Below are 46,623 nucleotides of genomic sequence, written 5' to 3'. Positions count from 1 at the left end.
TGCGCATCATGTTTGCCGCATGGAAACTCTGTGTCCTCTGTCGCTTGCGACCTACTCTATAAAACCACAAATCTCTTTGTCTCTTTAACTCTGTGGTTTAAATAAAACCCTTATACAACTTGAGTTAAAAAATTAAAGAATTAAAAAATTAAAGAATTAAAAAAGCTGCGCAAACGCCCGCCGCCTCTTTAATTTTTTAATTTTTTAATTCTTTAATTCTTTAATTCTTTAAGGGGGTTTCCCCCTTAAAGTTCTATATCCTCGTCGTGGATCTCGTGCCAGGGGAGGCCTTGGAGGTTGAGTTGGGCGAGGAAGGGGTCGGGGTCAAACTCTTCTACGTTGTGGACGCCGGGCTTGTTCCAGAGACCTTTGAAGAACATCATGGCGCCTATCATGGCGGGGACACCGGTGGTGTAGCTCACACCCTGCATGCCCGTTTCCTCGTATGCCGCCTGATGGCTGCAGTTGTTATATATATAATAGGTGTGCTCCTTGCCGTCTTTCAAGCCACGTATGCGGCAGCCGATGCTGGTCTCGCCGTCGTAGTTTTCGCCAAGATCCTGCGGATTAGGCAATACGGCCTTCAAGAACTGGAGTGGGACGATCTTCACCTTCACTTTCTCCGACGGGTTGTCGGCAAGCGGTGCCTCGTATTCTATCTCGTCGATGCGCGACATGCCGAGGTTTTGGATGCAGTCGAGATAGGTGAGATACTGCTGTCCGAAGGTCATCCAGAAACGGGCGCGCTTGATGGTGGGATAGTTGATGACGAGACTCTCTATCTCCTCGTGGTGGAGCAGATAGCTCTCACGCGGTCCGATGTTCGGATAGGTGAGCGGCTGGTGGAACTCCAGCGGTTCGGTCTCCACCCACTTTCCGTTTTCCCAATAGAGACCTTTCTGTGTGATTTCGCGGATATTGATTTCCGGATTGAAGTTGGTGGCAAAGGCCTTGTGATGGTTGCCAGCGTTACAGTCGACGATGTCGAGATACTGAATCTCGTCGAAGTGATGTTTGGCGGCATAGGCAGTGAAGATACTTGTCACGCCGGGGTCGAAGCCACATCCGAGTATGGCGCAAAGCCCAGCCTTCTCAAAACGCTCGCGATAAGCCCACTGCCAGGAGTACTCGAAGTGAGCCTCATCCTTTGGCTCGTAGTTGGCTGTGTCGAGATAGTTGCATCCGCAAGCCAAGCAGGCATCCATGATAGTAAGGTCTTGATATGGCAGAGCAAGGTTGACCACCAGTTCAGGCTTGAAGTCATTAAACAGCGCTTTAAGCTGTTCCACGTCGTCAGCATCCACCTGTGCGGTTTTGATGTCCATCGTATGTCCAGCCTTATGTATGGCATTGACGATGGCGTCGCATTTTTCCTTTCTGCGGCTTGCTATCATAAACTCAGTAAACACGTCGGCATTCTGTGCTATTTTAAATGCCGCTACGGTGGCTACGCCACCTGCACCAATCATTAATATTCTTCCCATATGTTTTTTTTTAAGAAGTTAAGGAGTTAAAGAAGTTAAAGGGTTAAAGGGTTAAGGAGTTAAAGGACTCTCAAATATTTTCACGCTTGTCCAGTTCCTCTGAGCTGATGCCTAGGGCTGCCATGAGCGAGTAGCCGAGTATTTCCTGACGGAAATTGCCTCCCGGCAGAGGTTGCATGGCAAACACGGTGACATGTTTCTCCTTGTCTACATTCCTTAGCGAGCGTTTCACCCCTTCAATGTATTTTTCGCCATCGGGAACCACCATAATCCTTTTCACCTCTTTTAAAGAGCAGATATGCATGAGAGCATCACAGAAGAGGTGTTCCTTGTCAGTCATTTCCTCCACATGTATTGAGCTGAAACAGAACTCTCCGATGTTTCCGGAGAAAGCTTTTCCGTTAAGTTCGTCGTCGAGACTGCCCGGCTTCACGTTTTCCATCACGTTATTGTCGTAAACGAGCAGCACTTGTGTCTTGTTGTCACCCTGTCGCAGTCCGCCATCGAGAGCGATGCACTCCACCCACTTAGTGATATCGGCCTGAGGAATTCTTCTTTCAAGCATGCGCTCAAAGTTGACTATAAGGTTAAACGCCACCTTGTCTACATAGTCAGCATCCACGATAATGACGTTTTCACTCCATTGTTGTTGTTCCATGTTATTCTATTTTTGTGCAAAAATACAAATAATAATCCGAACTGCAAAATGTTTTCCATACTTTTATGACTCAGGCTTCACTTCCGGTATCCAAATCCAGAATGTCGAGCCCTTTCCGACCTCAGAATCCACACCGATTTTTCCTCCACATTTTTCAGCTATAGCCTTACAGATGGAGAGACCCAGTCCAGCTCCCTGAATGTAGTCGTTGAGTTTTATGAACCGTCCGAAAATCTTTTCCTGGTCTTCCGCCGGTATTCCGGCACCAGTGTCTTCGCAATAGATGTACAGTCCGCCGTCTCTTCTTTCGTATGCCAGTTTGATATGACCGCTATGAGTATATTTCACCGCATTGGTGAGGAAGTTTGTGACCACCTGGTGTATACGGTTTACGTCCATCACGACATACAGATGGTCGAAAGGATTCTCATAGATAAACTCCACGTTAGGGTCCTGTACACGCTGTCGCAGCGAAGTGCAAATCATGTAGAACGACTCAGCGAAGTCTACCTTTGCGGGACGCAGAGTCAGTCCGTTGGAGTCGAGTTCAGAGATGACGAGGATATCGTTGATGAGCTGAATGAGGAGGTCGCAGTTGTTGAGAATAATCTTCAGGAACTCCTGTCGTTCCTCAGGAGCGTCGACACTCTGGAGCACGTCGCAGAATCCCACGATGGCGTTGAGCGGCGTTCTGATTTCGTGAGTCATATTAGCGAGGAAGACACTCTTGAGACGTCCAGAGTCGTTAGCTTTTTCAGTTTCCTTCTTCATTTTCAGCTGAGCGTTGATAAGGTCGTCGATATCCCTCATGAGTCCGAAGCATCCCTTTATGTTCCCCTCGTCGTCATATTCCGGCACACTGTTGAGCGCAAACCAAGTCTCTACCGGTGTGTTATGAATGTCAGTCTTCATCTTTACAACGATGTTGCATGACTTTCCTTCGTTGACGGCAGGATTGATGAGCTTACGGATGTCAGCCTTATGTTCTTCCGCTTCCACGGCTTCAACAAATTCGTCGAATGTGTATCTCCTTTCAAATGTGCGCAGGTCTTTGTACAGAGTGACAGTATTTTTCCTTACGTTCGACCTCCACACCATCATGTTAGACTCTTCGAGCAGTATTTTCAGTTCGTTCTCAAACTTCTGCGTCTCATTGTTAACACGTCGTATTTCCCTGTCTTGGAGTTTGCTCTGCTGATACATCTGTCGTTCGTCGTACATGTTTCGTGCCGTGACCATATAGTAGAGAATCTCCTCCTTGTCAGACTTTACAGGCCTGCATCTAAAGTCGATGTAGTCCACGTTGCCACTGCCATTGAGGTCGCATCGGGTACACACGAAATAGTTGTCGGTATCATTTTTTGAGTAGTTGCCCCAGACGGCAGGCATATCGAAGAGCGAAGTGTCGTCGATGGTGGTCTTTGAGAATTGTCCGGGCGCGAAGATGGTTCTCATCTGCTTGTTAGCCCGTATGAGTTTTCCGTTGACATCGTAGAGTGCGAAAGCAGTGATAGACATTTCGAAGATATGCCTATAGACTTCAGCCGCATTGCGTTCGTCGCGTTCCTTGCGTTCGTCTTCGGTAATATCGTAAAGGGTGGTATACACGTTGGTGATGACACCTTTGTTGGTTTCGGCAGCCATCTGTCCCACGAACGACCTCCAGTCAGGATTGCTCTGTGTCCCTACATTCAACCTGTACTTCACCGACTGAATTTTGTCGACGCTATTAACCATGTCACTGAATCCCTTTTTTACGCCCTCAACATCTTCAGGATGAATGAAACTGAAGAATTGATTCATGGTATTGCGGTCTTGTTTCACGATATTGCCGTATAGGTTTTTTATCTTGTTAGTCTTCAGGTTAGAGCAGATGATGTTGTTGCCACCCATTTCAAGAGCCGTCTTCACAATGTTGTTGGTATCGATGGTTCTTCTCAGCATATGCTTCAGTCTGTTGTTCACCACCCTATTGATAAGAAGCAGGAAGCAGACGGCGACCAAGAACCAGAACAGCGAGAAGAGCACGACTGGCGAGGAGGCAGTTTCCTCCTCGTTGCCGTATATCCATCGGTCGGTGAGCAGATGTAGAGCCCCATTCTGTTCCATGCTATTACAAATGTTGTCGAGAGCCAGTATGAGTTGTTTGTCGCGGCTAACGAATAGCATTTTTCCAGCTGGCACATCAATAGGTTTGATGTCCACCTGGTCTTCTATGCCATATTTTTTGATATAGTATTCAATTACCTTTCCCCCGGCAATGATATAGTCCACCTCTTTGTTCACCAGCCCTTCAATCGCGTCCTTATGAGATTTGTATTTTATCTGTTCAGGAGTGAGGATACCACTTCTGAGAGCTTTCTCAGCAGAATAGCCACCTTTTCTAGCCACCACCACTTCACCCTTTCGAAGCTCCTTAAGGCTATTGATGTTCCTTGCCCCTTTTCTCTGTACGAGCACCACCCGGTAAGACACCACCTCAAACTTTCCGTAGAACACGCCAGGAATACGTTCCACGACAGGAGTGAGCAAGAGGTTGGTTTCATTAGCCTCAAAGTCGTCACTCGCACTTATTCTTTCTTTCATTACGAAGGTGTAGTTGACGCCAATCTCGTTGAGAGCCGAGCCAATCAGCTCGATATTGAAGCCGACAGGCGTACCATCGTCGTCGATGCCCTCAAAGGGGTAGGCTTCATTTTCGCACGACACCTTCAGAGGGTGATTCTTGTCATACTTGTCCTTTAGGGTCTGTGCATGCATGTTAGTGGCAGTCATGAGCACGAGCGCCAATAACGCCATTCCCAAGAATGTCTTCACAGGTTGAAAACATTTTATTGTCATTTCAGATGATTCCATTTTCAGCATTGTTTTCAAGTTCTTCTAATAGGTTCTTACATGGCAGTGACACCCAGACGACGGTGCCCCTTCCTACTGCAGACTGAATTTCCATGTGTCCTCCCATAAGGACAGCGAGTTCGTTGCAGATGGTGATTTCAAGTTCCACGTTATAGTCGCCTTTTACCCCTTCGTACGTACGGGACATGATTCTGTTGACGCTAGCCTTGTCGATGCCAACTCCCGTATCCTCAATGGAGAAGGTGACCATGCTGTTATGGTATTCGTATCTAGTCTTGATATAACCATGTTTTGTAAACTGAGATGAAAGCATCACGAGATTTTCGATGATATGTCCTGTCTGCGCCGTGTCGATTTCAAGGATCAGCGGTTCCGCCCTTGTCTCAAACATTGTTTCCACTCCGGGGTTGACACCGCGGCTTACTCCCATGAGACACTGCGCCTTGAAGAACTCGCCAAAATCTGTTGGCTGAGGGTTGAGTTCCAACATCTTGGCGTCAATCCTTGAGAGAAGCAGAATGTTGTTGACAAGTTTCAGCAGCAAGTCAGAGTTTTTCTTTATCTGCTCAATAAATGTCTTTTCGTCCTCGCGGTCATGTGGCGCATTAAAGAGTTCGGCAAATCCCACGACAGTGTTCAACGGAGTACGTATTTCATAGCTCATATTCATGAGGAAGGAGTTTTTCACCTTTTCGGCTTCCTGTGCCTTCATCGACTCCTCGTGCAGCCGTTTTTCGGTTTCCACGAGTTTGCTGATGTTTCGGCAGAGGCAGAAGTAGTGGCTTACCTTACCATTGTCGGCCTTCATGGGTACAGCATTGAGTTCGTAATAGACATTTTTCCTGTCTTTGTCCCGTTCTCTTGTCTTAAGTCTTATCTTAAACTTACCGATTTTCGTTCTGTCCATGCGTAGCATAATGTTTGCCGCCTTTCTTGTCTGCGATGGGTCAATCATGTGTACACACTGCAACTGCGAGAGTTTCAGTTTCGGTTTGTGCATGTCGTAAGTAACCTCCATAGTCTTTGTCTCGATATTATAGTTAGCGAGCAGAGTGTTGCTCACTTCGAGAGCCGTATTGATATTTTCGGTATATCTCTTAATTTCCGCCGATGCAGCCTCGATACGTTTCGAGCGACGTCGTTCGCGGTTCATCTGCATTGCCATTTCTGTGATGTCACGACCTGCCGACACGATACATACCAGTTCGCCATTGTCGTCGTAGATCGGCATGATGGTGAATTCATAATACACCACCCCTTTTCGAGTCCAGAAATCCGACAGCTGCCCTTTTCGTCTGAGGTCATCGAAGTCAACAATCGACGACACCCAGAGTTCGTCGATGATTTGCTCCTTCATATGGTGGAACACCGGCACCTGTGATATGTGCATCTTTGACTTGAGGAACCCCTCCTTGTCGAGAATACCGAATGTTTCGCATGCACTATTGTTGATGTCAGTCATGATACCGTTTTTGTCGTAGAAAGCCATTTGCGCCATGGCAGTGTCAAACATGGTCCGGAATCTCAACAAGCTATCCCTGGTGTTGACATACTTCATTCTCTCGCCCGTCTTGTCGGTCTGAACACCGAGCAGCAGAGTCGGTTCGCCATACTGTTCGTGGAGGACAGAGATATTCAAGTCGAAATAGAACGTCTTCCCCATGTTTTTCGGGTCATGGCACCTTACGGAGAGGCTTTCGCTTTCCGATGCTCCGCACGCCACTCTTTCTATTGTCTCCATCATCTCCATGAAGTCAAAGGAGTCGTAGAACACGGAGAAAGCCTTTTCGTTGTATTCGTCGCGCGCCTCGCCTTCAATGGAGACACCCCTAAACTTTTTCTCCGCTACATCATAAGTCCAAATCCTGTAGTTACCCGACTTGAGTAGCAACTGCAACTGGGTGGACTGCCTGGCGTTGTCGCGTCGGACCCGTTTTTCCATATAGTGGTAGTAGATGTTGTAGATTGTGACGAACAGAGCCATGACAACCAGCGTATAGATGACATACCAGAACCAAGCCTGCGAGTTAGACAGTTGCACATTAGGATAGAACCATTTTTGCCTAAGGTTAAGGAACTCTTCGCTTGAGGTCATCTCGTCGTAAAGGCTATCGAGTTTGAAAAGCAATACAGTGTCGTTAGACATGAAGTGGTATTCGCCATATTTCATGTTTACCGAAGTCATCCTCACGTTACTCAGCTTATACTTGTTGATTAGCGTGCTGACGTTCATGGTGTTCCAAAGCACGGCGCCTTTTCCGCTCTCGTTCACCTTCTGGAGGGCAGTCTTCATATCTTTCATAGGAATGACATTCGCCCCCATTCCCTCTTTAACCATCATGTTGTGGCTATAACTACCCTCATGCACATAAACCTTCAAGTTTTTCAGGTCGGCAAACTCCTTAACCTTCACATCCGAGTTACGAGGAGAGGCCAGGCTATGAGTGAAGAGAGCCAGCACATTGTTGCTGTATTCACCATACTGGTCGTGATAGAAAGCCTTCATGCCGATGGTAAGGTCAGCCTTACCCGACTGCAGGTCCTCGAAGTTCTGTGGAGTGTGCTTCAGTTTTATGACGAATGGTATGCTGAGCTTGTCGAGCATGATTTTCACAAGTTCCACATTGTAGCCGTCGGGGTGTCCATCACTATTGACGAAAGCATAAGGTTCGAGATCCCAGACGTCTTCATAAACGAGTGGGTTAACCGACGTGTATTGTCTTGCATAACTATTTTTGTTTTCAACATCACTCTCCCCCTCCTTGTTGGTTTTCTGAGCCAATGAGGCGAGCGGGAATGCCATACACAAAACTGCGACTATAATATTGTTTATGCGCATAAGGTTAGGTTTTATAAAAATTGCGCACAAAGATAGCAAAAATATATGAAACAACGACAAAAAAACAAGTTTTTTTTATGTTTTTCCCCACTTATGCCAAAGTAAAGTCAAATTGCAGTCCTCCTGTAGGCCTATTTCCCACTTTTATCGTGCCGCCATGCAGCAGTACTGCATTTTTCACGATGGCGAGTCCGAGACCGGTACCACCCATTTTCCTGCTTCTTCCCTTGTCTACCCTATAGAATCGCTCAAAGAGTCTATCGAGGTGTTTTTGCTCCACTCCCACCCCATTGTCGCAGAACGTGAAATGCCACTCGGCGCTGCTAGTCCTTTCGGCTGTAATGGTCACCTGCGTATTGTTTCCGGCATATGCGATGGCATTGTCGGTAAGGTTTCGGAATATGCTGTATATCATGCCTTGGGCACCTTTCACCACAATTTTTTCCGGAAGGTTGGTTTCAAGCGTCATGCCCCGTTCTTCCAGTTGCAGCGATATCTCCTTGGCAATCTGCCGTATGACGGATGTCACGTCAACATCCTCAAACTCTATCAATCCGGTTGCGTCGTCGAGGCGGTTGAGTGTGGATATGTCGCGCAGCAGGCTGGTAAGACGCTTACTCTGTGCATAACAGCGTTCGAGGAAGAGAGAGCGTTTATCGTTGTCGATGTTTGGGTTTTCCATTATGGTTTCAAGATAGCCCTGTATGCTTGCCACGGGTGTTTTCAGTTCGTGAGCCACATTTTGTGTAAGTTGCCGCTTCAGTTCGTTTTGTTCTTCCTTAGTCTTCTGCAGACGCTTGTAAATTTTTATTATACTCTCAGATATCTCACCGAGTTCGTCGTCGGGAAATTGTGCGAGGTCTTCTGTATCGAGGCTTTCGCCATGGTCGGCACGTTGTGCAAAGATGTTGAGCTTTGTTATGTTAGAGTCAAGGCGGCTTATGAAGCGATAGAGTGTGATTGACAATATAGTGATCATCAAGAGTGCAAACCATATATAGTGTTGGTCGGCACGCAGCGACTCTGCAAGGTCGTTGTTGTAAGGCAAAGCAGTGCGTATCAGCATATTTCTGTCTTTCAGCAATGTTGCAGAATAGAAGAAGTCGCCTCCCACGGTATTGCTTTCACGGCTTATGTCGAACCCCTTGCCAGTTTTCAGAGCCTCCACCACCTCTTTTCTGTCATGATGGTTGGAGAAGTTGTCATAGTCTTTTCTTCTGTTATCGTATATCACCTTGCCGTCAATATTGATGAAGGTGACACGCAGGTCTCTTATGTAATGTTTCTTCACATATTTATCTACCATTTCCCCATTTATAGACCCGTCGCTATTGCTGCATGTCTCTATCATATCTGCCAGGCGGTAGTTATAGTCTTGCAGGTGAAGGTTGAGCATGTCTATCTTAAACTGTTTTTCGCGGTTTTGCTGAAACACGATAAACAGTACGGCAAAGATCAAAAAGAGTGAGAGTGTTCCCCAGAAGAGACGTTTTCCTACAGTCATATCAAATGCCTTATAATTACATGTCGAAGAAGTATCCGAATCCGAGCCTTGTCACGATACATTTTGAGTATGGTCCGATTTTCTTTCTCAGTCGTGTGATGTTCACGTCAACGGTACGGTCGAGCACAAGCACGTCAGACGGCCAGATACGGTTGATGAGTTCTTGTCGCGAGAACACCCTTCCGCTTTCCTCGAGCAGTGTGCGTAGAATCTCAAACTCCGTTTTAGTAAATGGCACATTTTCCCCATCCACACAAACAGTCTTGTTGTCAAGGTTCAGTTCCAGTCCTTGATATTTCAGTTTAGAGGGTTGTCGATCGTCAGTATCCTTTGATGTTCTTCTCAACACTGCCCTTACCCTCACCAGCACTTCACGTATGGAAAAAGGTTTTGAGATGTAGTCGTCGGCTCCGAGGTTAAATCCCGTCACGGTATCGTTTTCGGTATCTCGGGCTGTAAGGAAGATTATCGGTATTTCCTTTGTCGCGTCGTCATGCTTCAGTTTTTTGGCGAGTGCAAAGCCAGACATTTCTCCCATCATCACGTCGAGCAACAACAAGTCATACGCCCCGATGTCGAGTGTCAGCGCCATCTCTGCCGAGTCGGCAGTGTCTACTGAATATCCCTCTGTTTCGAGATTGAACTTCAGTATTTCGCAAAGATCCTGCTCGTCATCCACCACGAGTATCCTTTTATTAATGTTTGCCATATCTGTAACAAGTTTTTCTTTCGTGCTGCAAAGGTAAGCATTCTTTTCGACATACACGCAAAGAACGTGTTACAATTTTGTGAAAAAATTAAAGGATTAAAGATTAAAAATTCAAGTTTCGCATGTGCTCAACTTTTTGGGAGTTAAGGAGTTAAGGAGTTATCGCTCCCGTTGGTCGCTGGGAGTTAAGCCATTAGTTTGGAGCATTGGATATAAGCGCAACAACATTTGGCTTAACTCCTTAACTCCTAAACATTTTCCCTTTCCTGCGAAAGTTGAGTTAAAGATTAAAAAAAGGGCGTTCATTTGGGATGAACGCCTTGATATTTGTTAAATGTCATTATAGAAAAAAAACTATAGAGGATACTCGTCGAAAGCATAGAGGACGGTGGAGAGATAACGCTCACCTGTGTCAGGAAGCAATACCACAATGGTCTTTCCTGCGTTTTCAGGACGTTTGGCTATCTCAGAAGCAGCAAAGGCAGCGGCACCTGAGGATATACCAACGAGAAGACCTTCCTGTCGGGCAAGTTCGCGTCCTGTACGGATGGCATCGTCGTTGTCTACGTCAAACACTTCGTCAACCACATCGTTATTGTAGATTTTGGGCACGAAACCGGCACCGATACCCTGTATTTTGTGTGGTCCGCTGGGTTTTCCGTTGAGCACAGCCGACGACTTAGGTTCCACTGCCACTATCTTTACATTAGGATTGTTCTCTTTCAGACGCTTGCCAATGCCAGACACCGTTCCACCAGTACCTACACCGGCCACGAAGATGTCGACCTTTCCTTCGGTCTGCTCCCATATTTCCACACCAGTGGTGTCGTAATGCTTCTGCGGGTTGGCAGGATTTTCAAACTGCTGCAGTATGATGGAACCAGGGATGGAGTCGCGCAGTTCCTCGGCAGCCTTTATTGCACCCTTCATTCCGTCGGCGCCACTTGTAAGCTTCACCTCAGCTCCGTATGCCTTCACGAGGTTTCTTCTCTCGACGCTCATGGTTTCGGGCATGGTAAGAATGAGTTTATATCCTTTCACCGCAGAGACGAGCGCAAGTCCAACGCCAGTGTTTCCACTGGTAGGTTCAATGATGGTTGCCCCCGGTTTGAGTGCCCCACTCTTCTCTGCTTCTTCTATCATTGACAGTGCGATACGGTCTTTTACACTTCCACCAGGATTGAAGAACTCCACCTTTGCGATAATAGGACTCTGGAGTTCCTTTGCGGTTGAAAACTTATTCAGTTCGAGCAGTGGCGTATTGCCGATGAGCTCTGTCAGTTGTTTTGCTATTTTTGCCATGATTGTATTGCTTTTTTTATTAAATCTTCTCAAATGCTTCTCTCAGGTCGTCGATGATGTCGTCGACATGTTCTGTACCGATACTCAGGCGTATGGTAGACGGATAGATGTGCTGCTGCTCCAGTTCCTCGGGCGAGAGCTGCGAGTGGGTGGTGGTGGCAGGGTGGATGACGAGGCTCTTCACGTCAGCCACGTTAGCCAGCAGGGAGAAAATCTTCAGATTGTCGATGAAGGTCCAAGCCTCCTTTTCTCCGCCCTTCACTTCGAAGGTGAAGATGCTTCCGCCACCGTTGGGGAAGAGTTTCTCGTAGAGAGCATGGTCTGGATGATCCGGCAGTGAAGGATGGTTCACCTTTGCCACCTTTGGATGGTTGGCGAGGAATTCAACAACCTTTGCCGTGTTGTAGGCATGACGCTCCACACGCAGCGACAATGTCTCAAGACCTTGCAGCAGAATCCATGCGTTGAATGGCGATATGGCGGCACCAGTGTCGCGCAGGATGACGGCACGAATACGAGTGACGAAAGCAGCAGGACCAGCCACATCGGCAAACACAGCGCCATGATAGCTTGGGTCTGGCTGTGCTATTGAAGGATATTTTTCAGCGTTAGCCTTCCAGTCGAACTTACCCGCATCAACGATCACTCCACCGAGAGAGCTACCATGTCCGCCAATAAACTTTGTGGCAGAGTGGACAACGACGTCGGCACCGTGTTCTATTGGACGAATAAGGAATGGGGTGCCAAACGTGTTGTCGACGATAACTATGGTATTATGGCTATGTGCAATTTCAGCAATGCGGTCGATGTCGGTGACACTAGCGTTAGGATTTCCGAATGTCTCGATGATGATGGCCTTGGTGTTTGGGCGGAAAGCCTTGTCAACGGCCTCAAAGTCAGCAGGATTGACAATTGTGGTTTCCACTCCCTGTGTAGACAACGTGTGTTCCACGAGGTTGTATGTTCCTCCATAGAGATTGTCAGCCGCTATGATGTGGTCGCCATTGCGAGCCACGTTCTGAAGAGCATAGGTGATGGCAGCGGCGCCAGATGCGACAGCAAGTCCTGCCACGCCCCCCTCAAGTGCAGCCACACGGTCTTCAAACACACCCTGAGTAGAGTTGGTCAGTCGACCGTAGATATTTCCAGCATCGCGAAGACCGAATCGGTCGGCAGCATGTTGTGAGTTACGGAACACATAAGATGTGGTCTGATAGATAGGTACGGCACGTGCATCTGTTGCCGGATCAGCCTGCTCCTGTCCCACATGGAGCTGAAGGGTTTCGAAGTGTAGTTTCTTGTTGCTCATAATCGTTATATTTTTTTTGTGTTAATAATCAGAGTTTTTTTTTTCGTCTGCAAAGGTACTGCAATTTTTTCAATCAGCAAATAGCACAAATAGGTTAATCTATATACCACAATCGTGGTATTTTGCATGTTTTTTATGCTTTCACCTTATATATATAATAAAAGAATAGTTTTTTTTTCGCTTTTTTGCCCAATTTATTTGGTAGTTTGAAGGATTATCCCTATTTTTGCAAAACGGAATAAAAACACTTATAATTATGATAGACGTAAAAGCAACTTTAAGTTCAGCCGAAGAGAAAATGGAAATGGGCGTCATGTATCTTGAAGAACAACTCTCAAGAGTACGTGCCGGACGAGCCAACGTAGCCATTCTCGCAGGCGTAAAGGTAGAGTCTTACGGCTCTATGGTTCCACTTAACCAAGTAGCAAACGTGTCGACGCCCGACGCTCGCACCATTGCCATCCGCCCATGGGACAAGAAACAGATACGCATTATCGAAAAGGCCATAATGGACTCTGACGTTGGCATCACTCCAGAGAACAATGGTGAGATAATACGTCTCGGAATACCACAGCCCACTGAGGAACGCCGCCGCGAACTTGCCAAGCAGTGCAACAAGATGGGCGAGCAGACCAAGGTGCAGATTCGCAACATACGCGCAGACATTAAGGAAAAGCTGAAGAAGGCAATAAAGGACGGACTGTCGGAAGATCTTGAGAAGGATGCGGAAAACGACCTTCAGAAGATTCACGACAAGATGATAAAGAACGTGGAAGAACTCCTCGCCGCTAAGGAGAAGGAGATAATGACGGTGTAATATTAGCACATGACAGGATTAGTGATTAAAAATACAGGAAGCTGGTATACTGTCAAGACAGACAGTAACCAGCTTGTTGAATGCAAGATAAAAGGTAACTTCAGGCTTAAAGGTATCAGAAGCACAAACCCGGTTGCAGTGGGCGACAGGGTGAGCATCATGCCTAACCAGGAGGGAACAGCTTTCATCACCTCAATAGAAGACCGAAAAAACTATATTATCAGAAAATCGTCCAACCTGTCAAAGCAAAGCCATATCATAGCCGCTAACGTAGACCAGGCCTTCCTCGTGGTTACCATCAATCGCCCCGTGACCTCAACAACATTCATCGACCGCTTCCTTGCATCGGCCGAAGCCTACAGGGTGCCCGTGGTGCTGCTGTTTAACAAGACAGACGCTCTGGAAGATGAAGAACGGGAATACCAACAGATGATGATCGACCTCTACGAAACCGTTGGCTACCAATGTCTTGCCATCTCAGCCGCTAACGGAAGCGGAATGGACAAAGTGAGAGAACTACTGGCAGGAAAAACTACCGTGCTCAGCGGCAACAGCGGCGTTGGCAAATCTACACTTATCAACAGTCTGTTGCCTGACGTACAACTGAAGACGGCAGAGATAAGCGACGCCCATAATGCAGGCACTCACACCACAACATTCAGTGAGATGCTAGAACTACCAGAAGGAGGATACATAATCGACACTCCAGGAATAAAAGGCTTCGGCACATTCGATATCGAACCGGAAGAGCTCACAAGCTACTTCAAGGAGATATTCCACTTCTCCAAAGACTGCCGCTTCAACAACTGCACACATACCCATGAACCAGGATGCGCAGTCCTGAAAGCAGTGGAAGAACACTACATAGCACAAAGCAGATACCTCTCGTATCTTAACATGCTGGAAGATAAAGAAGAAGGGAAGTATAGGAGTTGAGTACATGCGAAACTAAAATTATTTACTGATGGAGAACAAGATTGCTGTATTATTGTCTGGTGGAGTGGACAGCTCGGTCGTGCTCTACGAACTGGTGCGACAAGGCCACCAGCCCGACTGCTTCTACATAAAAATAGGTCCTGAAGAAACTGAAGAATGGGACTGCTCGTCGGAAGAAGACCTGGAGATGGCCTCTTCTGTGGCAAGACGCTATGGATGCAAGCTCGAAGTGGTGGACTGCCATCGTGAGTACTGGGACGAAGTGACAAGATACACCATGGAAAAGGTAAAGGCCGGTTTCACGCCAAACCCAGACGTGATGTGCAACAGAATGATAAAATTCGGAGCCTTCGACCGAAAGATGGGACACAACTACGACACTATAGCCACAGGACACTATGCACAAACGGAAATAATAGACGGGAAGAAATGGCTCACCACAAGCCCCGACCCAGTGAAGGACCAAACCGACTTCCTCGCACAGATATACGACTGGCAACTGAAAAAGGCAGTATTCCCCATCGGACACTTTATGAAAGAAGACGTAAGGGAGATAGCCGAAAGAGAACACTTGGTGAACGCCAAACGCAAAGACTCACAAGGCATCTGCTTCCTTGGGAAAATAAACTACAACGACTACATCAGGCGTTATCTTGGAGAACGACCAGGCGACGTGATAGAACTCGAAACCGGGAAACGCATCGGACAGCACAAAGGACTGTGGTTCCACACCATAGGACAACGTAAGGGTATGGGATTCGGAGGAGGACCATGGTTTGTGATAAAAAAAGACGTGGAGGCAAACATACTTTACGTAAGCCATGGCTATGATCCCGACACAGCATACAAGAGCGACTTCACCGTGAGCGACTTCCACTTCCTCACAGAACAGGAACTACCAGAGAAAGTGACATTCAAGATAAGGCACACGCCCGAATTCCATAACGCCACGGTGGAAAAAACCTCTGACAGACAATATGTCATACACTCGTCAGACAGAATACACGGAGTGGCTCCAGGACAATTCTGCGTAGTCTACGACGCCAGTCACCACCGTTGCTATGGTAGCGGAGAGATAACCATATAAATATGGATTAACAAAAAGAAAGGACAACAATGAAACAAGAGCTATTAGCAAACAACGAACAGACACAATATATCTTGAAGAAGCCTTCATTATTCAATGTCATCATGCATAACGACAACGAGACCACCATGGACTTCGTTGTAACTGTTCTTATGAACATCTACTGCATGACACGAAGAGACGCCGAAACGACAATGATGAAAATTCACAATGAGGGTTCGGCTATTGTAGGCCAGTACTATCGCGACATTGCAGAGACCAAAATCCTTCTCACTGTCAATTTGGCGAAAAAACATAATTTTCCATTACAATTAACCATAAAGGAAGCATGACACCAATTCCCTTTTTTTCGGAAAAAAACTTGGTCACTTATGACCTTGGAGTATTATACGAGGACACGGTAGAATACCTGAATGCACAAAAAGCCGTATTCTTCACTCCTGAGGCTTTCTTGGAAAAAATCATAGCACACAAAGCATTTCAGGAATTTGCCAAAGAATACCCCATCGAACTCGAAAAGATGTTGACGGAACTAAAAGAATACAATGACATTCAAGAAAAAGCAAGAGACACTGGGATAAACGAGATTATTCCAACAAAATACATGATGGACATCTCGGAACGCGTGATGAGACTTCAAATAGTGAAAATCGCCGACAACAATTACAATGACTTCTCAAAAAACCGAATAAACATTTTCAACGTCTTTTACGAGATTTCGAAACAGAAAAACTCCATGGCCCAATACCTAATATACAAATATTTAGGTGAAGACCCGGGAAGCTGGTTCTCAAAACTTTATTTGTTTTTCCGAAACTACGAAAATGTAGAAAAACCACAGAAAAAGCATAGCCCAAAAGTCACCATGTCGACAACTGCCGTAGTAAACGGAAAGACAGTGAACCTGGATGAGCTATTGCCTCCTGAGATGGTAAAGAAAATGATGGAAGGTGCGGCAAACCTCGCACAGACGATAAAGGAAAAATTAAGCGAATGCACAAAAACCGGCAATGGTTTCTCTGAAAACATTATCGAGTTAAACGATGAAAACGACAACGACGACAACTTCGTTTACGATGACGACGACACCAAGAAACAAAAGTCGCCACTCGAAACTATCATGAATCCCATACACATGACTTGGCGCTTAGAACCAAATGTGATCGGAAGGGAAAAGGAGATAGAACGGGCTATAAGAGTGCTTTGCCGTATGAAAAGACACAACATCATTTTCGTGGGGGAGCCAGGAGTGGGAAAGACCGCTCTCATCTACGGCATTGCACGAGAACTGGAAAAAAATACCGCACCAATACACCTGAGAAAATCAAAGATATATGAATTTGACATGAGCACCATGCTCGCAGGCGCAAGCATACACGGAGAGTTTGAAAGAAGGGTGAAGACGATACTCGACGAAGCCAGAAAACAAGACAAATGCATCATCTATATAGACGACATTCACACCATTGGCTCTACCGGAGGCGGATCGGGCAGCGGGACTATGAACGCGGCAGACCTATTCAAGCCTTATCTCGACGACAATAAGATAAGAATAATAGGCAGCACGACATACCAGAACTACAACAAGTTCATTGCCAGCAACAAGACACTTGCACGACGATTCTCACTCATCGACGTAAAAGAACCATCGGTGGAAGACACTATAAAAATGGTTGATGGAGTAATACGCCTATACGAACATTATCACGACGTGAAATACAGGCCCAACGCCATAAGCTATGCCGTGAAACAGTCGGCGGCTCTTATTGCCGACAGATACCTGCCCGCCAAGGCTTTCGAAATAATCGACGAGGCTGGCGCTTACATGCAACAGCACCCACTGCTCAACAAGCAGGGCAAGCCAAAAGCGGCAAGATACCAGTTTATCGACGAGACTGTTATTAATAAGGTATTGACAGAAGTATGCCGAATTGACGCCAAGGCACTCGCCAGCACCAACAACGAATCGCTGCGCGACCTCGACAAGCGCATAAGCAACGAGATATACGGACAGGACGATGCCATCAAACAACTCACACGCGCTGTGATGATGTCGAAAGCAGGACTCAACGAGCCCAACAAACCTATGGCATCACTGCTGTTCGTCGGACCTACAGGAGTGGGAAAGACAGAGGTGTGCCGCGTACTGGCAAAAGAACTCGGCATCGAGCTCATAAGATTTGACATGAGCGAATATACCGAGAAACACACCGTGTCGAAATTCATCGGTTCGCCGGCAGGATACATAGGATACGAAGAAGGCGGACTGCTAACAGACGCAGTAAGGAAAACACCAAACTGCGTGCTTCTGTTTGACGAGATCGAAAAGGCGCATTCCGATATCTACAACATACTGCTGCAGGTGATGGACTATGCAAAACTCACCGACAACAAAGGCAACAAGGTAGATTTCAGAAACGTGATTCTCGTCATGACATCAAATGCAGGGGCACAGTATGCCGGACAGGCCGCCATCGGATTCTCTGGCGGAACAAGCCGAGGTGAGGCCATGATGGCCACAGTAAAGAAAACATTCAAGCCAGAATTCATCAACCGACTCTCGGGCACTATAGTATTCAACGACATGGACGAACACATGGCTTCGCTCATACTCGACAAGAAACTAAGACAACTCGCCGACAGGCTGAAGGAGAAAAACGTTACGGCTACACTCACACCTGAGGCATACAAACTATTGCTCGAAAAGGGATTCACGAAACTCTACGGGGCTCGTGAGATGGACCGCTCCATAAACCAGTATCTCACCCCAATGCTCATGGAAGAGATGCTCTTCGGATCACTGATAAAAGGAGGCGATGTTACAATAACACGAAAAGGTGACAGTTTGGCAATTGACCGATAAAACAAAATAACTATAGCAATGAAAAAACAACAAACAATTATCGCGGCTTTAGCACTGACCATAGCATTGCAAGCCAACGCTCAGAACTCACGTGGCGGAATATCGTCCGACATGCTGTCAAAAATTCAAAAGGAGCAGAAACTCACTGCTGCCGACAATGCCATAGCCAATGCCATTGCGGCTAACGCTATCGACGATATAGCCAAAAACAGAAAGGCAGCAGCAGACATCGACACACACTTCAGCATAGAGACTCCAACACAGAGCATCACCAACCAAAAAAGCTCAGGAAGATGCTGGATGTTCAGCGGAATGAACGTGCTGAGAGCAAACTTCGCCAAACGCACCGACTCCCTGCAGGTGGAATTCTCACAGGCATACCTCTTCTTCTACGACCAACTTGAAAAGGCAAACCTCTTCCTGCAAGGAATAATAGACACAGGAAAGAAACCTATCGACGACAACACAGTGCAATTCCTGTTCAAAAACCCAATCAACGACGGAGGAACTTTCTGCGGCGTGGCCGACCTGACCGAGAAATACGGACTAGTGCCAAAACAAGTTATGCCAGAGAGCTTCTCAAGCGACAACACGGCAAAAATGGCACGACTCATATCGTCAAGACTACGCGAAGACGGACTCAAACTGCGCAAGATGGTGGCTGAAGGAAAGAAAGACAGCGAAATACAAAAAGCAAAGACCGAAATGCTCGGCTCAGTCTACCACATGCTCGCACTCACCATAGGCGAACCGCCAACACAGTTCACTTACGCACACTTCAACAAAAAAGGCAACACTGTGGGAGAACCGAAGACATACACACCACAGCAATTCTACAAAGAAGTGGTTGGAGAGTCGCTCAACGGAACATTCATCATGGCAATGAACGACCCCCGACGCCCATACTACCAGACATACGAAGTGGAGTATGACCGACACACGTACGACGGACATAACTGGAAATACATCAACCTCCCAATGGATGATATAGAGAAAATGGCCATCGCCTCACTTAAAGACGGACATAAGCTCTACAGCTCTTACGACGTAGGAAAAATGCTTGACAGAAAACGCGGATACGGCGATACTGAAAACTTCGACTACGAGTCGCTCATGGGCACCACATTCGGCATGAACAAGGCAGAACGCATCAGCACATACGACAGCGGTTCCACCCACGCCATGACACTCACCGCCGTAGACCTCGACGCCAACGGCAAGGCCACAAAATGGAAGGTGGAAAACAGCTGGGGTGAGTCTTGGGGACACAAAGGGTGCATGATAATGAGCGACAGATGGTTCCGCGAATACATGTTCCGCCTCGTGGTAGACAAGAAATATGTACCCGAGAACATACTAAAGATGAACGAACAAAAGCCTACAATGGTCACATTCGACGACCCTCTGTTCGGCAACGATGACTTTTAATTTCTTTTAGACATGGGACTAATAGACAGCAATCCGATACTCGAGGCAAAAGCCAGCATCGGACAAGGCGACCTCATCAACGCCATAGTCACGCTCACCAAAGCCATTGCACTCAACCCTGACTATAGCGACGCCTACCTGCTACGCTCACAGACACTACTCAGAATGGGCGACAGGAAAAGCGCACGCGAAGACATGGAAAAACTCATTACCACCTATCCACAAAACGAAGACGTGCTGATGCTTAAAGCACGCATAGAACATGCCGAGGGCAAAGGTGACGAAGCCATAGAGACCTACACTCAGGTGATAGCACTCAACCCATTCTCCACAGACGCCTTTAAGGAACGAGGACAGGTGAAATATGAAAAAGGAGACATGAACGGTGCAAAGGAAGACATGCAGAAAGTGCTCGAAATCGATCCCGACAAAGTAGCTGCCATCACAGGAGAATACTCAGCGGAAGGCATCGAACACAAGGTAAAACAGGCTTACAGCAACATCAATCCGTTCGGAATTTAAAAAAAATAGGCAAATAGCGAAAAAAAACTGCAAATAATTTGTATAATTCAAAGAAAAGTTATACTTTTGCACCAAAATAAACAAAAAAGCAAAAAAATATGAATAGAATATACGCATCCTTTTACTACTTTTACTTTTACTTTGCAAGAAATTGTAGAGCGGGAAGTTGCGTGTAAATTTCAACTTAAGAAACAGTGAATCAAAACAATTCATATATGATTTGCAAAGTCCCGCTCCATCAACAGATGAGGCGGGATTTTTCAATATAGAAGATATAACAAGTAAACAAATAATAATTAACACAATTCGTTGAACACATGAAACGAATAGCTATACAAGGACTCATCGGATCATTCCACGACATCGCAGCACACCAGTATTTCGAAGGCGAACAACTTCAACTGATCTGCTGCAACACTTTCGAGGAAGTGTTCGAAAACGTAAAAAAAGACCCTACGGTAATAGCCATGACTGCTATTGAAAACACCATCGCAGGCAGTCTGCTACACAACTATGAACTGCTGCGCGACTCTGGACTGACAGTGGTGGGTGAACACAAACTACACATATCACACTGCATCTGCTGCCTGCCGGATGACGACTGGGAAACAATACAGGAAGTACACTCACACCCCGTGGCTCTCATGCAGTGCCGGGCTTTTCTGGCAAAGTATCCAAACATGAAAGCCGTGGAAAGCGACGACACCGCAGGTTCGGCAAAATATATCAGCGAAAACAGCTACAAGTGCCAAGGATGGGCTGCAATATGCAGCAGCACGGCCGCAAGACTCTACGGACTGAAAGTGCTCGAAGACCATATTGAGGACAACAAGCATAACTTCACACGATTCCTTGTGTCAACAAACCCGATGAAGGCCGACTTCCTGAGACCATTGGAAAAAACCAACAAGTCGAGCCTCGTGTTCTCACTGCCTCACGAAGAGGGCTCACTATCACAAGTGCTCAGCATACTGTCGTTCTACAAGATAAACATGACAAAAATACAGTCGCTGCCCATCATCGGACACGAATGGGAATACCTATTCTATGTAGACGTGACTTACGATAACCTCACACGCTACAGACAAAGCATTGACGCAATTATTCCATTGACAAAAGAACTGAAAATACTCGGAGAATATGAAAGCAAGTAATATACAGCCAGCTGAAAGGCTGTCGCTCGTAAGCGAATACTATTTCAGCAGAAAACTGAAAGAGGTGGCACAGATGAATGCTGAAGGAAAAGACATCATTAGCCTCGCTATAGGCAGCCCCGACATGCCACCATCGGAAAAAACCATCGAGACTCTATGCGAAGTGGCAAAACAGGACAACACCCACGGCTATCAACCCACAATGGGAACTCCTGAACTAAGGAAAGCCATGGCAGACTTCTACAAACGATGGTACAACGTGGATATCAACCCCGCCAACGAAGTACAGCCTCTCATTGGCTCAAAGGAAGGCATACTACACGTTACTCTCGCTTTCGTCAATCCCGGCGAGGAAGTGCTCGTGCCAAATCCAGGATACCCTACATACACGTCGCTAAGCAAAATACTTGGAGCAAAGGTTGTTAACTACGACCTTATGGAAAACGACGGATGGCAACCTGACTTCGAACAACTGGAGAAAATGGACCTCTCACGCGTAAAACTCATGTGGACAAACTATCCTAACATGCCCACCGGAGGAAATGCGAGAATGGAGACATACAAGAAACTCGTAGACTTCGCACGCCGTCATAATATCGTGGTGGTGAACGACAATCCTTATTCTTTCATACTCAACGAACACCCCATGTCGCTCATGCAGGTTGAAGGAGCCAAAGAATATTGCATAGAGTTCAACTCAATGTCCAAAAGCCACAACATGCCAGGATGGCGCGTTGGAATGTGTGTCACCAATCCCACCTTCATCAGCTGGATACTAAAAATAAAGAGCAATATCGACAGCGGAACATTCCGCGGCATCCAGCTCGCCGCCGCAGCAGCCTTGGAAAATGACGAGGCATGGCACCGACAGGCTAACATAGAAACCTACGGACGACGACGCCAGTACGCCCAACAAATCATGCAGATGCTTGGCTGCACATACGATACCGACCAAGTGGGCATGTTCCTCTGGGGACGCATTCCCGACAGCTATGACAATTGTGAGGCACTTACCGAGCGTGTGCTGCATGAGGCAAGGGTGTTCATCACTCCAGGATTCATCTTCGGTAGCAACGGCGAGAGATACATCCGAATCTCACTTTGTGCAAAAGAGGATAAGTTTGAAGAGGCTCTAAGAAGAATAAGACAAATAATATAACTTTCATTATAAAAAAAAATTAAAATAAAAATATAACAATTATGGAATTAGAACTTGAAAAACTTACGTTGCCAAGCGACAACGAACGTCCATTTGTGATAGCAGGACCATGCTCAGCCGAAACGGAAGAGCAAGTGATGACAACAGCAAGACAACTTGCGGAAAAGGGATGCCACATGTTCCGAGCCGGAGTATGGAAACCTCGTACCAAGCCAGGAGGATTCGAAGGTAATGGAGAAGTGGCACTGCCATGGATGAAACAGGTGAAGGAAGAAACCGGAATGCTCGTTGCTACCGAAGTGGCAACTCCTGAACATGTAGAACTCGCACTGAAATACGGCATAGACATACTTTGGGTTGGAGCACGCACCTCAGCCAACCCGTTTGCCATGCAGGCTCTCGCCGACTCCCTCAAGGGCATCGACGTACCGGTGTTTGTGAAAAACCCAGTCAATCCCGACCTTGAATTGTGGATAGGAGCCTTGGAACGCATCAACCAGGCAGGAGTGAAAAAGCTGGCCGCCATACATCGCGGCTTCTCAAGCTACGACAAGAAGATATACCGCAACACCCCGATGTGGCAGATTCCTATCGAACTCCACCGCCGAATACCCGAACTGCCTATCATATGCGACCCATCACACATTGGAGGCCGCCGCGAACTCATCGCACCTCTATGCCAGCAGGCCCTCGACCTTGGCTTTGACGGACTCATAGTAGAAAGCCACTGCAATCCAGACTGTGCATGGAGCGACGCCAAGCAGCAAGTGACCCCAGACGTGCTCGACTACATTCTCACCCTGCTCGTCATCCGAAGCGAGACAAATTCAACAGAAGGCATCACCCTGCTGCGCCGACAAATTGACGATCTCGACAACCAGCTCATGGACCTTCTCTCAAAGCGCATGCGCGTATGCCGCGAGATAGGACAGTACAAGAAAGAACACAACATGACTATCCTTCAGGCTGCCCGCTACAACGAAATACTCGAGAAACGAGGCGCACAAGGCTCACTCTGCGGCATGTCGCCCGAATTCACAGCCAAAGTGTTCGAACTTATCCACGAGGAAAGCGTTAGGCAGCAGATGGAGATAATTAACAAATGACGCTATGCGTCATTTGTTAAAGATTAAAAGGTCTTCGACCTTAAAAAACTTACGTTTTAAAAATTAGAAGGTCCTCGACCTTAAAATATTCATTAAAGACTCGGATAAATAATGTACGAAAAACAATATATAAGGTCAGTATGCGTTGATTTTGCTATACGAATTGTACGATTATATAAATACTTGATGGAACAGAAAAACGAGTATGTAATGTCTAAGCAGGTACTACGGAGTGGGACAAGTATTGGAGCCAACATGTATGAAGCAGAGATGGCTCAAAGCACAGCTGATTTTATCGCAAAGATGCATATCGCTTTGAAAGAGGCAAATGAAACTAAATATTGGCTTGAACTATTGCAAAAAACAGATTATATTACTATCGAGCAGTCTGAATCAATGAATAAGGACTTAAGGCGAATAATAGGCATTTTTGTAAATGTATTGAAAAAGACAAAAGCAAAAGAAACTCTTTAAAACGTTAGTTTTTTAAGGTCAAAGACCTTTTAATCTTTAAAACGTAAGTTTTTTAAAATTTGAATGAAATGAAAATTTTAGTATTGGGCGCAGGGAAGATGGGAAGTTTCTTTCTCGACCTGCTCAGCTTCGACCATGAGACGGCCGTATACGAAAAAGACCCGAAGCGAATGAGATTTACATACAACTGCCAACGCCTCACCACATTAGAGGAAATAAAGGCATTTGCTCCGGAACTCGTAATAAATGCAGTGACAGTGAAATATACTATCCCTGCATTTCAGGAAGTGTTGCCATCATTACCTGCCGACTGCATCATCAGCGACATATCGTCGGTGAAAACCAACCTGAAGGATTATTACGAAACCACAGGACATAGATACGTGTCAACCCACCCGATGTTCGGCCCCACATTCGCCAACCTCAACCAACTGAGCGAAGAGAACGCCATCATCATCAGCGAAGGCGACTACATGGGACGTATCTTCTTCAAAGACCTCTACAGTCGGCTTGGCCTCAACATCTATGAATACACATTCGAGGAACACGACCGCACGGTGGCTTACTCCCTCAGTATCCCGTTCGTCAGCACTTTTGTGTTTGCGGCAGTAATGAAACACCAGGACGCTCCAGGCACCACCTTCAAGCGCCACATGAGCATAGCCAAGGGAGTGCTCAACGAAGACGACTACCTGCTTCAGGAAATCCTCTTCAACCCCTATACCAGCGATCAGGTGTCAGAAATTCGCGACGAGCTAAAAGAACTTCTCGATATTATCGACCACAAGGACTCTGAACGCATGAAGAAGTATCTGACGAAAATCAGAAATCATGTAAAAAGAGACATAGAGATAAGAAGTGAAAGATAATATTTTCCATATCGTGGCATTCTTTACGGTTGCCATCTGGGGAACGACATTTGTGTGGACGAAACTACTGATTATCAATGGTCTTTCGCCCGCACAAATCTTCACGCTCCGCTTTATCATCGCCTATGTGATGCTTACTGCCTTCTCTTTGCTTCGCCCGTTGTTTCTACGTGGCAAGCTGAAGACAGCGTATCCTGAGAAATGGAGAAAGATACAGCATAAATGGGTTGCAGACAACTGGCGCGACGAACTTGTCATGGCGGCATTGGGAGTGACTGGAGGCTCCTTGTATTTTCTGAGCGAAAACGAGGCTCTTCGCTTCACCACAGCCACCAACGTGTCGCTTATAGTCTGTTCGTGCCCACTATTTGCAGCCATCGTCATCGGTATGTTCTACAAGTCCGAGCGTTTCAGGTTGTGGCAGACAGTGGGATCGCTATTGGCGTTTGCCGGTATGGCGATAGTGGTGCTCAACGGCAGGTTTGTGCTCCACCTGTCTCCCATCGGCGACGGCCTTGCCTTCACGGCATGCATGTGTTGGGTGTTCTACTCGTTGCTGATGAAGCTCGTGATGGACCGTTACTCGGCATTGTTTATCACGCGGAAAGTGTTTTTCTATGGAGTACTGACTATTCTGCCCTACTATCTGATAGAGCCCGATATGCCTTCGGCAGAAGTGCTTTTCCGCCCGGAAGTGATGGTCAACTTGTTGTTCCTTGGCTGTGTAGCTTCCATGCTCTGCTATCTCACGTGGAGTTGGTGTATGGCGAAGCTTGGTGCCGTAAAATGCACCAACTGGGTCTATTTCAATCCCATCACTACCATCATTGTAGCATGGTTTGTATTAGACGAACAGATTACTCTCTTCTTTCTCGTTGGCTCACTCTTCATCCTTTCGGGGATGTATATGAGTGGCAGGAAAAAACTTAAATAAAATAATATTATGAGTGCAGGCAAATGGATTGGCGGTATAATCGGATGGATTACCGCAGGACCACTCGGGGCATTGGCCGGAGTGGCAATAGGAGCATTGTTCGACACAGGACTTGACTCAGTAAATAATCCCGGCAACTCGGGAACACGCAGCGGGGCTTTCGGCAACAGCTATGATACTGCCCGCGAGTATAACGCCGACGAACAGCGCAGCAGCTTCATGTTCTCGCTTCTCGTACTGGCTTCGTATGTAATAAAGGCCGACGGACGGATTATGCATTCGGAAATGCAGCTCGTAAGGGAGTTTCTGCGTCAGAACTTCGGCTTGTCGGCTCAGACACAGGGTGAAGAGATTCTACTTCGACTCTTCGACGAGCAGAAACGTCAAGGACGCCTTCTGTTTAAAAACACCGTGGCAGACTGCTGCAACCAGATTGCTCAGTTCATGGACTATTCACAGCGTCTGCAATTGGTCAACTTCCTTGTGCTTATATCTCAGGCCGATGGCAGTGTAGACCCAACAGAGGTCACTGCCATCCGTGAGTGTGGCACTTGGCTCGGTCTGTCACATGCAGACATCGAGTCGCTCTTCAATCTCAAAGGCGACAGTCTTGAAGAAGCCTACAAGGTGCTTGGTGTGTCTCCCGACGCTACCGACGATGAAGTGCGCAAGGCATATCGCAAACTTGCCCTCGCCCATCATCCCGACCGCGTTGCCACCCTTGGCGAAGACGTGAAGAAAGCTGCTGAAAAGAAGTTTCAGGAGATTAACGCCGCCAAGGAAAAAGTGTTTAAGGCAAGGGGGATGTAGGGATTGGTGATTGATTATTGATTATTGATTATTGATGATTGGTGATTGGTTATTTTACCAGTTCTTCACACAGTTTTCTTTGCAACACCCTTGCGTCAAGCACCGACATCTCGCTGTCCATGATGGCAAAGGCAAGCAAGTGGCCGTTTGATGCTTCGCAAAATCCGGCAAGTGAACTGATGCCATAGGGATGAGACAGAGTGCCGGTTTTCGCACTCACCTTTCCACGGGTCTTCGGACCTGTCATCTCACGGGCCAATGTTCCGTCAACACCAGACACAGGGAGATTACGTTCCAGAGAGGCACGAATCTCCTTGTTTTTATATCCAAAACGCAGTATTGTTGTAAGGGCCTTGGGCGAGAGACGATTGTAGATACATAGGCCGCAGCCATCGTGTATGCACAATGTCCGGTCGGTCATCCCGAGGTCGTTATGCAAAAATCTACGCAGGTAAGCCACACCGCTCGCCACAGGGTCAGCCTCAGGATTATCCCTATGTCCTATGGTGTAGAGCATTGCAGTGGCCTGAGTGTTGGAACTGTTTTTCCACATTCTCTTCACTACATCGTCTATAGGCCGCTTTACGGTGTGCACCGTCTTCATACCTTTGGGAGCATGAGCCACAACCACCTGGCTGTCAGCCACTGCCACTCCATGAGCCCTTAGCGAAGCCTTCAGGTTTTTCACCACCTTGTCGCCTCCCTTATATAGCAATCCATATTTCGAGAAAGTGAGATCCCATGGATACCAGTGCCTTTCGCTTTTCACGGGTTCTGTTATTGTGAGGTCCACATAAATCTTTCCCTCCACCTTTTTCACCCCGCAGTCTTTCACAGCCTTCGAGAAGTCGTTAAGGTCGGCAGCCATCAGCTGCGGGTCGAGTCCGGCTTTGAAGGCAATATTTCCTGTGAGAGTGCCATCGTGTGTCACCTTTCCTGAAGTAAGCATCTCCGTATGATATTCATAATTACTTCCCAAAAGGTGAAGCCCAGCAATTCCGGAAAGCAGTTTCATGCATGATGCAGATGGCAGGGCCAGAGTGTCGTTGCATCCGTAGACAGGTTTGTCGGCAGTGATGTCAAACACATGGAAAGCGAAATTGCCCTGCGGTCGAGGTTTTTGTGCAAAGCATTCCAGTCTGTTGCGCAGGGCAGTATCCACGGGTATTGTGTTTATCGTGTCTATGTCATTATGCTCGCCATCAGCCTTGTTTCCATTCGAGCAGGCTGATATTGCACAAGTCACCATTGCGCATACAATAGCCGTAATCACGACAAACATCATATTTCTGTTTTTCATGTTTTCTCTTGCGATTATTCTATTTAGCAATGAATTATAATCCAGGTTATTTTGGGCCTATCTTTATTGTTTTGGTAGCCTTTATCGGCTTGCCGCTACTGTTAAGGCTCGACTTTGTTGTCGTCGTTGTCTTGGTCGACGCCGATTTTGATGTTGTTGTCTGCGGCGTGTAATATTGTTTAGCCTCGTTCATCCATCCCTGTATGTTCTTTATTCTGCTTTCATCGCTTGGGTGATCGCTGAGCAAAGAGTAAGAGTTACCGGTAGCGGCAGCCATACGTTTCCAGAAGTCGATAGCCACCATTGGGTCATATCCAGCCATGGCAGCAAAGATGATGCCAAGATGGTCGGCCTCGTTTTCCTGGCTACGTGAATAAGCAGCCCCACCCAGAGCCGAACCTAATCCAAACACTGTTGAGCTGATGGTCTGCAGGTTAGTGCTGGCGCCAGTTCCCTGAAGCACAGCCCCGAGTATCTGTCCTCCATATTGTTTCCTTATTTCGTTGCTCATGCGTTCAGCCGAGTGTTTTGCCACGGCGTGTGCTATCTCATGTCCGAGCACCACTGCGAGCGAAGCTTCGTCTTTCGTTACGGGCAGCAGTCCCTCGTACACCACTATTTTTCCTCCGGGCATGCAGAAAGCGTTTACGCTATTGTCCTGCACTAGGTTAAACTCCCACTTATAGTTAGCCACTTCCTGTGCCATTCCGTTTTGCTGCAGGTATGACACCACAGCATTAGCCAACCTTTGTCCGCAGCGTTTCACCATTGCCGTATTTGTAGCGTTCGTCGACACCTTGGCTGAATTCATATATTCTTGATACTGCTGGTTGCTTAGACTTAGTACTTGTTCGTCGCTCACCAGTATATTCTGCTTTCTCCCCGTGATAGGCACAGTGGATGATGTTCCGCATCCCGCCAGCATCATAGCAGCCAGTGCCATTGCAAAAAATTTGTTTTTTCTCATTATATATTCAATAATTCTTTAATTTCTCTGCAAAATAAGTGAAAATAAATGAGAAAACCAAGGAATTACCCAAAAAAAAAAGGACCCGCACCTAAAAAAACTGGTGCAAGTCCATCTTCATCTGATATTGTTCTCTCTCTCTTTTCTGAATTTACTTGTTCAAACCACGATTGTTGAGTGTGGTGTTGAGGATCATCACGTAAGTTCTGTACTGCTTGTCGTTCAGCAGGTAGTGCATATACTTGAGGTCCTTGTTCACAGCCTTCTTCACGAGAGCGTCGCGATCGTCTTCATTGGCCTGAGAAGCAATAAGCATCTCTCCACAGAATGTGCGGTGTACGTCAGCCACGCTTTCCACCTGGTCAACGGTGAGTTTCAGAGCGTCACTCAACCTCGACATATTCACTGTCATGTCATAGGCATTAGCGTTGTTTACGTTGTTTGCCTTCTCATCTTTTGCGAATGTTGCTGTCAATGTCAATGCTGCAACAACTGTCAAAAACAATCTTTTCATAATGTTACCCTTTCTAAATCTTTTGTTAAACCTAAATAGTTAAATGTCATCCTTTTGTCTTTTGACGCTGCAAAATTACTATGTTTTTTTGATACCCGCAAGGAAAATGAGTCATTGTTTGCGCACACAAGCTTATTAATTGACGCAAATCAAACTAAAGGCGCAACAAACTGTAAGTTTTCGCTAAAATCTTACGCCTATCGACAAACTGTTGCCAGTAAAGGCGAGCGAAGCGTTGTATTTTGGAAACAGCTTATCTGAAATGTAGTATGCCAATTCCGTAGAAAGCACTCCAATGGCGGCACCTGCACACACGTCGTACCAATGGTGGCGGTCTCTTATCACCCTGTCGACGCTTACTCCCGCCGCCACGGCATATCCTCCCACGGCAATCCAGGGCGACACATGTCCGAACTCCTTTTGCAGTGCGTGAGCTCCTGCAAACGACATTGTGGCATGTCCTGACGGGAACGACTTGTTGTCGCTGTTGTCTGGACGCCATTCGTGTATGGTGTGTTTCAGTCCGTAGGTCACCACTCCAGCCACTACATAGCTACCGAGCACGCTTGCGCAAAACTCAAGGTCGTCCTTTGTATTGCTGTCCACTCCGCAAAGCTTCATCGTGAGTGTGGTGAGCATTGGCAGATGTTCAAGTGCATCGTCAAAGGTGTCGCTCTTTGGCTGAGCCGACGAGTTAATCATCGACATGCAAAACAAGACAGCCATCAAGACCCGCCTTATAAAATGAGACTTGTTATTATTCCACATACATTTTTCTGAATTTTCCCCTACTCTTTCCAAGGTCTATCTGCACTCCGACGTTGAAGTCGAAGAAGCCGTTGCTTCCAGCCGCCACCGACATGCCAGTTCCCGATACACCTCCCGTAAATTCACTCGTGATTACCTGGTATGCCATGTCTGCATACACGCTGAGCCTTCCTTTCACCTTGTATGTGCCTCCCAGTCCTACTCCCACCATAGGCGATGAAGAGCTGATGGCGAGGTTGCATCCGAGTCCTGCCCGCGGAAAGACATAGAAGTTCCACTTCTGGTCGGGATCGTAGTCCATGAAAATGTTTTTCACGCTCACCGGGCAGTCCACCGAAAGAATGACTATTCCTCCCTCATCGATGTTGCTTGTCGGGTCTTCGGCCGGTCCCACCCATTCCAGGTGTTTGTTTTCAAACAGTGGCAGTCCGTTTTCCCAGTTCACCTTTCCTCTTACCGCCACATGTGGCGAGAACCACTTTCCCAAAGCCACGTCCAGTCCGAATGTTTTTCCTTTTGGAAACACCTGTGAGAAGTTGCAGCCATAGGGGTTCTGCAGTGTCATGTCGAGTCCGGCCTGTACAAACCAGTTGCCCCATATAGATCCTGTCACCGTCTGTTGCTTGTCTTGTGCCGTAGCTAATGTCACTCCACCTATTATATATATAAAGAGAGACAGTATTCTATTTCTTATCATGCTTTATAGTTCAATTTTCTTAAATCCCCTTGTTTTTCCCAATTCCAAAGTCACGCCGAGGTCTATATCGAAGAATCCGTTGCTGTTTGAACCTGTTCCTGTGTTTTTTTCCACTCCCACGAATCCACTCGACACCATATTGTATGCCACATCGAAATAAATACCGATGTTGTCAGTTATCCTGAACGTGTTTGCCACTCCAAGTCCAAGCAGAGGTGTACCTTTCGACACACCGAAGTTATAAGCTCCACCTAATCGTGGAAACACCTGCAAGTTCCACAGTCTGTCGGTGCGGTATCCGCAGAAGAGATTGTGTATGTCAAACTGTATGTCGCCCACGAAGGTGACATATCCGCCTTTGTCCATATTCTCGCCAGGCTGATAAAAAGGAGCGAGCCAGTTGTCGTGTCCGTTTTTCAGCAGTTTTATTCCGTTTTCCCAGTTCACCCTTCCCCTGATAGTGAGTTCAGGAGTGAACCTTTTTCCGAGGGCAGCATGCACTCCAAACGACTTTCCGTTAGGGAATACATCGCCAAAATCATGTCCATACGGGTTCTGTAACGACATGTCGAGACCCGCCTGTACAAACCAGTTGCTCCAGAACGAGTTCACCACATATCCTTCCTTTTTTTCTTGTGCTGCGATGTTCATTACAGCAAGCATTATAGCCATCACCACAGCCAGTCTTTTCCTTCTCATTGTTTCAATAATATTTAGTATGCTTCCTTATCCCCTATCAGCACGTTTGCCACTGTTTTGTATATTATATAGATATCGAGCCACAGGTTCCAGTGTTCCATATACCAGATGTCTCCTTTCACTCTTCCTTCCATTTGGTATAGTTCCTTTGTCTCGCCTCTGAATCCCGTCACTTGACTCCATCCTGTTACTCCAGGTTTGATATAGTGTCTTACCATATACATGTCAATGAGTTTCGAGTATTCGTCGGTATGTTTCAGCATGTGCGGTCGAGGTCCAACTATGCTCATGTCGCCAATAAACACATTGACAAACTGTGGCAGTTCGTCGATATTTGTCTTTCGCATGATGTCACCCCATTTTGTCTTTCTCGGGTCGTTCTTCGTGGCCTGCAGCGTGTCGGCTTGGCTGTTCACCTTCATGCTCCTGAACTTGATGCAGTAGAACTCCTTGCCATTATATCCAGTGCGTTTCTGGCGGAAGAAAATCGGTCCGGGCATTGTAATCTTCGTAATTAGCGCAACCAGTATAAGCACTATCGGGAACAATGTGACAAGAAACAGTCCAGACACCACTATGTCAAACGTACGTTTTAACAGTCGGTTCTCGGGTATAGACAGCGGCTCGCGGTAAAGACTGAGGTAAGGCACATTGTTGAGCATGTTGAAGTACATGCGGTGGTGCATGTAGTTGCTCACGTTAGGCACACTGTAGAAGTGAACCACGTTGTTCACGCTGTAGTGGATGATGTCAAGTATAACATCGCGGTTGCGCGATGTCAGACAGCAGTATACCTCATGCACCTGCCTGTTGTTTTTCAGATAATCCGTCACCTTGTCGGGAGTGCCAAGGTATTTACACTGTTCCGGGAAGTTAGGATTTGGAGCAAAGTCGAAATATCCTTCCACAAGGAATCCCGACTGAGTCGTCATCTTCATCTCATTGTATATATTGAGATTATTTTCAGAACTGCCCACAAGCACTACATGCCTGATTCTGTTTTTGCTCAGTCGTATCTTTTTTATTATATATCGCAGTGTGAGTCTCATCGATACAGAACAAAAAGCCACCACCGTGTAGAACAATAGCGACATGCCTAACGGCATCATGATAAACCCGCCAATATATAAGGCAAATGTGGATACTATGGCGAAGATAGTGATGTTTTGCATCACTATAAAAAGAATGTTGAAAGCTTTGATGGTACGCTTGTGCAAAATAACCCCTCCATGAATAAGACAGGCTGTATATATCACTGCAGTCATCACGGCAGACCTTCTTACAGCTTCACTTATCCATTCACCACTCAATTTTACGAACAGGAGATATAATCCAAGACAAATCATCAAATCACAGGCTCTTGTGAGAACTGTAATTATCTTACCATATCCATTTTCAGTTTTTTCCATACATGACGTAATTTTTCATTTATTTAAAGTACACTTCGATATTCTTTCCAACATATATTTGCAAAGTTACCAAATATTATCCATAATATAGAACAATTTTTTAGAATATAATTCAAAATTAATTCATTTTAACCTAAATCCCTTGAGTTTTATTTAATTTAACTGTTATTTCCCGCCGTTTGCGTTTCTTTTTAATCTCTTCATACTTAATCTGCACATTTCATAGTGTAAATATTTTGTGTGTCACTTCTTAAGGCAAGGCCATAAAAAGGGGGCGGTCAAACAACCGCCCCAAACCAACACAAAAACTAAACTAGACTTAACTAATTCACTACTTGAGATTTTCACAAATCCACATTGTAGGGAAATTTACATGTGCAAAGATATGTCTTTTTTCTCACATCTGCAATACCTTATGCAGGAAAATTAGCTAAAAAATGTGAAAAACTATATTTTTGACGACTTATTCAGCAAATAATAGTCTAAAATCGTGATTGCGGCCATAGATTCCACCACAGGCACTGCTCTTGGCAGCACACATGGGTCATGTCGTCCGCGGGCTGTGAGAGTAGTGGCTTGGCCATGAATGTCTACCGTTTGCTGCTCCATGAGCAATGTGGCAACAGGCTTGAAAGCCACGCGGAAGGAGATGTCTTCGCCATTGCTTATGCCTCCTTGTATGCCACCGCTATGATTGGTCTTGGTGTGTAGGTTTGGCACCTCTTGACCCGCCTCCTTCGAGTCTGGCATAAAGATGTCGTTCACTTGAGTGCCTTTCATGGCAGCCATATCAAATCCGTCACCATATTCGAAGCCTTTCACGGCGTTGATGGAGAGCATGGCATAGCCCAAGGCGGCATGCAGTTTTCCGAACTCCGGTTCACCGAGTCCTGCAGGGCATCCTTTTATTACACAGGTGATCACGCCTCCTATGGTATTTCCCTCTGCCTTCACTTCCTTTATCAGCGCAGCCATCTGTTCGGCCACCAATGGGTCAGGACAGCGCACGTCGTTGGTCTCAGTGAGCGTGAGGTCATACTTTCTGTAGTCGCGTTCGAGGCATATTGGTCCCACCTGAGATGTATATGCCTTGATGTCGATGCCGAGTTGCCTGAGTGCCAGTTTTGCGAGTGCCCCTGCCACACATCGGGCAATGGTGATGCGTGCCGACGAGCGTCCACCGCCCCTATGGTCTCTCACGCCATACTTTTTCATATATGTATAGTCGGCGTGCGATGGCCTGAAGAGGTAGCGCATGTTGTCGTAGTCGTTGGAGTGCTGGTTGGTGTTTCTCACCACAAAGCCTATGGGGCATCCCGTAGACTTTCCTTCAAACACTCCGCTGAGCAGCTCCACCTTGTCGGCTTCCTTTCGACTTGTGGTGAGCGCGCTTTGCCCTGGCCTGCGTCTGTTGAGTTCAGCCTGTATGAAGTCGATGTCGATGTCGATACCGGCAGGCATTCCATCGACCACACCACCCACAGCCTCTCCGTGGCTTTCTCCGAAGGTAGTGATTTTGAATATGTTACCAAATGTATTTCCCAATGTATATGTATTTTTGAGTTGTCAACTCGTCAACTTGTCAACTCGTCAACTATCAATGACAATGTCCGCATCCGCAGCCATGGTCGTGATGTCCACCACATTCATGGTCGCCGCAACCGCCTCCACAGTCGCCACATCCGCATCCGCCCTCTCCGCTAAGGAAGTTCACGAGGTTCTGTATCTCTTGGTTGCTAGCCTCTCTCTTTTCGAGCACTCTTCCCTTGAAGTTCAGCGTCTTTCCAGCCAGCGGATGGTTGAGGTCCATCTTCACCTTGTCGTCGGTGATGTCCATCACACGTCCGTAGAATCTGTTGCCTTCCTCATTCTGAAGAGGCACGATAGCGTCTACGAAGATGTTCTCGTGGTCGAAGTGTCCGTTTATTTGGAATATGCTTCTGTCGAGGTCGAGCACGCGTTCCTCCTCGTAGTCACCGTAAGCCTGTTCTTTGGTCAGTTCGAAATCAAACTGCGCCCCAGGTTCCAGTTCAACAATATTCTTTTCAAACTCGTCGAGAGTGACACCGAATCCTGATATGAATTCAAAGGGCTTGGTAGTTGGCGCTTCCTCTATTTTCTCACGGTTTTCCCCGTCTACGGTGTATAGCGTATAGCTAACAGCCATGAACATGTTGTGTTTTTTTTCCATTCTGTTTTGAAATATCTGTGTTTTTAATTCTTTCGGCAAAGGTAATCATTATATTTGTAATAGCCAAATGTTTGCCTGATTTTTTCTTTCTTTTGCACATTTACGCACAAAAAGTGCAATTATACTTTCAGTTTATAGCTTTTATTATGCAAAATAATACAATTTTAAAACATCATTTCATTTTCTGCGCCATTTTTGTTTGCTATTACCAAAAAAAACAGTAACTTTGCACCCTAATTCACTGAAAAGGAGAACAAAAGAAAAAATAAAAATATATAAAAATGAAACATCAGTTAAGAAGTGCTGTATGCACTGAAGGAAGAAGAATGGCTGGAGCACGCGCGCTCTGGGTGGCCACAGGTATGAAAAGAGAACAGTTCGGGAAGCCGATTATCGCTGTCGTCAACTCGTTCACCCAATTTGTTCCAGGTCATACTCATCTACACGAGATAGGACAGATCGTGAAACAGGAGATTGAGGCCATGGGATGTTATGCAGCCGAATTCAATACCATAGCCATCGACGATGGCATCGCCATGGGACACGACGGAATGCTCTACTCCCTGCCATCACGCGACATCATTGCCGATTCTGTGGAATATATGTGCAACGCCCATAAGGCCGACGCCATGATATGCATCTCTAACTGCGACAAAGTGACTCCCGGTATGCTCATGGCTTCCATGCGCCTCAACATTCCTACCGTGTTCTGCTCGGGTGGACCTATGGAGGCTGGACGATGGAGAGGCGAAAACGCCGACCTCATCACTGCCATGATAAAAGGTGCAGACCCTTCTGTCAGCGACGAGGAAATGGCTGAGATTGAAGGATGTTCATGCCCTGGATGCGGCAGCTGCTCGGGTATGTTCACCGCCAACTCCATGAACTCGCTCACAGAGGCCATCGGACTGTCTCTGCCTGGCAACGGCACCATTCTCGCCACTCACGAAAACCGCATACGCCTCTTCAAGGATGCTGCACGACAGGTGGTGAAAAACGCTTTCGCTTACTATCAGGACGGCGACGAAAGCGTACTACCTAAGAGCATTGCCACACGAAAAGCTTTCCTCAACGCCATGACTCTCGACATTGCCATGGGCGGTAGCACCAACACCGTGCTCCACCTGCTTGCCGTGGCTCAGGAAGCCGGTGCCGAATTCAAGATGAGCGACATCGACGAACTCAGCCGCCGTGTGCCTTGCCTCTGCAAACTCGCGCCAAACACACAGAAATACAGCGTACAGGAATGTGGCCGCGCTGGAGGCATCCTCGGCATCCTCAACGAACTCAACAAGGGCGGACTCATCGACGGCTCTGCCATCCGTGTAGATGGTAAGACTCTTGGAGAACAGATGGAACGCTACGACATAACAAAACAAAATATCGACCCTGAAGCCAACCGTATATACCAGACCGCACCGGGACGCAAGTTCTCCACCAAGATGGGAAGCCAGAACGCACAGTGGGGAGAACTGGACACCGACCGGGCCAACGGCTGCATACGCGACCTCGAACATGCTTATACCAAAGACGGCGGACTTGCTGTACTCTTCGGCAACATCGCACAGGACGGATGCGTGGTGAAGACGGCTGGAGTGGACGAGAGCCTGTGGAAATTCTCCGGACCGGCTAAGGTATTCGACTCTCAGGAAGACGCTTGCGAGGGTATCCTCGGCGGAAAAATCAAAAGCGGCGACTGCGTGGTCATCACCCACGAAGGACCAAAGGGCGGCCCTGGCATGCAGGAGATGCTCTATCCCACCTCTTATATTAAAAGTATGCACCTGGGAAAGGAATGCGCCCTCATCACCGACGGACGCTTCTCGGGAGGTACCAGCGGCTTGAGCATCGGACATATCTCGCCTGAAGCGGCTTCTGGCGGTAACATAGGAAAAATCATTGATGGCGACATCATCGAAATCGACATCCCCAACCGCTCCATCAACGTACGACTCTCTGACGAGGAACTCGCTTCACGCCCACAACAGCCTCTGAAGCGCAACCGCCAGGTAAGCAAGGCCCTAAAGGCTTACGCACAAAGCGTGGCAAGCGCCGACAAGGGCGGAGTGAGGATTATTGAAGATTGAAAATTGAAAAAGTCAAATTTTAACGAATTATAGACGCAATGTCAACAGATACCATAACAGGAGCGGAAGCTCTGATGAAAGCCCTCAAGGAAGAGGGTGTGAAAACAATATTCGGATACCCCGGAGGGTCGATAATGCCTGTCTACGACGCTCTCTTCGACTATACCCGCGGAGAGAAAAAGGCCTTCGACCATATTCTGGTCAGACACGAACAGGCTGCCGCACATGCGGCTGAAGGATACGCAAGGGTGAGCGACGAAGTGGGTGTTTGTATCGTGACAAGCGGTCCCGGTGCCACCAATACACTTACTGGCGTGGCTGACGCCATGATGGACTCTACTCCTATCGTGGTCATTGCCGGACAGGTAGGCACTGGAGTACTCGGCACCGATGCCTTCCAGGAAGTAGACCTCGTAGGCCTGGCTCAACCCATCTCAAAATGGAGCTACCAGATACGCCGGCCGGAAGACGTGGCATGGGCAGTGAGCCGCGCGTTCTTCATAGCCAGAACTGGACGACCGGGTCCCGTGGTGCTCGACTTCGCCAAAAACGCTCAGGTGGAAAAGACTGAATGGAAACCGGCAAAGGTGGACTTCGTGCGCAGCTATATCCCCTACCCCGCCATCGACCAGGACGCAGTGGCACAGGCAGCCGAACTTATAAACAACGCCAAGAAACCACTCGCCCTCGTGGGACACGGAGTGGAACTCGGAGGAGCACAAAACGAACTCGTGGAGTTTCTTGAGAAAGCCGATATCCCGGCTGGACGCACCCTCCTCGGACTCTCAGCCCTGCCCACCAACCATCCGCTCAACATGGGTATGCTCGGCATGCATGGCAACTATGCGCCAAACATCAAGCAGCAGGAGTGCGACGTGCTAATAGCCATCGGCATGAGGTTCAGCGACCGCGACACCGGCACTCCATCAACCTATGCTAAGCAGGCTAAGATCATACACCTCGACATCGACCGCTCAGAGATCAACAAATGCATCCCTGTCGACGTGGCAGTTGTGGCAGACTGTAAGGTGTCGCTGCCTGCCATCACCCGACTGCTGAAGAAAAACAACCACCGCGAATGGAGAGACAGCTTCGCCGAATACCACCAGCAGGAGGTCGACAAGGTTATCAATCCTGCCATACATCCTGCCGACGGCCCGTTGCTCATGGGCGAGGTAGTCAACAAAGTGGCGGAAGCCACAAAGGGCGACGCAGTGCTCGTCAACGACGTAGGACAGAACCAGATGTTCTCATGCCGATACTTCAAATACAACAAGAAACGCTCTGTAGTGACCAGCGGCGGACTCGGCACCATGGGCTTCGGATTGCCAGCCGCCATCGGTGCCACCTTTGGCGCCCCAGAACGCACCGTGTGCATGTTCTCCGGCGACGGCGGATTCCAGATGAGCATACAAGAGCTTGGCACCATCATGGAAAACCAGTGCCCGGTGAAGATGATCATGATGAACAACAACTACCTCGGCAACGTGCGCCAATGGCAAGACATGTTCTTCAACAAGCGAAAGTCGTTCACCAGGATGATGAACCCCCACTACCAACTCATAGCCGAAGCATACCACATACCATACGAAGTGGTCACAGAACGCGACCAGCTCGAGCCCGCAATAGAAAAAATGCTCGCCACCGACGGTCCGTTCCTGCTCGAATGTGCAGTAAAGGAAGAAGACAACGTTGCCCCAATGATAGCACCGGGACACAGCATCGACGACATGATGCTCGAAATAAACATCACACCAGAACTTGACTGTTAATACAATCATGGAAGAAAAAAAACTATATACACTGCTCGTATATTCGGAAAACATCGCCGGTATACTCAATCAGATCACTGCCGTCTTCACACGCCGCCAGGTAAATATCGAGAGCCTCAACGTGTCGGCATCAAGCATTCCCGGACTTCATAAGTACACCATAACCGCATGGAGCGACGAAGGCCAGATCATAAAGATCACAAAGCAGATAGAGAAAAAAATCGACGTGGTGAAGGCCACATACTACACCGACGATGAACTCTTCATCCGCGAGACCGGCCTATACAAGCTCGCCACCGAAAAGGTGATGCAGAACCCTGAGATTTCACGCACCATACGCAAGCAGGAAGCCACCATCACCGAAGTGAACCCTACATACGTGATAGTGATGAAAAACGGCATGACGGAAGACATCATGAACCTCTTCTACGCTCTCAACGAGTTCGACTGCGTACTGCAATACACTCGTTCGGGACGCATCGCCGTAACACGCAGCACCACCGAGGAAGTAAGCAAGTTCCTGGAAGAAAGGGAAGAAAACAAAGGATAACTCCTTAACTCCTTTAACTCCTTAACTCCTTAACTATGGACAACAGAGTAGGCACATACGGGTTCACAGCCGAACCCTTCCATTGCGACTTCACCCACAAGCTCTTTATGGGCCATCTGGGCAACCACATCCTGAATGCGGCGGAGTTTCACGCCTCCGACCGCAATTTCGGTATGGAACGCCTCATGCCCATAAACCGCACCTGGGTGCTCTCAAGGCTTGCCGTCGAAATGAACGCGATGCCCGTTGAAAACCAAAAGTTCAATGTCTCCACATGGGTGGAAAGCGCAATGAAATATTTTACCAACCGCAACTTTGAAATCACTGCCGAAGACGGACAGGTCATGGGCCACGCACGCAGTATATGGGCCATGATCGACACCGCCACACGACAGCCTGCCGACATACTCGAAGTGGGCGATGGAGAAATAAACAAATGGCTATGCGACAAACCATGTCCCATAGCCAAGCCTTCACGTGTGAAGATATCCTCTGAACCACACCTCGTGCGTAGCCTCGACACCGCTTACAGCGACATCGACGTCAACGGACATGTCAACTCAGTGAAATACATCGACCATGTGCTCGACCTCTTCCCCGCCTCATGGTACAAGACCCACATCCTGCATCGTCTCGACGTGGCGTATGTGGCAGAAGCCTATGCCGGCGACCATCTCCATTTCTATATCGACAACGTTTCAGCCCCCTCTTGCAACGTAAGCGTCACCAAGTCCACTTCCGAGGGCGAGACCGAAGTATGCCGCTGCGCATTACAGTTTGAGGAGTGAGGAAAGTTCTCACTCCTACAGATTTCCCCTCTCCTTATCCAGATAATACTTAAAGGTAGCCACGGTGAGCTCGTCGCAGGCAGGCTCGTCACACACCACAATGGCTTTCGGATGCATCTGCAGCATAGAGGCAGTCCATTTGTGCGACACGTTGCCGTCTATCACATGCTGCAGCGCACGAGCCTTATGATGCCCGCTACACAGAAGCAACACTTCGCGTGCAGCCATCACGGTGCCTATACCCACGGTAAGCGCCTGCTTAGGCACGAGGTTCATATCGCCGTCGAAGAAGCGGCTATTGGCAATGATGGTGTCGGTAGTAAGAGTCTTGATGCGGGTTTTTGACGACAGCGACGAGCCAGGCTCGTTAAAAGCCAGATGACCGTCGGGACCTATTCCACCCATAAAGAGATCTATGCCCCCAGCCTCCTCAATGGCCCTCTCGTAGTCCTCACATTCCTTTATAAGGTCAGTGGCATTACCATTAAGAATGTGAACATTTTCAGGTCTAATGTCAATATGCGAGAAGAAGTTATTCCACATAAAGCTATGATACGACTCAGGATGATCCTCCGGAATGTTCACATATTCGTCCATGTTAAACGTTACGACATTCTTGAAAGAAATCTCTCCCGCCTCATATTTTTTTATCAGTTGTTTGTACAGTCCCAGTGGCGACGAGCCAGTAGGACATCCCAGTTTGAAAGGTTTCTCGGCAGTAGGGTTTGCCTCTTTTATTTTTTCTGCCACATAGTCGGCAGCCCATTTCGACATTCTGTCGTAGTCAGGTTCAATAATTACTCTCATAATAAATAAAGTATAAATTTTTGCAAAGATACAACTTTTTTTTGTATCAGCATATCATTTCCCCCATTTTTTTCATGATATTCCACTACATTTGAAGTTGCTATGTTTTGTAAGCCTTCCGCCATGTGTCATTTAACAACAGAGGCGGAAGGCTCTTTTAGCTTTATGGTATTTTTCTTACTAATAATAGTTTCATACCTTATAATATTAAACTGTGAATTTGTTAATTGTGAATATTACTGCTTCTTTATTTGTCTTATAATATCATTGTATGACTCAAAGTCAACGAGTTTTCTTGCCCTCCACATGCAAAGCTGCGTTTTGATAGTTTTTAAATCAACTGATTTATTCATTCTTTTTCGCAATATGATCAAGTCCTCTATTTTAAACTCGTCCTTCAGGAGTAAAAGCATATTTTTAGGTCCACGATTAGAAGTAGCGTTCACTTCCTCATTTTGGGCATCGTCGAGCATTTTGCCAATGATGTTCATCTTAACCCAAAGGTCATATCGAAGCGACCACTCCATGTAGTCCTGTATCTCCTTCGTCCAGTTCTCGCCGTTCATCACGTATAGCATCATGCCTTTAAGCCATGCAATCACCGTTGAGCGGTAACTCAATGTCAGATACGAGTCAGAACCATAGAGTGCAGCCAATTTTTCGTTTTCATCGCAGAGTTGCTCAGCAAATTCGTTACACTTCGGACAGGGAATTTCTCCAGACAACGATGACAGCCTTTGTGTCAGCTTCCTCACTTCCTCCTTATATGCCGAGTCGTATTCCTTAAACACTGGGCGTTTTGCGTCAGCAGGCTTGATGATGGTTGACAACGACAGTCGAGTGATTGTACCTGTGGTCATTTCGCGACAGAAAAACTTCTGGAAGTTTCGTGGTGTAGTCGAAGCGTTGAAGTTGAAACGCAGCGGAGCGATGCCAGTTACTGAGTCAGCTCCCACACGTTCCTGTCCATGCTTCGAGTTGTCGAAGGCCTTGCGTATCAGTATGCTTACTTCGCTTGCAGTGCCACGTGATGTTATGTTTTTCAGTGTGTCAAGCTCGTCAACACTGGTATAGAGGAAGCGCTGCCCGTTTTTGTCGGCATCGTAAACTCGCTGGTTAAATACCGCATCGGTTAGGTTGTCGATGAGCACCTGTATGCAGATGTCTGACGGCCGAGGGTCTTTCTTCTGTTTTGCCGATGGGTTTTTCACCTTCCACTCCGCTTCTCGTGCACGGTTCGACTCGTCGCGCTTCAGCAGATCTTCGAGAATGATGTTTATAGGCAGTCTCACACAACCTTTACCTATTGACATCGGAGCGCAGAGCACCGACATAAACGTTGGCTCATGCACGTTGCCGTCCCAGTAGCGGAATTTCACTCCGTGAACATAAACGGCAAGCGGCGCAAACACAGCCTCACAAATAGCCGCCCTATACATCTCCGGTGCCTTTGAGCACATGAAGTTCAGCGGATATGGCAGTTTTCTGGGCATTTCAGGAGGCAGTTCATTTTCTGCCTCGTAGTCCACCTTCGGAGCTTCGTTGTTTTGCCTTGCATACAGAGCCTCCAGCACCTTGGTCAGTTTGTAGCTTACACCTTTGCGAGGCTCGTCGAGCGCGCTTTGCAAAGTACGTTCGTATTCATCCTCCGGGAAGTTATCGTATCGAGGAATAACCTGTTTCAAAAACTCCATGTCGTAGTTGCAGATACTTCTCAGAGCCTTAGCCAGCTCAAAAGTCATCACGTTGCGATTGCCCTCAACTGGTGTCTGCCCATTATTAAACTGCCTCAAAAACTCATTTACTATCGACTTATATTGAAGCCCGTTATAAGTAAGTGACGTTTTAAGCGATTCGTCATCAGTAGTTGAGCACGTACGCTCTTCGATATCTTCAGAGTTTCCATCTGTTCTTGAATTAGAATGCTCTTTTGATATTTGTTCTTCATTGTTACAGCCATTGTTTTCTACTTCAGGTTTTATTTCTCTTTCCACTTCTTTCTTCCCTCTACCTTCATCAGCAACCGCCTCCTCATTCACAAACAAGTCGTCTGAGAGATAGAGCAAGTCCTCATCACTCGCTGTTGGCGTAAAGAACACTCTCGTTATGTCCTTTGCACCTTTGTCAAACTCCACGCCCAGCATCTTCTGTGCCCATTCCAGGTTTTCCTCTTGCGTGAGCCAACCTATGCGCCGGAACACGATGTGCAATCCCTTTGAGGCAGACCGTTCGAGCATCAGCAGATTAAGGTCCTCCTTCATCTTTAGCACTCGTCCAATCATTATCTTCATTGCACTTTCAAGTTCCTCCTTAGGCATGTCCTTGGCAAAGTCGATGTCCATGCCTACAGAGTTCGATGGCGTCTTCGAGCCCTTCAGCTTGCCTCCCTCGGCAGGCATACAAGAGTAGCAAAACTGCAGCATCTTGCGTTTAGCCTCAGGATTCCCAAGCCTTGCCTGCTTGGTGTAGTCAACGTTAGCCGGTTTGTTTCTCAAACCCACGTATTCCTCGCGGTTTGAAATAGGGCGCATCATTTTCGCCCCGTTCTTATAATAAATCAAATGGCAACTCATGTATAAATTTCATTAAAATTTTCATTAAAATTTTCATTAAAAGCACTTCGTGCTTAAAAAGCTGCGCGCAGCCCCTTTAAGCGCAACGCGCTTTTAATCTTTACTTCAGTTTATCGCGTAGCGACTAGTCCAACAGTTCTTTCACTTCTTTTTTTATTACCTTTTTATAGTCGTCGGTTTCGGTCTTGTCTATGCGGATATAGAGATAGTAGTTATCATCGTTTTCCGACAGTGTGCCGTGTATGGTACGTTTCAGCTTCTTCGACGTAGAGTGTTTTTTTGGCGTAGCCATAAACCCCATCTGTCCGTTACTGAGCATCGTAACCACTCCACGTCTGCGAAATCCATTAACCGATATCAAATTGTTTGTTGGATTAAACATAATGTTTTTGTCGTCGTAAACATCCAACACTCCATGGATTTTTACAGGCTTCGATTCAATTTTTTTCCTTTTCATAATCGTACTGTTTTAAAAATGTTCACCAACTTGCTGGGGTGACTTCAGCGGCATGAGGTCAAAGATATTTACATCCTGATACACCTTGCCATCGTACTCGTGTGTGGCAAAATGCACGTCGGCCACCACTATCGTGCCTACAGCCAACGGCTTTCCAGCCACCGTTCCGAAGACCGTGCCTACGAAACCTTCTGCGTTTCTTCCTCCAGGGCAGCGTAACACCACCTGAGCCTTACTTGTCATTCCGTTCTGAGTCTGAACGTCGGGCTGCTGCGCCCATTTCTCGATTTTTGCTATTACTTGCATATTGATAAAAGTTTAAAATGTTTATAATGTTCGAAATGTTTAAATACGTGATTATTGAAGTTTTATCACATATTTTCCCTCTACCGCCGACACGATATTCAGACTCAGACCAGCCAAGACGAGATATCGAATGTTGTAGTTGCCAATATCAAGCGGTTCCAAGTCGTAAGTCACAAACTCTATCTTGATTCGTGCAAAGCCTGTAGAGTCGTCGATATCAATGTTGTAATATTCCACACCGCAAAACACTCTGTCTAAGTACAGACCCACGACCCATCCGAAGTCATCTGCGTCCATCGTGAGGTTGTCAAACTGACAGTCGTAGTTGCAGTTGTGATAGGTGAACGACACTGTCTGCAAGCCCTCACCATTCTGTTCCACACTCCAATCCGTGAAGTTCGGGCAGTTGTCCAACGGATCAATGTTCTGCAATTCGAACGGTTCCTCCCGCTTAACCTTGCACACCACCTTCACCGTCTCTTTTCCGTTGATGTCGATGTCGACAATCTCACACAGTCCCAAACAAGCAAGCACCATTCTTGCCACTTGTTCACCACTAACTTTAATTTTTTCCATAATGCATTTTTTTTAATAACTCAACTTTCGGAAGTTATTTTAAACCACAGAGTTTAAGAGATATAGAGTATTTATACTAATTTTCTCTTTATCTCTGTGGTTTAAATAAAACCCTTATACATTGGGATTTATCACTTCAGAAACTTGAGTTAATAAGTTAATAATGTTATTTATCTCCGCAAAACAAGTTAAGGAAATGTTGCTGCCCCTTGCCTGTAATCATCGGCGTCACCGAGAGTTCCATGCCGTGGTCGGTTGTCACCCAACACTCTCTCACGGTCATGATGCCCCGCTCAATCCATTTCTGCATTGGTTCACGGCTCTGCTTAAAGATGTAGCCGTTTTCGCGCAGCCATTTGAAGAGTCGTTGCCGTCCGATGTCGATGCCGTTTTCGTAGAGCAGTTTCGCCATCTCTCCCACCATGATGTTCTCTTCCGAACCTGTCACCTGTCTGCCGAGTTTCGCCATAGGCCGTTGCTCTTCAATCAGCCGGTCCTTCGCTTCCAATGTGCGCTGCATGATGTTGAGAGCCTTAGCCAGAATAGATTTCTCGTCGTCCTCCGCACTCACCGGGATATATCCTCCCGTCTTGCGAATCTGTGGCAGCACCGTGTTGAACACCCAGTCCTGAAACTCCTTCGCCTCCTTCTTGTTCGACTGGAAGATGCAGCGGTAGAGGTTCGGCTCGCCGATGTAGGTCATAGTAGTAATGCGTGTAAACTCACCATGGCGATTAGATGATTTTGTAGAAACCTTCACCGAATGAAGGTTACTAGAATCGAGCCTTTCCTTGACTCTTGACGGTTCTACGATTCCCAACGCCTTGCACACATCCGCGAGACAGAACACCGTTTCTCCATTCTCGTTCAGCGCAACTCTCAGTTGCCCAAACTTACTGTTACTGAAAATCTGTATTTCCATACTGTAATCGAAAAATTGATAAACATACCTTTTTTTATTACGTTTCACATTTTGTTGTACTAATTTTTCACTGCGGTGAAAAAAGCTAAAGTCCTGCGGCTTATAACCTTTCACCACAATATTTCACACTTATTTTACGTTTCTCTAAAAGGTGAAGGGAGATGACGGGATAATTCGAACCTCCCCGTCATTAATCCCCTCCACCACAAATAACCATGCCCAATACGACATTGGACAAGGCGATCGCGGCTGTACCTAAATTCAGGGACCGCATTTCGCTTTTTACTAAGAAGCTGCGTCTGGCACAGTATGCAGACGGCAGTATCTATGACTATCGCCTGAAAATTGCTCAGGCAGTGTTGTTTTTCAAAAAGTTGCCGGATGAGTTCACACAGACGGACATCGACTACTATCTGTCGA

The 46,623-nt window shown here is 47.0% G+C and carries 42 protein-coding genes; 19 read left to right on the top strand and 23 right to left on the bottom strand.

Features of this window, described 5'->3' with window-relative positions:
• Positions 1-245: 245 nt before the first annotated feature.
• The 8 genes from CIK98_RS15225 to CIK98_RS15190 form a co-directional block, all read right to left on the bottom strand.
• Positions 246-1,484, bottom strand: a complete 1,239-nt coding sequence (locus CIK98_RS15225) for a saccharopine dehydrogenase family protein (protein WP_094385736.1) — start codon at positions 1,482-1,484, stop codon at positions 246-248.
• Positions 1,485-1,554: 70 nt separating this feature from the next.
• A complete protein-coding gene (locus tag CIK98_RS15220) occupies positions 1,555-2,142 on the bottom strand; it encodes a DUF6621 family protein (RefSeq protein WP_094385734.1) in 588 nt (195 codons plus the stop codon).
• A gap of 63 nt (positions 2,143-2,205) precedes the next feature.
• Entirely contained in the window at positions 2,206-4,998 is a 2,793-nt protein-coding gene (locus CIK98_RS15215; protein ID WP_172409984.1) for an ATP-binding protein, read from the bottom strand.
• Positions 4,985-7,837: a histidine kinase dimerization/phospho-acceptor domain-containing protein gene (locus CIK98_RS15210; RefSeq protein ID WP_094385730.1), complete on the bottom strand. Its 2,853-nt coding sequence runs from the start codon at positions 7,835-7,837 to the stop codon at positions 4,985-4,987. Before CIK98_RS15210 ends, CIK98_RS15215 begins: the two co-directional genes overlap by 14 nt.
• Positions 7,838-7,928: 91 nt before the next feature.
• Positions 7,929-9,341 carry a cell wall metabolism sensor histidine kinase WalK gene (locus tag CIK98_RS15205; protein WP_094385728.1) on the bottom strand — a complete coding sequence of 471 codons (1,413 nt, stop codon included), beginning with the start codon at positions 9,339-9,341 and terminating at the stop codon, positions 7,929-7,931.
• A gap of 16 nt (positions 9,342-9,357) precedes the next feature.
• Positions 9,358-10,050, bottom strand: coding sequence for a response regulator transcription factor (locus tag CIK98_RS15200; RefSeq protein WP_094385739.1), 693 nt, complete (start codon positions 10,048-10,050; stop codon positions 9,358-9,360).
• Positions 10,051-10,404: 354 nt separating this feature from the next.
• Positions 10,405-11,352 (bottom strand): cysteine synthase A, encoded by a 948-nt coding sequence (gene cysK, locus CIK98_RS15195; protein ID WP_094385726.1) that lies wholly within the window; start codon positions 11,350-11,352, stop codon positions 10,405-10,407.
• 19 nt (positions 11,353-11,371) lie between these two features.
• Positions 11,372-12,661 carry an O-acetylhomoserine aminocarboxypropyltransferase/cysteine synthase family protein gene (locus CIK98_RS15190; protein WP_094385724.1) on the bottom strand — a complete coding sequence of 430 codons (1,290 nt, stop codon included), beginning with the start codon at positions 12,659-12,661 and terminating at the stop codon, positions 11,372-11,374.
• 256 nt (positions 12,662-12,917) lie between these two features.
• Between CIK98_RS15190 and frr the strand changes: the two genes are divergently transcribed.
• The 14 genes from frr to CIK98_RS15120 all read left to right on the top strand — a co-directional run bounded on the left by frr (position 12,918) and on the right by CIK98_RS15120 (position 26,820).
• The gene (frr, locus tag CIK98_RS15185) at positions 12,918-13,478 is read left to right on the top strand and encodes a ribosome recycling factor (protein WP_094385722.1); all 561 of its coding nucleotides are present in this window, start codon (positions 12,918-12,920) and stop codon (positions 13,476-13,478) included.
• Positions 13,479-13,487: 9 nt separating this feature from the next.
• Entirely contained in the window at positions 13,488-14,414 is a 927-nt protein-coding gene (gene rsgA / locus CIK98_RS15180; RefSeq protein WP_094385720.1) for a ribosome small subunit-dependent GTPase A, read from the top strand.
• 28 nt (positions 14,415-14,442) lie between these two features.
• Positions 14,443-15,501, top strand: a complete 1,059-nt coding sequence (mnmA, locus tag CIK98_RS15175; protein ID WP_094385718.1) for a tRNA 2-thiouridine(34) synthase MnmA — start codon at positions 14,443-14,445, stop codon at positions 15,499-15,501.
• Between the two features lie 29 nt (positions 15,502-15,530).
• Positions 15,531-15,833, top strand: coding sequence for an ATP-dependent Clp protease adaptor ClpS (locus CIK98_RS15170; RefSeq protein ID WP_094385716.1), 303 nt, complete (start codon positions 15,531-15,533; stop codon positions 15,831-15,833).
• 29 nt (positions 15,834-15,862) lie between these two features.
• Complete coding sequence (locus CIK98_RS15165; protein ID WP_172409983.1) at positions 15,863-18,364, top strand: AAA family ATPase; 2,502 nt, start codon at positions 15,863-15,865, stop codon at positions 18,362-18,364.
• 18 nt (positions 18,365-18,382) lie between these two features.
• Positions 18,383-19,792 (top strand): aminopeptidase C, encoded by a 1,410-nt coding sequence (locus CIK98_RS15160; protein WP_094385712.1) that lies wholly within the window; start codon positions 18,383-18,385, stop codon positions 19,790-19,792.
• 12 nt (positions 19,793-19,804) lie between these two features.
• On the top strand, positions 19,805-20,314 hold the full coding sequence (locus CIK98_RS15155; protein ID WP_094385710.1) for a tetratricopeptide repeat protein: 510 nt from the start codon (positions 19,805-19,807) through the stop codon (positions 20,312-20,314).
• A 317-nt stretch (positions 20,315-20,631) separates the two neighbouring features.
• Positions 20,632-21,468 carry a prephenate dehydratase gene (locus tag CIK98_RS15150; RefSeq protein WP_094385708.1) on the top strand — a complete coding sequence of 279 codons (837 nt, stop codon included), beginning with the start codon at positions 20,632-20,634 and terminating at the stop codon, positions 21,466-21,468.
• Positions 21,455-22,627 (top strand): pyridoxal phosphate-dependent aminotransferase, encoded by a 1,173-nt coding sequence (locus CIK98_RS15145; RefSeq protein ID WP_094385706.1) that lies wholly within the window; start codon positions 21,455-21,457, stop codon positions 22,625-22,627. Before CIK98_RS15150 ends, CIK98_RS15145 begins: the two co-directional genes overlap by 14 nt.
• A gap of 41 nt (positions 22,628-22,668) precedes the next feature.
• On the top strand, positions 22,669-23,733 hold the full coding sequence (locus CIK98_RS15140) for a bifunctional 3-deoxy-7-phosphoheptulonate synthase/chorismate mutase type II (RefSeq protein ID WP_094385704.1): 1,065 nt from the start codon (positions 22,669-22,671) through the stop codon (positions 23,731-23,733).
• A gap of 111 nt (positions 23,734-23,844) precedes the next feature.
• On the top strand, positions 23,845-24,207 hold the full coding sequence (locus CIK98_RS15135) for a four helix bundle protein (RefSeq protein WP_094385702.1): 363 nt from the start codon (positions 23,845-23,847) through the stop codon (positions 24,205-24,207).
• A gap of 68 nt (positions 24,208-24,275) precedes the next feature.
• On the top strand, positions 24,276-25,076 hold the full coding sequence (locus CIK98_RS15130; RefSeq protein WP_094385700.1) for a prephenate dehydrogenase/arogenate dehydrogenase family protein: 801 nt from the start codon (positions 24,276-24,278) through the stop codon (positions 25,074-25,076).
• Positions 25,066-26,010, top strand: a complete 945-nt coding sequence (locus CIK98_RS15125) for a DMT family transporter (RefSeq protein WP_094385698.1) — start codon at positions 25,066-25,068, stop codon at positions 26,008-26,010. Before CIK98_RS15130 ends, CIK98_RS15125 begins: the two co-directional genes overlap by 11 nt.
• Positions 26,011-26,019: 9 nt before the next feature.
• Positions 26,020-26,820: a TerB family tellurite resistance protein gene (locus tag CIK98_RS15120; RefSeq protein WP_094385696.1), complete on the top strand. Its 801-nt coding sequence runs from the start codon at positions 26,020-26,022 to the stop codon at positions 26,818-26,820.
• Between the two features lie 49 nt (positions 26,821-26,869).
• Here CIK98_RS15120 and CIK98_RS15115 read toward each other — a convergent pair whose 3' ends face one another.
• From CIK98_RS15115 to CIK98_RS15075, 9 genes are all read right to left on the bottom strand, one after another.
• Positions 26,870-28,120, bottom strand: coding sequence for a D-alanyl-D-alanine carboxypeptidase/D-alanyl-D-alanine-endopeptidase (locus tag CIK98_RS15115; protein ID WP_094385694.1), 1,251 nt, complete (start codon positions 28,118-28,120; stop codon positions 26,870-26,872).
• A gap of 46 nt (positions 28,121-28,166) precedes the next feature.
• Positions 28,167-29,087: a M48 family metallopeptidase gene (locus CIK98_RS15110; RefSeq protein WP_094385692.1), complete on the bottom strand. Its 921-nt coding sequence runs from the start codon at positions 29,085-29,087 to the stop codon at positions 28,167-28,169.
• A gap of 151 nt (positions 29,088-29,238) precedes the next feature.
• Positions 29,239-29,601 carry a hypothetical protein gene (locus CIK98_RS15105; RefSeq protein ID WP_094385690.1) on the bottom strand — a complete coding sequence of 121 codons (363 nt, stop codon included), beginning with the start codon at positions 29,599-29,601 and terminating at the stop codon, positions 29,239-29,241.
• A gap of 183 nt (positions 29,602-29,784) precedes the next feature.
• Entirely contained in the window at positions 29,785-30,327 is a 543-nt protein-coding gene (locus CIK98_RS15100; protein WP_172409982.1) for a phosphatase PAP2 family protein, read from the bottom strand.
• Positions 30,328-30,358: 31 nt separating this feature from the next.
• Positions 30,359-31,066, bottom strand: a complete 708-nt coding sequence (locus CIK98_RS15095) for a hypothetical protein (protein WP_094385686.1) — start codon at positions 31,064-31,066, stop codon at positions 30,359-30,361.
• 3 nt (positions 31,067-31,069) lie between these two features.
• Positions 31,070-31,765, bottom strand: coding sequence for a hypothetical protein (locus tag CIK98_RS15090; RefSeq protein ID WP_094385684.1), 696 nt, complete (start codon positions 31,763-31,765; stop codon positions 31,070-31,072).
• A gap of 14 nt (positions 31,766-31,779) precedes the next feature.
• Positions 31,780-33,174: an undecaprenyl-phosphate glucose phosphotransferase gene (locus CIK98_RS15085; protein ID WP_094385683.1), complete on the bottom strand. Its 1,395-nt coding sequence runs from the start codon at positions 33,172-33,174 to the stop codon at positions 31,780-31,782.
• Between the two features lie 447 nt (positions 33,175-33,621).
• Positions 33,622-34,719, bottom strand: coding sequence for a chorismate synthase (gene aroC, locus CIK98_RS15080; RefSeq protein WP_094385681.1), 1,098 nt, complete (start codon positions 34,717-34,719; stop codon positions 33,622-33,624).
• A 52-nt stretch (positions 34,720-34,771) separates the two neighbouring features.
• Positions 34,772-35,365, bottom strand: a complete 594-nt coding sequence (locus tag CIK98_RS15075; protein WP_094385679.1) for a peptidylprolyl isomerase — start codon at positions 35,363-35,365, stop codon at positions 34,772-34,774.
• Between the two features lie 281 nt (positions 35,366-35,646).
• On the opposite strand from CIK98_RS15075, the gene ilvD reads away from it, so the two are divergent.
• Genes ilvD through CIK98_RS15050 form a run of 4 tightly spaced genes read left to right on the top strand, consistent with a single transcriptional unit; the run spans position 35,647 to position 40,562 of the window.
• A complete protein-coding gene (ilvD, locus tag CIK98_RS15065) occupies positions 35,647-37,452 on the top strand; it encodes a dihydroxy-acid dehydratase (RefSeq protein WP_094385675.1) in 1,806 nt (601 codons plus the stop codon).
• A 38-nt stretch (positions 37,453-37,490) separates the two neighbouring features.
• Complete coding sequence (gene ilvB, locus CIK98_RS15060) at positions 37,491-39,224, top strand: biosynthetic-type acetolactate synthase large subunit (protein WP_094385673.1); 1,734 nt, start codon at positions 37,491-37,493, stop codon at positions 39,222-39,224.
• 4 nt (positions 39,225-39,228) lie between these two features.
• Positions 39,229-39,774 carry an acetolactate synthase small subunit gene (gene ilvN / locus CIK98_RS15055; RefSeq protein ID WP_094385738.1) on the top strand — a complete coding sequence of 182 codons (546 nt, stop codon included), beginning with the start codon at positions 39,229-39,231 and terminating at the stop codon, positions 39,772-39,774.
• 35 nt (positions 39,775-39,809) lie between these two features.
• Entirely contained in the window at positions 39,810-40,562 is a 753-nt protein-coding gene (locus CIK98_RS15050; RefSeq protein ID WP_094385672.1) for an acyl-[acyl-carrier-protein] thioesterase, read from the top strand.
• 15 nt (positions 40,563-40,577) lie between these two features.
• Here the strand turns inward: CIK98_RS15050 and nagB are convergent, their stop codons facing one another.
• The 6 genes from nagB to CIK98_RS15020 all read right to left on the bottom strand — a co-directional run bounded on the left by nagB (position 40,578) and on the right by CIK98_RS15020 (position 46,203).
• A complete protein-coding gene (gene nagB, locus CIK98_RS15045; RefSeq protein ID WP_094385670.1) occupies positions 40,578-41,369 on the bottom strand; it encodes a glucosamine-6-phosphate deaminase in 792 nt (263 codons plus the stop codon).
• 236 nt (positions 41,370-41,605) lie between these two features.
• A complete protein-coding gene (locus CIK98_RS15040) occupies positions 41,606-43,903 on the bottom strand; it encodes a hypothetical protein (protein WP_094385668.1) in 2,298 nt (765 codons plus the stop codon).
• A 163-nt stretch (positions 43,904-44,066) separates the two neighbouring features.
• On the bottom strand, positions 44,067-44,399 hold the full coding sequence (locus tag CIK98_RS15035; RefSeq protein ID WP_094385667.1) for a hypothetical protein: 333 nt from the start codon (positions 44,397-44,399) through the stop codon (positions 44,067-44,069).
• Positions 44,400-44,411: 12 nt separating this feature from the next.
• Positions 44,412-44,705 (bottom strand): hypothetical protein, encoded by a 294-nt coding sequence (locus CIK98_RS15030; RefSeq protein WP_094385665.1) that lies wholly within the window; start codon positions 44,703-44,705, stop codon positions 44,412-44,414.
• A gap of 51 nt (positions 44,706-44,756) precedes the next feature.
• Positions 44,757-45,281 carry a hypothetical protein gene (locus tag CIK98_RS15025; RefSeq protein WP_094385663.1) on the bottom strand — a complete coding sequence of 175 codons (525 nt, stop codon included), beginning with the start codon at positions 45,279-45,281 and terminating at the stop codon, positions 44,757-44,759.
• A gap of 166 nt (positions 45,282-45,447) precedes the next feature.
• The gene (locus tag CIK98_RS15020) at positions 45,448-46,203 is read right to left on the bottom strand and encodes a phage antirepressor KilAC domain-containing protein (RefSeq protein ID WP_094385661.1); all 756 of its coding nucleotides are present in this window, start codon (positions 46,201-46,203) and stop codon (positions 45,448-45,450) included.
• Between the two features lie 215 nt (positions 46,204-46,418).
• Here CIK98_RS15020 and CIK98_RS15015 point away from each other — a divergent pair.
• On the top strand, positions 46,419-46,623 hold a 205-nt coding region (locus CIK98_RS15015), incomplete at its 3' end, for a phage integrase N-terminal SAM-like domain-containing protein (RefSeq protein ID WP_172409981.1).

Origin of the sequence: Prevotella sp. P2-180, from assembly GCF_002251435.1 — a bacterium.
Taxonomy (GTDB): domain Bacteria; phylum Bacteroidota; class Bacteroidia; order Bacteroidales; family Bacteroidaceae; genus Prevotella.
The sequence above is the reverse complement of the archived record's forward strand: the minus strand, read 5'-3'. Positions and strand labels throughout refer to the sequence as shown.

Excerpts from the sequence above, each read along its gene's own strand:
- CIK98_RS15150 (WP_094385708.1), top strand. The coding sequence starts at position 20,632 with ATGAAACGAATAGCTATACAAGGACTCATCGGATCATTCCACGACATC.
- nagB (WP_094385670.1), bottom strand. The coding sequence starts at position 41,369 with ATGAGAGTAATTATTGAACCTGACTACGACAGAATGTCGAAATGGGCT.
- CIK98_RS15100 (WP_172409982.1), bottom strand. The coding sequence starts at position 30,327 with ATGGCTGTCTTGTTTTGCATGTCGATGATTAACTCGTCGGCTCAGCCA.
- CIK98_RS15075 (WP_094385679.1), bottom strand. The coding sequence starts at position 35,365 with ATGGAAAAAAAACACAACATGTTCATGGCTGTTAGCTATACGCTATAC.
- CIK98_RS15205 (WP_094385728.1), bottom strand. The coding sequence starts at position 9,341 with ATGACTGTAGGAAAACGTCTCTTCTGGGGAACACTCTCACTCTTTTTG.
- CIK98_RS15035 (WP_094385667.1), bottom strand. The coding sequence starts at position 44,399 with ATGAAAAGGAAAAAAATTGAATCGAAGCCTGTAAAAATCCATGGAGTG.
- CIK98_RS15090 (WP_094385684.1), bottom strand. The coding sequence starts at position 31,765 with ATGAGAAGGAAAAGACTGGCTGTGGTGATGGCTATAATGCTTGCTGTA.
- ilvD (WP_094385675.1), top strand. The coding sequence starts at position 35,647 with ATGAAACATCAGTTAAGAAGTGCTGTATGCACTGAAGGAAGAAGAATG.
- CIK98_RS15155 (WP_094385710.1), top strand. The coding sequence starts at position 19,805 with ATGGGACTAATAGACAGCAATCCGATACTCGAGGCAAAAGCCAGCATC.
- CIK98_RS15085 (WP_094385683.1), bottom strand. The coding sequence starts at position 33,174 with ATGGAAAAAACTGAAAATGGATATGGTAAGATAATTACAGTTCTCACA.
- CIK98_RS15110 (WP_094385692.1), bottom strand. The coding sequence starts at position 29,087 with ATGAGAAAAAACAAATTTTTTGCAATGGCACTGGCTGCTATGATGCTG.
- CIK98_RS15040 (WP_094385668.1), bottom strand. The coding sequence starts at position 43,903 with ATGATGCGCCCTATTTCAAACCGCGAGGAATACGTGGGTTTGAGAAAC.
- CIK98_RS15145 (WP_094385706.1), top strand. The coding sequence starts at position 21,455 with ATGAAAGCAAGTAATATACAGCCAGCTGAAAGGCTGTCGCTCGTAAGC.
- CIK98_RS15170 (WP_094385716.1), top strand. The coding sequence starts at position 15,531 with ATGAAACAAGAGCTATTAGCAAACAACGAACAGACACAATATATCTTG.
- CIK98_RS15200 (WP_094385739.1), bottom strand. The coding sequence starts at position 10,050 with ATGGCAAACATTAATAAAAGGATACTCGTGGTGGATGACGAGCAGGAT.
- CIK98_RS15220 (WP_094385734.1), bottom strand. The coding sequence starts at position 2,142 with ATGGAACAACAACAATGGAGTGAAAACGTCATTATCGTGGATGCTGAC.
- CIK98_RS15160 (WP_094385712.1), top strand. The coding sequence starts at position 18,383 with ATGAAAAAACAACAAACAATTATCGCGGCTTTAGCACTGACCATAGCA.
- CIK98_RS15105 (WP_094385690.1), bottom strand. The coding sequence starts at position 29,601 with ATGAAAAGATTGTTTTTGACAGTTGTTGCAGCATTGACATTGACAGCA.
- CIK98_RS15215 (WP_172409984.1), bottom strand. The coding sequence starts at position 4,998 with ATGGAATCATCTGAAATGACAATAAAATGTTTTCAACCTGTGAAGACA.
- ilvB (WP_094385673.1), top strand. The coding sequence starts at position 37,491 with ATGTCAACAGATACCATAACAGGAGCGGAAGCTCTGATGAAAGCCCTC.
- CIK98_RS15210 (WP_094385730.1), bottom strand. The coding sequence starts at position 7,837 with ATGCGCATAAACAATATTATAGTCGCAGTTTTGTGTATGGCATTCCCG.
- mnmA (WP_094385718.1), top strand. The coding sequence starts at position 14,443 with ATGGAGAACAAGATTGCTGTATTATTGTCTGGTGGAGTGGACAGCTCG.
- CIK98_RS15050 (WP_094385672.1), top strand. The coding sequence starts at position 39,810 with ATGGACAACAGAGTAGGCACATACGGGTTCACAGCCGAACCCTTCCAT.
- CIK98_RS15095 (WP_094385686.1), bottom strand. The coding sequence starts at position 31,066 with ATGATAAGAAATAGAATACTGTCTCTCTTTATATATATAATAGGTGGA.
- CIK98_RS15225 (WP_094385736.1), bottom strand. The coding sequence starts at position 1,484 with ATGGGAAGAATATTAATGATTGGTGCAGGTGGCGTAGCCACCGTAGCG.
- CIK98_RS15140 (WP_094385704.1), top strand. The coding sequence starts at position 22,669 with ATGGAATTAGAACTTGAAAAACTTACGTTGCCAAGCGACAACGAACGT.
- frr (WP_094385722.1), top strand. The coding sequence starts at position 12,918 with ATGATAGACGTAAAAGCAACTTTAAGTTCAGCCGAAGAGAAAATGGAA.
- CIK98_RS15130 (WP_094385700.1), top strand. The coding sequence starts at position 24,276 with ATGAAAATTTTAGTATTGGGCGCAGGGAAGATGGGAAGTTTCTTTCTC.
- CIK98_RS15025 (WP_094385663.1), bottom strand. The coding sequence starts at position 45,281 with ATGGAAAAAATTAAAGTTAGTGGTGAACAAGTGGCAAGAATGGTGCTT.
- cysK (WP_094385726.1), bottom strand. The coding sequence starts at position 11,352 with ATGGCAAAAATAGCAAAACAACTGACAGAGCTCATCGGCAATACGCCA.
- CIK98_RS15115 (WP_094385694.1), bottom strand. The coding sequence starts at position 28,120 with ATGAAAAACAGAAATATGATGTTTGTCGTGATTACGGCTATTGTATGC.
- CIK98_RS15135 (WP_094385702.1), top strand. The coding sequence starts at position 23,845 with ATGTACGAAAAACAATATATAAGGTCAGTATGCGTTGATTTTGCTATA.
- CIK98_RS15190 (WP_094385724.1), bottom strand. The coding sequence starts at position 12,661 with ATGAGCAACAAGAAACTACACTTCGAAACCCTTCAGCTCCATGTGGGA.
- CIK98_RS15030 (WP_094385665.1), bottom strand. The coding sequence starts at position 44,705 with ATGCAAGTAATAGCAAAAATCGAGAAATGGGCGCAGCAGCCCGACGTT.
- rsgA (WP_094385720.1), top strand. The coding sequence starts at position 13,488 with ATGACAGGATTAGTGATTAAAAATACAGGAAGCTGGTATACTGTCAAG.
- CIK98_RS15020 (WP_094385661.1), bottom strand. The coding sequence starts at position 46,203 with ATGGAAATACAGATTTTCAGTAACAGTAAGTTTGGGCAACTGAGAGTT.
- CIK98_RS15120 (WP_094385696.1), top strand. The coding sequence starts at position 26,020 with ATGAGTGCAGGCAAATGGATTGGCGGTATAATCGGATGGATTACCGCA.